Here is a 56244-nt window from a genome sequence, read left to right as displayed (position 1 = left end):
GATGCCGGCGAAAAAGAAATAGAGAGCGATGAAAAGTGCGACGATGTCGACGGATAGGAATAGGCGGTACGCTGTCATGGCGGCGGACTTTATCTTCTCCGCCGCCGAAAGCAATTGCTGCTGGAAATCCTATTCGGTCGACCGGTCAGCCTCGACATAGAGCGCACTGCCCATCTGGCGGAACTTCTCGCTCATGTCGGCCATGCCGATTTCCTTGTCGTTGAGCGTCGCCGCGTAGTCGCGCACGTCCTGCGTGATCTTCATCGAGCAGAACTTCGGCCCGCACATCGAGCAGAAATGCGCGACCTTGTGGGCGTCCTTCGGCAGCGTCTCGTCGTGGAATGCCGTCGCCGTGTCGGGATCGAGCGACAGGTTGAACTGATCCTGCCAGCGGAAATCGAACCGCGCGCGAGAGAGCGCGTCGTCGCGGAGCTGCGCCGCCGGATGCCCCTTTGCGAGATCGGCCGCATGCGCCGCGATCTTGTACGTGATGACGCCCGTCTTGACGTCGTCGCGGTTCGGCAGTCCGAGGTGCTCCTTCGGCGTCACGTAGCAGAGCATCGCCGTGCCGTACCAGCCGATCATCGCCGCGCCGATGCCGGACGTGATGTGATCGTATCCCGGTGCGATGTCGGTCGTCAGTGGTCCGAGCGTATAGAACGGAGCTTCCCCGCAGGCTTTGAGCTGCTTCTCCATGTTGACCTTGATCTTGTGCATCGGCACGTGGCCGGGGCCTTCGATCATCACCTGGCAGCCTTTGGCCCAGGCGATCTTGGTCAGCTCTCCGAGCGTTTCGAGTTCCGCGAATTGCGCGCGGTCGTTGGCGTCCGCGATCGAGCCAGGACGCAGCCCATCACCGAGCGAGAACGACACGTCGTACTTGCGCATCAGATCACAAATCTCGTCGAAGCGTTCGTAGAGGAAGCTTTCCTTGTGATGCGCGAGGCACCACTTCGCCATGATCGAGCCGCCGCGCGAAACGATGCCCGTCACGCGATTGGCCGTCAGCGGCACGAACGGCAGCCGCACGCCGGCATGGATCGTGAAGTAGTCGACGCCTTGCTCGCACTGCTCGATCAGCGTGTCGCGATAAAGCTCCCACGTCAGCTTGACCGGATCGCCGTCGCATTTTTCGAGCGCCTGATAGATCGGCACGGTCCCGATCGGCACGGGTGAATTGCGAATGATCCATTCGCGCGTCGTGTGAATGTTCCGGCCGGTCGAGAGGTCCATGACGGTATCGGCGCCCCAGCGGATCGCCCACACCATCTTCTCGACTTCCTCCTCGACCGACGACGTGACGGCCGAGTTGCCGATGTTGGCGTTGATCTTCACCAGGAAGTTGCGGCCGATGATCATCGGCTCGAGCTCGCCGTGATTGATGTTCGCCGGAATGATGGCGCGGCCGCGCGCGATCTCATCGCGAACGAACTCAGGCGTGATATGCGCCGGGATATCCGCGCCGAAACTTTCCCCGTCGCCGATCGCATCCTTCGCCCGCGCCAGAGCTTCGGCGCGCCCCAGGTTCTCGCGATACGCGACGTAAATCATCTCCTTCGTGACGATCCCCGCCCGCGCATACTCGAATTGCGTGAGAGGCCGGTGATCACCGCTTGCAAACTCCGCTCCGCCTTGCGGGGTGTGGGCCATCGCCCGCAGCGGCCGGAACACCGTCGGAAACACGCGTGCGGCGTGCGAGCCCGAAACATTGCCGTTGTCCTCGGGCTTCACCGCGCGCCCGTCATACGCTTCGACGCAACCGCGCTCTTGCACCCACGCATCGCGCACGCGCGGCAAGCCTTTCTCGACATCGATCGTCGCCGCCGCATCCGAATAAGGCCCCGAGGAATCGTACACGCGAAACGGCGCTTCGCCGCTTGCCTCGCTGAGCACGATCTCGCGGAACGGAACGCGCAGATCCGGCGCAGCGTCGGGCGATGCATAGACTTTGCGCGAGCCCTGAACCGGCCCCGTCGTCACCTTCGGCGTTACGATCTCGGAAGCACGGGTGACTTTGTTCATGACAATTGCTCCTCTCGACGCTTCCGCGGGAAAGCGGGCGAACGATGACGTCACGCGGCGGCGCGCGCGATATGCGTCATCCGGAAAGGTGCGGAAGGGTGGCGTCGCGCCACCTGGTTTGCCCGTCCCTTCGCCGGCATGACCCGGATCAGGTTCTAAGGGTGCTCGCGCTCCTTACACGATCTCAGCCGGACAACCGGCGCCCCTCGGAAACAGTTCGATTGTGGCTCGATTGAATTGCGATGGCAAGTCAGGCGAACGGCTTAGTCATCGCGAGCCAAAGAAAGTCGGGATCGGCCAAAATCCGTCGTCATGGCCGCGAAGGCGGCCATCCACGCCGGTTTCCGCTCGCACAACGCCAGCGAGCCGCTCTCCGTCAAGCCGCCATCGCGTGCTTCGCGGCGCCGACCCAGCTTTTGATTTTCTCGATGTCCGGCGGACGGCCCTCGCGCAGCACGCGCCGCCCCGCCGACGTCGCGGCGAATTTCAGCACATGCGCCGAAAGCACGACCGGATCGGCCTCCGCGACCGCTTCTGCCGTGCGATACCCCGCGCCGACGAGGAGCTGCGCATGCGTGCCCCTGAGCCCCGGAATATCGATCACCATGCGCGCCTGATCCTGCCAGTCGGTCAACGTCTCGCTGTCGAAGCGCGAGTCGTCGAGGTCATCCGCAAGCTGCATCACATCGCGTTCAAGAAAATCGCCAACGGTATGCACGCCGACCGCAGCAAAACGCTCCGCCATTTTCGGTCCGATAGATGGTGCAGCCTCGAGATCATCGCTTTCGAACAGGTAGGCGCGGCCGACCTCGGTTCGCTCTTCCGGCAGACGAACAGGGATCGGACGCGGATGCGGCGTGCGCGCAGCGGCTGCGGGACTATCGGACTGTGCCGGCAAGGCGGGTGGACGCTCGGTCACCTCGGACGCGATGTGCGAGGACTTCGCGACCGCGAGTTCGAGCGCGGTCGTATCGTGCGCGGGCACCGCTTCCTCCTGCGGCGCGATCGTGGGCGGCATCTGCATCAGGGGGACGGCTGCGCCCGAAACGCGCGCGGCGCGCACTTCGTTTCGTTGCGCAAGCTGCGGCTCCAGAACTTCCTTGCGATGCAGATCGCGGATCGTCCGGTCATCTTCCGACAGAGAATTCTCGACGCGGCCCGTTGTTTTCAATTCGTCGTAGATCGCCGCGACGAGCTTGCGGTCTTCCTCGTTCGACAGCCGCTTTTCGATGAACTTGCGTGGGATCTGCGTCATCGCCAGGAACGTCTCGGCGGTGAGCGTGACCGCCGGCGCGGCGACGCCCGCTTCCGAGATCGCCGCATCCAGCACGCGGCCATAGCCCTTCGCCGCGTACATCAACAGTTCGGCGACGATTGTGCGCGCGACGTCATCAAGCCCGTCCTCGGGCCGTACCGTGCCCTTGTGAATGTCGTAATGCGCGATCAGCTTCTCATAGTAGCGATGCGAATATTCAGCGCCGTCGCACACAAACTCTTTCAGCCAGTTGGCTCCTGTGGGCACGGGCGCGTCGACATCCGCAAACCGCTTTTCACCGATCGCTCGCAGCGCATTGTAGGAACGATTGATGCTCCACTCGGCGGCGCGATGGATGGCGTTCTCGGCTTCCGTCTGTCCGGTGTGAAACGGCATGACGGGATCGGTGTAATAGTGGCTGAGCACGCCCGCCGCGTAAGCCGCATCCGGCCAATTGCCGGCTTGCAGTTCGCTGACCGTCCGCCGGTACCACTCGGCGGCCTTCTCCGGCGCGCCGCCCCAATAATTTTCGGAGACGTGCAAGACGTGATTCTTGAAATCCTTGAACGTGACGTCCGGAGCTTTCGAGCCTTCGAGAAAGCGCTCGACATGCTTCAGCATGACCCGTGACCACGCCTCTTTGTCCTTGCGCGGCATCGCGTCGAGACCGTCGAGCGCCAGTTTATGATGCGTGCCGTTGGCATGCGTGGCATAGACAATTCGAAAAAGCGCGGACATCTCTCGCCTCGGGGCTGGTCACGGTATCAGCCCGATGTCTACGCGAGTCGCGCGCCGTCCTCGATTGCAGCAGCGACACCAGAGCGGGTCATCAACGATTTTCGCTGCGCTGCCGCGCCTGTTTCTCGGCCGCAAGATCGATGATATCGGCGCTAAGCCCGCGATCCCGAGCAATCCGTCGCGCCAGATCCGCGTTCCGCCCGATCCGTGTGACGTTCGACGCGCGCGCCAGAGAGGCGTCCGAAAGCATGCGCGCCAGAACTTCCGGTGTCAGCCCGCAGGCACGACCGAGCGCTAACGCTTCATCCCGCGCCACCGCATGCGCGGCTTCGACATAACCCATCAGCGCCGCGACCGCGTGCGCGCTGCCGAGCGGCCCAGTGCGCTCAACGTGACCGAGAAGCGAAAGCACCTTGTCCGCGATTTCGACCGAGTCGGGATATCCGCCGAGCATGATCTTCGCCCGGCCTTCCGCCGCCGCATCCGAACCGCCGATCAGGGCGGCATCGACGAGGGCCACGCCGCGTGTCCCGAGCAGCCCGAGAAGCGCTTGCAGTTCGCGAGGCGTGCGCGCGCCGATATCGACGATGACCGATCCCGGCTCCATCTCGGCGCCCATTCCCATCCGGTCCGGAGTGCCGACGAGAAGATTGCGCATCGCTTCGGTATCATCGACCGCAACGAGCACGAGAGAACATTCGAATGCAACGTCCGTCGGCGTCGAAGCAGGTTCAAGCCGCTGGCCGCGCGTCACGGCAGGAGAGCCCGGCAATCCGCCATAGAGCACGCGATAACCGCACGCCGCGAGACGCGCCGCAATCGCCGGGCCGTAGTCGTCGTTGCCGATGACTCCGACCGGAGTGTCGCCATAAGGTTGAGAGCTGGCCATCGTTCCTCCGGCTTTGGCGCGAGCTAGCGTCCTTCGCGCCACCATGCGAGCGCGATCAAGGCCAGCAACGCCGCGAGCGCTGCAAACCCGTTGAACATCGGCGTCAGCTTGACGCCGCGCGTCAGGTACGCCTGCCGGTCCTTGAGCCCGAGCCAGCCCGAGCCCGCCATGACCTTTGCCGACGACATCATCGAAATGCGCGGCACATCGATATCCGTTGCCGAACCGTTTGCCGTACGCGTCCAGAAAACGCCGCCGCCCGTCGCATCTGCGATCGGCTTCATCTTGCTGTCCGTCGCCGTCACTTCGCTCATCTCGCGTGGATCTTCGACGCCCGCGTTGGCGACGGCCGTCAGCTCACCCGTCGAAGCCGGTGTCTCGGCTTTGTAAAGGCCGGGCAGTTTGACATCGATCGTCGAGCGCCAGACGCCGGGCTCCGCCGTCGCGCGCGTGAGCGTGACGTCCGTCGTGTCGCCGCCAGGTCCGAGAATTTTCACGGGCGAGATTTCGTCATCCATCGATCGCCGTTCGACCGTCAGCTTGAGGCCGCGTGCGGATGCGATCAGCCGCTCTTCCTCAAGGTCGGGCTCCTTCATGAGCCAATGCGAAAGACGGCGTAGAAGATCGGTATGCGGCCCACCGCCATCGTACCCGCGCGCCCAAAGCCATGCCTGATCGGATGTCAGCAGCGCCACCCGGCCTTTGCCTTTGCGATCGAGAACGAGGAGGGGCTTGTCCTCCGCGCCGGTCATCACGATGCGGCCGCGCTCGCCCGTGACTTCGGCTTGGCGGAACCAGTGTCCCCAGGTTGGCTGCGGCGACGCATCCGCGACTTTCGCCGCGTTCCAGCCCGGCAGGCCTTGCGTCACAGGATGCTTCTGGCCTTCGGGCGTGATCTTGGCGCGGAACGGCATCTCCAGTACGCGCCCCGTCGGAGCCGCAGGCAGAACCGACGACAGCGGCGTGTGATAGATGCTGTAGGCGCTTGCGTAATCGTCACCTGCCGCGACCAGCAGCGCGCCGCCATGCTCGTCCACGTAACGCGCGATGTTGTCGTAGTAGAGCAATTGCAAAATGCCGCGATGCTCGTACCTGTCGAAGATGATCAGGTCGAACTCGTTGATCTTTTCCGAGAACAGCTCGCGCGTCGGGAACGCGATCAGCGACAGCTGATTAATCGGCGTTCCGTCCTGCTTTTCCGGCGGCCGCAGAATCGTGAAGTGCACGAGATCGACCGCCGCGTCGGACTTGAGAAGGTTCCGCCACGTCCGTTCGCCCGGATGCGGCTCACCCGATACGAGAAGCACGCGCAGGTTTTCGCGCACGCCCTCGGCCGCGACGACGGCGCGGTTATTGGCGGTTGTCAGCTCGCCCGGCGTCGGTGCCAGCTCGATCTCGACGATGTTCGTTCCCGTGTGCGGGATCGGCATGTCGACCGTGACCTTGCGGCCGATTTCTGTGCGAACCGTTTCGTCGGGCTGGCCCTCGCGGCGAACTTTGAGCGTCACCGCTCCGGAGCCCGACGTCGGGGCTTTGCCGGTCTCGCGCACGGCGAGTTCGATCGGACGTGACTGCCCGACGAGACCGTAGCGCGGCGCCTCGATGATCTCGATCCGCCGGTCGAATTCGTCCGGTTTGCCGGTCAACAACGTGTGCACGGGCGCGTCGAAGCCAAGCGCCGCGGCCGATTTCGGCACGTCATGCACTTGCCCGTCCGAGACGAAAACGACGCCTGCGATGCGGTCCGGCGCGGTATCGCTCAGCGCCGCGTTGAGATCGGTGAAGAGGTTCGTCCCCGGCGCCGTCTGCTCGCCCGGAACGCCACCGTTGACCCACTTGATCTTGAGGTTCGGAATCTTTGCGAATTTCGCTTCGATGTCGCTGCGGATCGCCTCAAGCTGCTTCGTCCGGTCGGAAAGTTTCTGGCTCGGGCTTTCGTCGAGGACGACGATCGCGACGTTGTCGAGGCTCTCGCGCTGCTCTTCCTTCAGGATCGGATTGAGCAGCGCGCCGATCAGTGCCGCCAGCGCCGCAAGCCGCAGCAGCGCACCCCGCGACCGCCGGACGAGAAGCGCAATGACCAGTCCGATCGCGACCGCCGCCAGTGCGATCAGCACCAGGTTGGGAACGAGCGGAGCGAATGTAATCGACCAGTTCAAACTCGTGTCCTTATTGGCCCAGCCGTTCGAGCAGCGCCGGCACGTGCACCTGATCGGCTTTGTAGTTGCCGGTCAGCGCGTGCATGACGATGTTGATGCCGCCGCGGAACGCCATCTCGCGCTGCATCTCGCCGCCTGGGACGGTCGGGTAGATCGGACGCCCGCGATCGTCGAGCGCCCACGCCGCGGCCAGATCGTTCGACGTGATCATGATCGATGTGACGCCATCGGAAACGCGTGCCTTATGCGTATCGCCGTCGTTGTTAGGGATCGCCTCCACCCAAAGCTGCCCGCCATCCCAGCGGCCAGGAAACGAACGGAGCAGATAGAACGACTTCGTCACGACGTGATTTTCCGGAACAGGCTCGAGCGGCGGCACGTCGAGCTTGCTCAACAGCCGCTGCAATGCCGATCCGCCTTTGCCCGCGAGCGGCAACGTGCTGCTGCCGCCTTGCCCATAGTCGCGCGTGTCGAAAATAATGAGCCCGCCTTCCTTCATGTACGCGTCGATCTTGGCGATGACCGGATCGGGCAGCGCTTCGGCGGTGTCGAGCACCGGCCAATACAGAATGGGATAGAACGCAATCTCGTCTTTCTTGATGTCGACCGGCTTCGGCTCGCCCGGTTCGACGGCCGTGCGCGTTTGCAGAACGCGTCCCAATCCTTCCAGACCCGCGCGGCTCGTTTCGTCCGTCGTCCGGTCGCCGCTCACGACATAGCCGAGCGTGACTTTGCCCGTGGCCTCGATGACGGCTTTATCGGCGGCCGAAAGGTTGCCTGGCCGCACGACCTGAGTGGTGTCCGTCGATGGTCGCGGCGCGAACGAGTCGAGCTGCTGAATATCCGGCTGCCGGAAATCTTGCGGCGAAAAATCTTGCGCTCGGACATGGTCCGGCCAAGCCGCGAAGGCGAGGGCTCCTAAGGCGATCATCGCCGCCGTACCGGCGCGCGGATGCGAGCGGCGCGAAAACAGTCCGCCGATGCCGCCGGCCTGCAAAACGAGAACCGCGAGAATGTCGGCGAACAGCAGTCCGAGAGCGAGGCCGAGCAGGGTCGGCTTGAGCGCCGTGCTCGCGCCGTTGTCATAGGAGAGTCGCGTTACCGAGGCCGGAAGGCTCGGGAACGGCACAAGCGTGCTTTTCGGCGTCAGCACATTGAGCGCGCGCGGGCTCGCAGGCTGTCCGTAATAGCCCGGCGGATGCTCGATGCTCGGCACCGTTTTTTCGAGCTCGGAGGCTTTGAGCGGTTCTGCCGTCGGAGGCGGCGTGCGAAGCGCTCCGAGCCCGTCGAGCGTCCGGATCGGTGCGAGCACGTTGCTGTCGTTGGTCTCGGTTGCGCCCGCGTTTGCATTCGTCTCGGTCGCTGTACCGCTCTGCGCCGCGCCGATCGTTCCCATGGTCGAGAGCCGTCGCAGCATGTCGACAAACAGTCCCGACATCGGCAGGTTCGACCAATCGGAATTCGCCGTGACGTGGAACAGCACGAGACGTCCGTTGCCGCGCTTGGCGGCCGTGACGAGCGGCGTGCCGTCCTTGAGCCGCGCCCAGATTTCGATTTCGGGCGTCAGTTCGGCGGGATCTGCCAAAACCTGACGGTTGATCGTCACGTCCTTGGGAATGGTGAGCCCCGCGAAAGGACTGTTCTCGTCAAATCCCGCGAGCGGTTGTGGCGTCGACCACGACAGTGCGCCGCCGAGCGACCGCCCGCCGCTGCGAAGCGCAACTGGCAACAAGTCATCGCCCGCTTTTTCGAGACGCGGCCCGGCGAAGCGCACGAGCAGACCGCCGCGCTTGACGAAGTCGTCGACTTTCTTCGCCGCTTCGCCCGTCAGCGTGCCGATATCTGCGAGCATCAGCACTGAAATGTTCTGCTTGAAAACGCTATCGAGGCCGTCGGACAGGTTCGCATTCTTGGCGATCGCGATATCCGCGTACGGCTTGAGCGCCTTCTCGATGTAATAGAGCGGCGCCAGCAGCGGCTGCGCCTCCTCGCGGCTTTCACCCGACAAAAGCCCGACGCGATGCCACTGCGTCGCGGCATCGATCAGGCTGACCGATCCCGCCGATCGCTCGCTCGCGATCTCCAGCCGCGCCACCTGATTGCGCAATTCGAGCGGCAGCTCGAAGACGACGGTCGTCGAACGCTCGCCCGCCGCGAACTTGAACGGGGTTTCCCCAAGGCGCTCGCTGCGCGCGGAATAGGCATACACGCTGCCCGTTCGCGCAGGACCGCCCGGCGACAGAACGGTCGCTTCGAGCTTTCCCTTCTCGCCGAGATGCGCTGCAAGGCCGAGTGCCTCGCGTCCCTGCGCCTCGTCGAGAACGGCGATCGTTCCATTGCCCGCGAGTTCGGTAAGCGTCTTTACAACCCCGGCGACGTCCGACTTGTGATCGATGCCGTCTTGCAGCCAGACGATGCTTGGATTTTTGACGCTTGCTTCAGCAAGCGCCTTCCTCAGAGCCTCGGCAGCCGCACCGCGATCCGGCGCGAAGGGTTCAGGCACAAGCGCTGCAGCCGTGCTCCGCGCTTCCGCCGGAGATTGAATCTTGAGCACGGGCAATCGCGTCGCCGCCGCCGTTCCCGCGACGATCACCGGACGGCCCTTGCTTTCCGCTTCGCCGATGATCCGGTCAATCATCTGAACGCGTTCCGGCCACCGCGACGCCGCTGACCAGCCGTTGTCGACGAAGACGACGACAGGACCTTCACCCGAGAGCGCCGCGTCGCGCGACGGATTGAGAATGGGCTCCGCCAGCGCCAGGATGACGAGCGTCGCCGCGATCAACCGGATCAGCGTCAGCCACCACGGCGTTTTTTCTGCAGTCTTCTCATCGTTCTCGAGCCCGACCAGAATGCGCGTCGGCGGAAATTGAACTTGCGTCGGGCGCGGCGGCACCGCGCGCAGCAGCCAATAGATGATCGGCAGCGTGACGAGCGCCGCCAGCAGCCAGGGATTGAGAAATGCGAGCGGGCCGAAGCTCATGGCGCGCGCTCCATCGCATCCGAGCTTCCCGCCATCCACTTATAGCCGCTCGTCGAACCCTGAAGCCGCATCAGCAGCGACAAGAGCGGCTCCGACGCAGGCCGATCGGTGTGATGCGTGAGGAACGACCAGCCGAACCGCTTCGCCATCTCGGCAAGCTCGGCGCGATGCGCTTCGAAACGCGCGCGATATTTCGGACGCAGCGCTTCGACGCGATCCGCTACCCATCGCTCGCCGCCGGATGGGCTCAGGAATTCGGTGCGTCCATGATACGGCAGCGTCTCTTCGGCGGGATCGAGCACCTGCACCATATGCCCGGCGACGCCGTTGCCCGCGAAACCTTCGAGCCGTTCGCGGATGACGTCCGGCGGCGATAGGAAATCGCTGAACAGGATCAACCCCGAAAAGCGGCTGAGCGAAGCCTTCGGCGGTAGACCCGATTGCATCGCTTCGGAGCGGCTGTGGCTGGCAATCGTCTCGGCGATGCGCGTCGCAGCGTTGCGGCTTGCGGTCGGCGACATCTGCGCGAGCAGCGCCACGCGCTCACCGCCGCGCACCAGAAGTTCGGCTGCTGCGAGCGTCAGCACCAGCACGCGGTCGCGCTTCGAAACCGGCGCGATGTGGCTCTGGAAATTCGTCGACGCCGAAATGTCCGGCCAGAGATGCAGCGTATGCGCCGCCTCCCACTCGCGCTCGCGGATATACAAGTGATCCGAACTCGCTGACCGCCGCCAATCGACGAGCGTCGCGTTTTCGCCCGCTTGATATTGCCGGAATTGCCAGAACGTCTCACCGGGCCCCGCGCGTCGCCGGCCGTGAATGCCCTGCGCGACGGTCGATGCGATGCGGTCCGCCTCCATCAGCAGTTCCGGCATGCGATCGACGAGATCGACCGCCTCGCGCTCGAGCGCCAGAACCTGCCGGCTCCCGTTGCTGATGCCGGAACCATGCCCGCGGGCGTCCGCCATTCGTGATTACTCCACCGACGCTGCGAGGCGCGCGATGATGTGGTTGAGATCTTCGCCCTCGGCGCGCGCAGCAAACGTCAGCGCCATGCGGTGTTTCAGGATCGGTTCCGCGAGCGCGATGACGTCGTCCACGGACGGCGCGAGGCGTCCGTCGATCAAAGCCTTCGCGCGAACCGCGAGCATCAAAGCCTGGCTGGCGCGCGGGCCAGGACCCCAGGCGACGAAACGATCGGTCTCCGCGTTCTCGCCGGTGCCGGGACGCGCCGAGCGCACGAGCTTCAGGATTGCTTCGACGACCTTGTCCGGAACCGGAATCTGGCGGACCAGCCGCTGCGTCGCCATCAGATCCTGCGCCGAGATCACGGCTTCGACCTTCGCAGAGTCGGTGCCGGTGGTCGCGTACAGCATCCGCCGCTCGGCATTGAGATCGGGATAGCCGACGTCGATTTGCAGAAGGAAACGGTCGAGCTGCGCTTCAGGCAGGGGATACGTGCCTTCCTGCTCCAGCGGGTTCTGCGTCGCGAGAACATGGAACGGCGCGGGCGTGTCGTGACGCTGCCCGGCGACGGTAACGTGATGCTCCTGCATCGCCTGCAGCAGCGCCGACTGCGTCTTCGGCGAAGCGCGGTTGATTTCGTCAGCCATCAGCAGCTGAGTGAAGATCGGTCCTTTGATGAAGCGGAACGAGCGCCCGCGTCCCGCTTCGTCTTCGAGCACTTCCGAACCGATGATATCCGACGGCATCAAGTCGGGTGTGAACTGAATGCGCTTCGCGTCGAGCCCGAGCACTTTGCCAAGCGTTTCGACGAGCAGCGTCTTGGCGAGACCGGGCACGCCGATCAGCAGTGCATGCCCGCCCGATAAGATCGTGATCAGCGTCCGTTCGATGACCTGGTCTTGACCGAAGATCACCGCCGCTGCGGCCTTGTGCGCACGCTGCACGCGTTCAGCCGCCGCTTCGAGCCGTGGCACGATATCGGTGTGAGTCTCGACGACATTGCTCATGGAATGAATGGCCTCGCTGGGCAGATCTCGTGCGGATTTCGCATACGGAAACAACGGGCCGAGCTTCGGCGTTCCCGGCAGCATCTTGAGCCTAGACGATCCCGCCCGGTCCTCCTAGGGTCAAGTGAATGTTACGTTAGGATAAGGTAGCAATTCGGCAGCCTTGCGCCGCGCGGCAGATATCGGATGAAACTCATGAGTTTGCCGCCATGACGGAGACGTTCGCTTCGCCGTCTCAAGGACTGGATGCATTGCTTCGCGCGGCGAAAGAAAGCGGCGAGGCGGGCGCGCGACCCGTCGACAAATGGAACCCGCCCTACTGCGGCAGTATCGGAATGAGCATTCGCCGTGACGGCGTTTGGCTTTACCAAGGCAGCCCGATCGGCCGCATCGCGCTGGTCAAGCTCTTCGCGAGTATTCTGAGAAAAGACGACGACGGCAAAACCTATCTCGTAACGCCGGCCGAGAAAATCGATGTCGATGTCGAGGACGCGCCGTTTCTTGCCGTCGAGTTGGCGGCTTCAGGTGAAGGCCGCGATCAGGCTTTGACCTTCCGCACCAATGTCGACGATGTCGTCACGGTCGATGCCGCTCATCCGCTTCGCTTCCAAGAGAGCGAACCCGATAGCGGACTGAAACCTTATGTGCTTGTGCGCGGCCGGCTCGAAGCGCTCTGCACGCGCGCCGTCTACATGGAACTTGTCGCGCTTGCCGAGGCGAACGATGAGGACGTGGAAGCCGTTGGCGTATGGAGCGGCGGTGTCTGGTGGCCGCTCAGCGCCGGAGCCTCAAGCGCCGTCACGCGCAAATAAACAAAACCCGCGACTGCCGGAGCAGGCGCGGATCTCGTAATCTCGTAATCTCGCGTCGATCTAGCGATCAGACGGGACGAAGATTGTCGGCGGATGATTTGCCGCTACGGCGATCAGCCACGATTTCGAAGGAGATCTTCTGTCCTTCATTGAGACCGTTCAGCCCGGCGCGTTCGACTGCGCTGATGTGAACGAACACATCATTGCCGCCGCCATCCGGCTGGATGAAGCCGAAGCCCTTTTGGCTGTTGAACCATTTCACGGTTCCTGTCTGCATAAATAAAAATCCTTGTTCAACAAACATGCGCTCTGGCCCGGCGGATGCTGGGCAAGACGGTCGAGATTTTTTGGAAGTCCAGTTCAGGCGCGCACTTCGCAGCGAGGGCCAAGTCATCCAGCGAAGCTCGATCGCGCGCAGTATGGAAAAAAACACCTCCGGTTGCAAGCGAAGATACGGGGTACCGCGCAAACGGTCATAATTCCGGCACGCCGAAACGCCCGCCTGCCGGAAAAACCGCCATGTCACCCTAGACGACGCCCGAAATCGGGTGCCTCAATCGCTGGCAGCGATTGACAATTGTTTCGCGAGCGCCGCTCCCGGCGTGAATTCCGGGCTGGTGCGCTTCAGCCAGTCCGCAAGCTCCGCCAGGCGGGTATTCGAGACATTTTCGCCGGCTTTGGCAACGCGCGTAACGAAAAACCCGTCGCCATTGCGCACCCCAATCCATTTGGCATCGTCTTCCGCCACATATTTCAGAAACGGCGATGGTCGTGCCGAATCGCCATTTCCGACGGCAAAGGCCGCATCGGCTGTATTCCACTTCGCCTTCTGACAATTGCCGTCCCAGCCGAGGAATTCGAACGAACCTTGTGCCGCGCCCGTTGCCTTGCCGAACAGGGCAACCTTGAAATCGTCGCCGAGCCAACGAACCGTCACGTGATTGCCATCGCAGGTCTTGAGGTGGACCTTGTTGTCTTCGAACGCTTGCGGATTTGCCATCGCCGGCGACACGCTGAGCGCCGCCAGAACCATCGGTGCCGCCCACGAAATAACGCGCATATGATTTCTCCATCGCAGTGTTGCTGCCATGTTTGGCTGGCCGCGCGCGATGATCAAGACGATACAAGATAAAATGCTGAAATCTAACGCGAATGTGATTACGCGTGCGCGTATCGACGGCATCGAACGCAGTCGGATTTTCGGGAAAGTTTTGCAATGCCTGTCGTGAACCGCGCGGGCTTCATACGCGTTGTTGCCATATGCGCGGATGGATCGGCGGTCTTCAATCCGTCACCCTCACAGCCCGACAAATACCGGTGGCAATTCGCTACCTAATCACCGTGTGCACCGTTCTCGCGGTGATGTGGGCGTGGACGCACACCAGTCACGACACGCAACGCTATCCTTACCTGATCTTCCTCCCGGTAATTTTTGCATGCGGCGCGATTTTCGATCGCGGCAACGGCTTTCTCGCCACCATTCTGAGCGCGACGGTCGTCGATTATTTTATGCAGCCGCCGATCGGCTCGTTGGTCGTGGCTGACGGCGACGATCTGATTGCGCTCGCGCTTTTCATCGCTCTCGGGTTCGCCATGGCTTTCGTCGTGGAAGCCCTGCATGTCGGCCTGGTCGACCTGGCGATAGAGCATCAGCGCGTGCAGGCGGCAGTCCGCGATCGCGAGGTGTTGCTTGAGGAACTTTCGCATCGGACGCGTAATGATCTCGCAAACGTCGTAACGCTTCTGAATATGCAAGCGCGTTCGGTGGACGGTGTCGCGCGCGATGCGATGATCTCGGCAGCCGACCGCGTCCAGGCGATTGCCCGCGTCCACCGCCGTTTTCAGATCCATAATCATCGCGTCGTCGTCGATACCAAATCCTATATTGGCGAACTGTGTGATGACCTTCGGCTATCCCGCCTGGCGTCGCGCCCCATCGCCCTGCAAAGCGAAGCGGAAAGCCATTTGATCAGCATCGAGAAGGCGGTGCCTTTAGGGTTGATCGTCAACGAATGCGTGACGAACGCGACCAAGCATGCCTTTCCCGACGACCGTCCCGGCGCGATTTCCGTGCGCTTTATCCGCGCCGGCGATACGTACACGTTGACGATCACCGACAACGGCATCGGAACCACGGCCGATGCCGCCCACGCCGGGACAGGGAGCCGGCTGATCCAGATGCTGGCGGCGCAGCTCGGAAGCAAGATTGAGATCGAGCCACGCTCTCCCGGCACCGCTGTCGTCGTCACGATTCCGGTTAAGCCGTCCAAATGAGAAACGCGGTCCCGGAACAGCCTTACCGGCCAGCGACGACGTGCACCGTCCCTGTCATGTCCGGATGGAAACGGCAGAAATATTTCGTTGTCCCGGCATGATCGAAGCGCAACCGCGCCGATCGGCTTTCGCCAACCACGACATCCCACGAGCCGTCGTCGGCGGTTGCGGTGTGGTCGATGAAGTCGCCGTTCACCCACTCGATCGTATCGCCCTCCCTGATCGTGATCTCGGCAGGCGAGAAGGCGAGGCCGGTGATTTTGACTTGGACGACCTCGCCCGCGTTCCCGACGCGAGCGCTCACGATCTGCAGCGCCAGGAGCAGGGCGGCGCACTGAAATGCGGTTCGCATCGGAGACGTCCTACTTGAGAGTGCTGGCAAGATGCTCGGCATGCGCGAGATGGCCCTGGAAAATCTTGAGGCCCGTTTGCAGAAGTCCCTTCAACTCGCTGTTTGACGATGACGGGATCAGCGTCGTTTCGAGCGCGCCGTCGACGGTCTTGTGAAAGGCAACTTCATTCTCGACGTAGGCTTTGTCGAACGCGGCGCCGGACAGCTTGCTCAACTCGTCGTGCTTTTGCGCGGCCTGATCGGAAAGAGCTTTGCTCGTACCGTTGTCTTCCGGCGTGACGTTGAGCTTCTTGACCAAAGCCAGCGCCTTGTCATTGACCGCCTTGTGATCGCGAACCATGTCGCTCGCGAAGGCGCGAACGGCTTTGTTCTGCGATTTTTCAAGCGCGAGCTGACCGGCCTTCACATCGATGTCGCCCGCCGTATAGGCGATGTGCGCGATCTGCGGATCACTCGGCTGATCGGCAGCGAATGCCGGTAACGCCAGCGCCGAGAGCGTGACTGCTACGGCGAAACTCGTCGGGAAATGACGCATTGAATTGCCTCCGTGTTGCGAGCCCTCGGGGCTCTCTGTCTCACGAAGGATTGGATGGCCGTGCGCGCGAAACGTTCCCGATGATCAGCGTTGGCTCAAGCGCGACACGACGGCATTCGTCAAACGCTCGCATCGTTTACCGTCGAACGGAAAGACATCGCTGAAGAACGAGCCGATATGTTCTTCGAGCGACGACTTGAGAAGATTGCGTGCCCTGTGCAGGCGCGTTTTCACCGTCTCGGGCTTGATGCCGTAAAGCTCCGCCGTCTCGTCGATGCTCAGCCCTTCGATGGCACGCGCAATGAGAACGGTTCGGAATTCTTCCGGGAGTTCATCGATCGCCCTCTCCAGAAGACGGCAGATTTCATGCTGCGAAGTGGCGCGCTCAGGGTCCACGATCGTTTGTCCAGAGAGAGGAAAGGGAATGATGTCAGCGATCCGTTCCGGCGGCAGATCGAAGTGCGACGCAGGCTGATCAACGCGCCGTCGCGCACGTTGCAAGGCTTCGTTCAGAACGATGCGCGTCAGCCACGTTGTCAGGCTCGATTCTCCGCGAAAATCGGAAATCGCCGAAAAGGCACGGAAGTAGGCCTCCTGCAGCACGTCTTCGGCTTCGCTGTCATCGCGGACGATGCTGCGTGCGACGCGATAAAGACGTCGGTTATGCTCCTGGATAATCGCGCGGATCGCCGCCTCATCTCGCTGCGACGCGCGCCGAACGAGATCGGCTTCCGCCGATCGCTGTGTGCTGTTCAGCACCGACTGACCCATGCCCGCATTCCTTTCCGAAGCGCCGAGCCTATTGGATGCGCGCTTCCGTAAAAGGTTCCTGGGACGCGCGCACGCCGATCCTTAACGGATTGCCGTGAGCGTTGCGCGCCGGAAATCTGCGATCTCAGTGAACACGCAATTCGGCGCCGATCAGCCGGACTTCCGCGGGACGGATGAGCTCGGAGTGTGCGACGGTCACCTTGAAAAGTTTACCATCGAGCGTCGCGGTCCAGAAATCGAGAAACGATTTGAGCTTCGGGAAGCGCGGGGCAAGATCGTATTCTTGCCAGATATAGCTCTGTAGGAGCGATGGATGATCCGGAAGACGATAGAGTATTTCGGCAGTCGTCAGGCTGAACCCAGCAAGCTGAGCCTTGAGGCCGCCGACATTGGAAACGTCCTTGTTGGTCACTGGCAATCTCCCTTCGATAAGAGTGATTGGCGCCCTCCCCGGAATAACGATGATCAGTTGAGATTCGTTCAATGTCCAGACGAATGACAAAGCGCTAAGCTTATTAGCAAAGCACACAGACGAGTGCTCAATCCGCCCGCGATTTGAATGTTTGCAAGATGCTCGAGACCGCTCTGAAAAGTTTGACGACGTTCTTCGCCACGATCGGACCGGTCGAGGCTGCGGTCCTGTTCGCGACGCTGACACCGAAGATGCCACGTGCGGAACGTCAGGCGATCGCCATTCGCGCGACACTGATCGCGTCCGCGATCCTCGCGTTCTTCACCGTGCTCGGAGGTCCGATCCTCGCGCAGCTCGGCGTTTCCGTGGCAGCCTTGCAGACGGCGGGCGGCATCATCCTGCTGATGATCGCCATCGACATGATCTTCGCGCGGCCAGGCGGTGCGATCAAACTGACACCGCCCGAAGGCGCCGAAGCGCAGACGCGCGAGGATGTCGCCGTGTTTCCGCTCGCGACGCCGTTGCTCGCAGGGCCGGGTGCGATGAGCGCCGGAATTCTGCTGACTGCGAACGCGAGTGACGAACCGTTCGGCTTGGCGATCGTCGTTGCATCGCTCGCGTGCGTGATGATCGCGACGCTTGCGCTGTTGCTTCTCGCGCAAGAGCTGAACCGCGTGATGGGGATCACCGCGCAACGCGTTCTCATACGCGTGTTCGGAATTCTGCTTGCCGCCCTCGCCGTGCAGGCGCTGTTCAACGGCATCAAGGATTCCGGCCTCATTCCCGGACAGGGAATTCCGTAGGCAGCACCCTGAAAAACCGCTGCGATCGGCGGCTTTTGAATGCCCGTTAGCGCCTCTTTAACGCATCAATGTTTCAATCCGGGACAATGAATTCGGTTTAGTTGCGTTCTTGTAGCGTTGAAAGCGTGAAAATGTATGCGTTTGCTGCGGGCCGGTCGCCGGCTGGAGTCGCTCGTGCGGCGATCGTGCCGCTGCTTATTGCAGCGGCAGCTTTAGGCGAGGCCGGATGCGCCACGGACAATAACGCGTACTATTCGGGCGCGCCGGCCAACGTCTCATACGTCCGCCAAGCATCGGCGGCGACCGAAATGGAAGACGACGGCTTGCCCTCGCAGGCGCCGCCGTCGGCCAATATCCGTCAGTTGCCTGACGATCCATCCGAGCCCTATAGCCGCAACTACGGCGGGCCGAACCCGGCGGCGATCGAGAGAAAGCCGGTCGACAAATCGGCAGCCGCACCGTTGCCCGCGCAGGCTGCGATCCCGGCCGACCTGCCTCCCGCGTTCCGCCGTCAGCTTGCGATGGCCGGCTACGCCACCGAGTAAGGCGAGCGGAAGGCATCGCGAACCGATCTTCGCCGTGATATGCGGGCGCTTATGTCCACGCGCATTGCCATCGTCCGCTATCTTGATGTCTCGAGAACGTCTGAACTCGACGCTGCGATCGACACGATCTTTTTCGAAGCGAGCAATACGAAATCGTTCGAAAGCGAAGCCGCGCGGACGGCTTTCCGCGAGCGCTGGCTCGGGCGCTACCTTCGGGACGATCCGCAGTTCGCCTATCTGGCGATAACGGCGGCGGGCGATGTTGCGGGGTATCTCGTCGGCGCCATAGAAGACCCCGCATCCAGCAAAGTTCAGGACGCCGCTATCACGGCGTTCCGCGATGCGACGCAGCGCTATCCCGCGCATCTTCACGTGAACGTCGCGCCCGCCCATCGCGGCTCCGGCATTGGCGGACGGTTGATCGACGCGTTCATCGCTGATGCACAGCGTGCAGGCGCGTCCGGCGTCCACGTCATCACGAGCGCGGCTTCAGCGAATGTTCGCTTCTACAATCGTAATGGGTTTTGCGAAGTTGCGCGCGGCGGAGCTGCAGATGCGCTCGTCTGTCTGGGGCGCGCGTTGGGCTGAAAGCGTCCGGCCGTCGAATTCCAAAAAAGACGGCCGGAGAGTTGCACGACGCTAGGGATTGAAATCTGTGCGCTTAGTTGGTCAGTTCCGGAAGCCGGGGCGGCAGCGAGAAGCCGATCGGCTCGGACTTTTTCAGAAGCGTCCGCGGATCTTCATTGGTCCGCCGTGACTTGCCCTCGAACATTGCGCCTTGTTCGATCGACAGCGATTGATGGAAGATATCGCCTTCGACCTCACTCGTCGTTTGCAGCATCACGCGCTTGCTGTGAACAGAGCCGACGACGTGTCCGCGAACGACCACTTCCTCCGCCGAAATGCTGCCCGTCACGGTCGCGCCTTCGCCGACGACGACATGGCTGCCTTCGATATCGCCTTCGACGATACCATCGACCTGCACTTCACCTTTGCAGATGAGGTTGCCGGCGATCGTCAGATCGCGGCCGATGACCGAAACGGATTTGGCGGGTTCGGCCTGCGGCACCGTCAGAAACGGGCGCGGCTGAAATGAGGGGGCGGGAGGAACTTCAGACGTCGCCGCCACCGTTTGCAGCTTCGGCGTGTCCGTCTCTGAGCGGCGAAAGTTCGGCAACATCGGAAATCATCCCCTCACACAACTTAAGCAACAAGCGGTGCCCGGCGCGCGAGCACATGTGATTCGGTTAGCACCTTCATCGCTCCGGTTCAGCCGGTAGCCACAACTAATGCACCGACAATCCCCAGGATTATAAGCAGCCCCTACAATCCTGGGCGCACACTGTGGCAGAAGATCAACGAACGGCCCGAACTGCGCACTTTCTGCTCATTTGGCTAACGCCTTGACCGCAGCCAGCACATCCTCGGCATGGCCCGGGATTTTCACCTTGCGCCAACTTCGGACGATCTTGCCTTTGGAATCGATCAAAAATGTCGAGCGTTCGACGCCCATGTATTTGCGGCCATACATGCTTTTTTCGACCCACACGCCGTAAGCGTTGGCGGCATCCTTGTTTTCGTCCGCGAGGAGCCGCAGCGGCAGGTCGTATTTGGTTTTGAATTTCTTGTGGCTCGCCGAGCTGTCGGGAGAAATGCCGACGACGTCAGCGCCCGCCTTGGCGAATTGATCCGCGAGGCACGAGAAATCCTTGGCCTCCTGCGTGCAGCCCGAGGTGTCGTCCTTGGGATAGAAATAAACGACCACCGGACGCCCCTTGAGCTTCGACAGACGCACGACCGAACCGGCGTCGTCAGGCAGCGAAAAGTCGGGAGCGTTCTCACCGTCTTGAAGCATCTTGAAAGTGCCTTTCTTTTGTCGCTTTTACATCTGTACGTGCCATCGCGTACGAATGGAAACCAGCATTTTGTAGCTTGTCGGGTACCTAGGTCTGTCCGTTCGCCGGAAGGCGCGGATCAGTCAGTCGTTGGTGTTGCCGTCCGCGGGGGTGTGAGGAGCGGCGTTGGCGAAATCCGTAAGTGGCGGGCGTCCCGTTGAGGGACGCGGCGCCGATCAGACTGCGCACTACACGAGCCGGCCCGGTGCGACGACCTCGCCGGAGCGTAGCGTCGCGATATCGCATGATGAGAATGATCCTGACGAGGCCGTAATGATGCGCGGTCTGCGGAGGTTTTTCCGCTGCTGCCGCATGATGTTCTATGTCGTGATGCCGCTGGTTCTACTGGTGGCAATCGGCGTCGGCGTTCTGTACGTGAGGCTCAGGCATGGTCCGATCGGCTTCGATTTCGTCGTCGCCCCGATCGAGCGCGGCATCAACGCGGAACTGGCGGCAAGCTCGGTCAGGATCGACGGCGCGGAGTTGCGCCTGGGCGCCTCCGGTGAGCTGGAATTTCGCCTGCGCGACGTGAGCGTCCTCGAAAAAGGCGGCGACGTCGTCCTTTCCTCGCCGCTCGCCGCCGTCAACATCTCGCTCGCGGCGCTGACGCGCGGTCGCATCGTCCCGCGACGCATCGAATTGATCGATCCGATCATCGCGCTCGCCTATTCCGATGAGTCCGGCTTCGTCTTTGAACGCGCCGTGCCGCGTCCCGTGCCTGCCCGCGTGCCTAACCAAGGCGCCCCGTCCACGCCTCTCAAGCAAGACGACGCCGTCGCGCCGAACACGACCGTCGCTGTGCGAACGGTGCGCACGGGCCACCAGCTCAATCTCGCGAAGATGTTGAGCGATTCGTCCTATCGCGCGCGTCAGCGCCTCGACGCGACCTCGTATCTGACCGAGTTCGGCCTCTCGAACGCAACCGTCGTCGTCGACTATGAAGGTCAGCGCAGCTCGTGGCGCATCGATGAGGCCAGCGTCGACTTCAACCACCAGAGACAGCGCAGCCTCATATCGGGCCGCGCGCTCGTCGCATCGAAACAGGGGCCGTGGGCTATCTCGTTCCTGACGGACGAGCGGGAGGCGGCCGATAAACTGCAGGTGAAAGCAACCGTCCGCGATCTCGTACCGTCGACGCTGGCCGCTGCGGCCCCGCCGCTCGCGCTCCTCGGCATGTTCGAATTTCCCGTGGCCGCCGATGCAACCATTGTGCTGACGCGCTCGGGCGAAATCGAGAACGGCGACCTTGCGCTCGAATTCGGCAAGGGCCGCGCGCGATTGCCCTATCTCGTGCAGCCGATGGATGTGACGGCCGGGCTTTTCAAGCTCGACTACGACGGCAAGAAGCGGCGCTGGGACTTGAAGCCGAGCCCGGTCAAGTGGGCCGACGGAACGATCATGTTCTCCGGCGCGATGATGGACGTTGCAAAGGCGAACGAGCCGCCGCAGTGGCGCTTCGGGCTCGACGGCAAGAATGGCGTATTCGAAGCCCCCGAATTCAACGTGCCGCCTGTGACGATCGACAGCTGGACGGCGCAGGGCTCCATCATTCCGCGCCGCGGCCAGGTCGATATCGACGAGTTCCGCCTCGCAGGCGGCGGTGGCGTCGCGACAGTCAAGGCCACGACGCAGGCGGGTCCCGACGGGCAAAGTATGACTGCGGAGTTCTCGGCGTCGCCGATGCCGCTGCAAACGCTGAAAGCATTGTGGCCCCGCGCGTTGGCGACCGGCACCCGGGAGTGGGTCGGCAAGAACATGTCCGCCGTCGACTTCCAGGGCGGAACGTTGCGATTCACCAACGGCAACGTCGGCGGCGTCGACGCCGGCACCGTCACCGTGTCGACCGATCTTGAGCGTGTGACGGCGAATTTCGGTGCAAAGAACCTGGTCTTGCGGCCGCTGCCCGAGATGCCCGAGGTTACCATCCCGGAAGCGTCGGTGAAACTCGTGGACAACGTCCTCGATATCGCGATGCCCGCCGCCGAAACGACGCTCGCGGACGGCCAGCGGCTCGCGATCAAGGACGTCAGCGTGCAGACCGACAACGTCATGGCGGAGCGGCCGAATGGCCAGATCAGCCTTACGGCGTCGGGCGATCTCGCGCCCTTCCTCGAAACCGTTCAGTCGCTACCGATCCGCAACCTGCGCGACGCTCCGAAGCTTCCGAAAGCCGGCGAAGGCAAGGTCGATGCACACTTCGACATCAAGGTGCCCTTCATACCGAACGTCTCGGGCGACGACATTTCCGTCAGCGGCAAGGCGCGAATTACCGACGGTCGCTTTGGCAAGGTCGCGGGCAGGTTCGATGTCCAGGGCTTCACGCTCAATCTCGATCTCACCGACACGACGCTCGATGCGAAAGGCGACCTGCTCGTCAATGGCGTTCCGGCGAAGATCGCGGGCCAGCGTCTGCTCGGTCCGAAGGCGGGGCAGCAGCCGCCGATCAAGATCATGGCCAAGCTTGATGACGCCGATCGCACGCAGCTTGGTCTCGATATCAACGACATCGTGCAAGGCGTCGTCCCGATCGAAGTCCTGCTCGAGCCCGCCGCCAATGGCCCGCTGGCCGTCAAGCTTCATGCCGACCTGACCAACGCAGACATGACGCTCGATCATCTGCAATGGCACAAGGCGGCCGGGCGCACCGCCTCGGTCGATGCTGAAATCGTCAGCAACCCGAACCACGACACCGAGCTGCAGCGCTTCAAAATTTCAAGTGACGACATCGCCGCCGAAGGAAAAATCGTCGTCGGCTCCGACAACAAGATCAAGCAGTTCGAGTTTCCGAACCTGATGCTCAATGTCGTGTCGCGACTTGACGTCAAGGGATCGCGCGGCAAGGACGACATGTGGTCCATCGATGCGTCGGGCAAGACCTTTGACGGCCGCAACTTCTTCCGCTCGCTGTTTAACGTCGGTAACGGTCCCGATCGCAAAGGCAATGCGCCCGTAGCCGCCAAAGGCGCGCGCGTCAACGTCCAGATCGAAAACGTCATCGGGGGCTACGACGTCTCGCTCCGTAACCTGAAAATGCAGATCGAAACGCGTGCCGGAAATCTCGCGGCGCTCGACGCCAAAGGCACACTCGACGGTGGCGCGCCGCTTTCGGCCGAAGTCGATAAGAGTACCGGAACGCGCCGCCTGTTAGTCAATTCCTCCGACGCCGGGCAGGTGCTGAAGCTCGTCAATTTCTATCCCAACATGCAGGGCGGCCGCCTGCGCCTTGACGTCAATCTCGACGGATCAGGACCGGCGGAAAAAACCGGAATTCTCGCGGTCGAGGATTTCAAGATTCTCGGCGACCCGATCGTCAGCGAGGTTGTCAGCAGCGCCGACCAGGGGCGGCCGGCGATTCAAGGACGCCGCAACGTGACGCGCGAAGTCTTCGAGTTCGATCGGATGCGCGCGCCATTCTCTGTTGGTTACGGTCAGTTCGTCCTTGAGGAAGCGTACCTCAAAGGTCCGCTGCTGGGCGCCAACCTGCGCGGCAAGGTCGATTTCAAAACCAGGCACGTCAATTTCGGCGGCACCTATATTCCGCTGCAAGGATTGAACGGCGCTCTCGGCGGCATTCCGCTGCTTGGCCAGATCATCTCCGGCACACAAGGCGAAGGCATTTTCGGCATTACGTTCGCGGTCCAGGGCCCGACCGCCAATCCGCAGGTGATCGTCAATCCACTGTCGCTGGTCGCGCCTGGAATCTTCCGCGAAGTGTTCCAGATGACGGCGTCCGATCCGAAGGTGCAGATCCGCGGCGACGACCGCGTGCCTCAGGACTCGACGGCCGCGCGCATACGTCAGACATCGCCTGATGAATCTTCGACCGGCCAGAAAACCAAACGGGCCAGCGCGAACAAAGTCAAATCGAAGCCGAAAAAGCCCGCCGAAGCTCAGGCGGGCTCGATCGACGGCTGGTCTTCGACGACGCAGCCGTCGCAATAGTCGCTAACGCGTCGCGCTGAGATCAGACCGGCTTCAGAAGCACGTGCTTCTTCTTGCCGAGCGACAGCTTGATAACGCCGTTCGACACCGCATCGGTCGCCTTGATTACGGCCTTGTCCGACGTCACGGCCTCATCGTTGATCTTGAGCCCGCCGCCTTGAATTTGCCGCCGCGCCTCGCTGTTCGACGCAACGAGCCCGGCCTTGACGAACGCCGTCAACACGCCGAGGCCCGCGTCGAACTCTGCCGAAGATATCTCGATCGTCGGAAGGTCGGTCGCAAGCGCACCCTGCTCGAACGTTTTGCGCGCCGTCTCGGCCGCCGCCTCAGCCTTCTCGCGGCCGTGCACGAGCGCCGTCGCTTCCGTCGCGAGCGTCTTCTTCGCTTCGTTGATCTCCGCGCCGCCGAGGCTCGAAAGCCTCGCGATCTCGTCGAGCGGCAGCATCGTGAACAGCTTCAGGAAGCGCGCCACATCAGCGTCTTCCGTGTTGCGCCAGAACTGCCAGTAATCGTAGGCCGAAAGCTGCGCTTCGTTGAGCCACACCGCGCCCGAAGCGGTCTTGCCCATCTTGGCGCCCGACGACGTCGTCAGCAGCGGGCACGTCAATCCGAAAAGCTGCTCTTTGACGCCCATTCTGCGGCCGAGATCGATGCCGGTGACGATGTTGCCCCACTGGTCCGAGCCGCCCATCTGCAGATTGCAGCCATAGCGGCGATTGAGTTCGACGAAGTCGTAGGACTGCAGCAGCATGTAGTTGAATTCGATGAACGACAGCTCCTGCTCGCGATCGAGGCGCAGCTTCGCGCTATCCATCGTCAGCATGCGGTTGACGGAGAAATGCCGTCCGACGTCGCGCAGGAATTCGATGTAGTTGAGCGGCGCGAGCCACTCGGCGTTGTCGACCATCAGCGCATCGGATTTGGCGGATCCGAAAGTCAGGAAGTTCGAGAAGACGCGCTTGATGCTCTCCTTGTTGGCGTCGATCTCCTCGACCGTGCGGATCTGGCGCGTCTCGTCCTTGCCGGACGGATCGCCGACTCGCGTCGTGCCGCCACCCATCAGCGCGATCGGCTTGCCGCCCGTCTTTTGCAGCCACGACAGCATCATGATCGAGATCAGGTGTCCGACGTGCAGCGATGGCGCCGTACAGTCATAGCCCGCATAGGCGACGATGCGCCCCTCGGAGCCGGCTTTGTCGAGGCCATCGAGATCTGAGCACTGGTGGATGAAACCGCGCTCGGTCATAATCTGCAGGAATTCGGACTTCAGTGTCGGCATTGCAACTCGGAGCTTTCGTTCGGATTGCGCCCGTCTCAGGGGCAAGGCGGCGGCAACATGCACGGGAAGGTGGTTATGGGCAAGGTGATGCGCGCCATCGGCCTGATGAGCGGAACGTCGCTGGACGGCATCGACGTCGCCTATCTCGAAACGGACGGCGAAACCATCGCGAAACGCGGCCCGGCGCAGACTTTTCCCTATGACGAGCGGATGCGAGGCACTCTCGCCGCGGCGATCGCCGCAGCTGGTAACCTGACCTCGCGACGTGAGCGCCCAGCTGCGCTGTCGGAGGCCGAGCACGCGCTCACCACGCGGCACGCCGACGCCGTCGCCGAATTCTTGAGAGCATCCGGCATCGAGGCGGCGTCCATCGACGTAATCGGCTTTCACGGCCAGACGGTGCTGCACCGCCCCGACGACGGACTGACGATCCAGCTTGGACTCGGCGAGCTGCTGGCGGGCGCGACGCGCTGCCCCGTAATCTATGATCTTCGTGCGGCCGATGTCGCGGCGGGTGGGCAGGGCGCGCCGCTTGTCCCGGTCTATCATCGTGCGTTGACGGCCAAGCTTCCGCAGCGGCCGCTCGCCATCGTCAATATCGGCGGCGTCGCGAACGTCACCTGGATCGGCCGGGATGGCGCGCTGATCGCGTTCGATACAGGCCCCGGAAACGCGCTGCTCGACGACTGGATGCTACGGCGGACAAAACTCTCACTCGACGAGGACGGCGCAGCGGCGGCTCGCGGGAAAACCGACGACGAAATCGTTCGCGATCTGCTGAGCCACACGTTTTTCGCCAGGCCGTCGCCGAAGTCCCTCGACCGAAACACCTTCGCCACGCGCGCCATAGAGATGCTGTCGACCGACGACGGCGCCGCGACGCTCGCAGCGTTCACCGCGCAGAGCATTGCGAAATCGCGCGAGCATATGCCGGAAGAGCCGGAGCTTTGGATCGTCGCGGGCGGCGGACGGCGAAATCGCACGATCATGCGGCTCCTGGCCGAACGCGTGCAGCACGCCGTCGTCCCAGCCGAAGCTGTTGGCATCGATGGTGATAGCCTGGAGGCGGAGGCCTGGGGCTATCTCGCGGTTCGATCAGCCAAAGGGCTGCCGATTACATTTCCGGGCACGACCGGAGTGCGCGCACCAATGACAGGCGGCCTGCGTGCCGATCCATCGCCGGCACGCAAGACCTGATTACGAATTATGCTTGAATGCAGCGCTTTATTCGTCGTCGCTGTCGTCCTCGGTGCCGCCTGAGCTAGCAACCGGCGCGCTCTGCGCTTCCATCCGCTCGAGCTCGCGCTGACGCTGACGTTCGCGCTCACGTTCGCGTTCGCGTTCTTTGTTGCGTTCGCGATCCTGCTCGAATTGGATCATGCGCTCGTCGAGATATTTGCCGACAACGTCGCCCAGTTCTTCAGTCTTGTTCTCGAAGAAATGGTTGGCGCCGGGGATGACCTCGTGCGCGATCTTGATGCCGCGCTGGACTTTCGTCTTCACCGACATTTCCGCAACCGACGACGTCGGGACAACCCGATCGTGTTCGCCGTTGACGAGCAGGCCCGACGACGGACACGGGGCGAGGAAGTTGAAATCATAAAGGTTCGCGAGCGGCGCGACGCAGATGAAGCCGTCGATCTCCGGCCGCCGCATCAGAAGCTGCATCGCGATCCACGTTCCGAACGAAACGCCCGCGATCCAGCAGGTTTTGGCGTCGGGCTTGACGAGCTGCAGCCAATCGAGCGCGGACGCCGCGTCCGCAAGCTCGCCGGGACCGCTGTCCCACACGCCCTGACTCCGGCCGACGCCGCGGAAATTGAAACGCAGCACCGAGAAGCCGCGCGCCGCGAACGTGTGGTAAAGCGTATAAACAACCTGGTTGTTCATCGTCCCGCCGAGCTGCGGGTGCGGATGAAGGATGAGCGCGATCGGGCTGTCGCTGCTGGCTTCGTGATGATAACGGGCCTCCAGGCGACCGCCGGGACCATTGATAATCAGTTCGGGCATCGGAAAACTTCTCGGTTTGTGGTGATCGGGATCAGGCCGACTGGGCGCTCGGACACGAGGTGGCGTTCAAATCCTCGTGGCTCTGATTCTTGAACCTTGACTTCTGCACTCAGGATTTCCATAAGTTTAGAACGGTTCGAAACACTTCCTAGCTTTGTTAACGTTCAAGCCGCAAGTCAAGGCGGCTGTCTTAGCACAGTCGGGGGTATCGGACGCAAGGCAAGGATTTCGCCGCCACTTGAGGCGGCTCTAGTCCGGAGACGAATGTGGAACTGACGACCAAAGGCCGGTACGCGGTCATGGCGATGGCAGATCTCGCTGCCCACGCCGATCGAACTGCTGTTCCGCTTTCGTCAGTGGCGGAACGCCAGCATCTCCCGCTTTCCTATCTCGAACAGCTTTTCGTCCCGCTTCGCCGATCCGGTCTGGTTGAAAGCGCGCGCGGACGCGCCGGCGGCTATCGCCTCTCGAAGAAGCCCGAAGAAATTTCCATTGCGGCCGTGATGGCCGCCGTCGAGGAAGTCACGCACTTCACGCGCTGCACCGACAACGATCCGCGCTGCTCGGTTGGGACGCCCTGCCTGACGCACGGTTTGTGGAGCGCGCTGAGCAGGGCAACGTCGGAGTTTCTGGAATCCGTCAGTCTCGCCGACGTTTTGCCGGGCGGAGAATTCGCCGTGAAAGCGGCGGCGACCGCCACGGAGTCGCCTGCGCCCCCGATGCGCGCGTATCTCGACTACAACGCGACCGCGCCGCTGTGCTCGGAAGCGAAGGTGGCGATGATCGAAGCACTCGACGTCGTTGGAAATCCGTCCTCTGTTCACATGGAAGGCCGTCGCGCGAGAGGCGTCGTGGAATCGGCGCGCGAGAGCGTTGCCCGTCTCGTCGGCGCGAAGCCGTCCGAAGTCGTTTTCACCAGCGGCGCATCGGAGGCGAACGCCTGGGTCATGGCGCAGCCGTGGCAAACGATCCTGACGAACGGCATCGAGCACGACTCGGTTCTTGCTCCGGCGCGCGCGGCAAAGTGCAACGTCCTTGAACTTGCGACCGGCCGCAACGGCATTGTGTGCGTCGAACAGATCGCTGAGTACGTATTGAAGCATGGCGTGCCTCGTCCGGCCGTCATCGCGCTGCAAATGGCGAACAACGAAACCGGCGTCATTCAGCCGGTCGGTGAAGTCGCCGAATTCGCGCGCGCGCATGGCATTCTCATGCATTCCGATGCGGTGCAGGCGGCAGGCCGCGTGCCGGTGGACTTTGCCTCCCTCGGGCTCGATACGATGGCGATCTCGGCGCACAAGCTTGGCGGCCCGAAAGGCATTGGCGCTTTGATCATTCGTGACCATCTTGATCTCGTGCCGATGCTGCGCGGTGGAGGCCAGGAACGCCGCCGTCGCGCTGGGACGGAGAACGTCGCGGCGATCGCTGGCTTTGGCGCCGCGGCCGAAGCCGCGCATGCTGAACTTCGCAGCATGGCGGCGATTGAATCATTGCGCGACGATCTCGAAGCGCACATTCGTGCGATCAGCCCGCGCGCCGAGATTATCGGAGAAGCGTCGCCGCGCATCGGCAACACCATCGCGGTCGCGCTGCCGGGAAAGCTGGCGGAGACCTTGGTGATCCGCCTCGATCTGGCAGGCGTCGCAGTCAGCGCGGGCTCGGCCTGTTCGTCTGGCAAAGTCGGCGCCAGCCATGTGCTCGAAGCGATGGGACTCGGCCCCGAAATCGCGTCCGGAACGATCCGCATCAGTCTTGGGCGCGAAACGACGAAAGACGACATCGCGGCGTTTGTCGCGGCCTGGCAAGCGATTGCCGGCTCGCAGGCAATCGCCGCTTGAGGAACAATTTGGTTGAAGGGCCGCGCTTGCGGCATTGTTGAAAGAGAGACGAGAAATGGCTGCTGTTCAGGAGACGATTGATCAAGTCAAGAAGATCGACGTCGACCAGTACAAGTACGGTTTTGAAACCAAGATCGAGAGCATCAAAGCTCCGAAGGGTCTTGATGAAACGACCGTGCGCTACATCTCGGCCAAGAAGGGCGAGCCCGAGTGGCTTTTGAACTGGCGTCTCGAGGCGTTCCAGCGCTGGAAAGCGATGACCGAGCCGACGTGGGCGCGGGTGCATTACCCCAAGATCGATTTCCAGGACCTCTATTACTATTCCGCACCGAAATCGACCGAAGGCCCGAAGAGCCTCGAAGAAGTCGATCCCGAGTTGCTCGAGACTTACAAAAAACTCGGCATTCCGCTGAAGGAGCAGGAAATCCTCGCGGGCGTGTCGTCGTCGCGCGTCGCGGTCGATGCCGTGTTCGACAGCGTGTCGATCGTCACGACGTTCAAGGAAGAGCTGGCGAAAGCCGGCGTCATCTTCTGCCCGATTTCGGAAGCGGTGCGCGAGCATCCCGAGCTTGTGAAGAAGTACCTGGGCTCGGTCGTGCCGCAGTCGGACAACTTCTATGCGGCACTGAACTCGGCGGTGTTCTCGGACGGCTCGTTCGTCTACGTGCCCGAAGGCGTGCGCTGCCCGATGGAGCTGTCCACCTACTTCCGCATCAACGAAAAGCAGACGGGCCAGTTCGAGCGCACGCTGATCATCGCGGATAAGGGTTCGTACGTCTCCTACCTCGAAGGCTGCACCGCGCCGACGCGCGATGAAAATCAGCTGCACGCAGCCGTCGTCGAGCTCGTCGCTTTGGACGATGCCGAGATCAAATATTCGACCGTGCAGAACTGGTATCCGGGAGACGCCCAGGGCAAGGGCGGCATCTATAACTTCGTGACCAAGCGCGGCGACTGCCGCGGCCATCATTCGAAGATCTCCTGGACGCAGGTCGAAACCGGCTCCGCGATCACCTGGAAGTATCCGAGCTGCATTCTGCGCGGCGACCATTCGCGCGGCGAGTTCTACTCGATCGCCGTTTCGAACGGCTATCAGCAGGTCGACAGCGGCACCAAGATGATCCACCTCGGCAAGAACTCGTCGAGCCGCATCATCTCGAAGGGCATCGCGGCCGGATATTCGCAGAACACGTATCGCGGTCTCGTCTCGGCGCATCGCAAGGCGACCGGCGTTCGCAACTTCACGAACTGCGACTCGCTTCTGATCGGCGACAAGTGCGGCGCGCACACCGTGCCTTACATCGAAGCCAAGAACTCGAGCGCGCATTTCGAACACGAGGCGACGACGTCGAAGATTTCCGACGACATGCTGTTCTATTGCCAGCAGCGCGGCCTCTCGCAGGAAGAAGCGGTTGCGCTCGTCGTCAACGGTTTCGTTCGCGACGTCCTGCAGCACTTGCCGATGGAGTTCATGGCAGAGACGCAAAAGCTGATCGGCATCTCGCTCGAAGGGAGCGTTGGTTAAGCCATGTCTGAATACTGGTTCAGGCCGAAAACATATGGATATGGCGCCACCCCAATCAACTGGAAGGGATGGGCGTCGACGCTCGCATTTGCAGCTGTGATCGCCGCAATTGCAGGAGGTTTTTTACTGTCGGCAAGTGGTCGGGAGTCGCTCGATCGTATCATCCTCGGCGCTGTGCTTCTGGCCGCGCTCGTCGCCGGATTTACTTGGTTTGCACATTCGAAAACGGAAGGCGAATGGCGATGGCGTTGGGGCAAGGATTAGTCCGCAAAACGGCCGTCGCACATAACATTTGAATACGAGTTGAGAGAGAAGTCGGATGCTTGAAATTAAAAACCTGCACGTAAAGCTCGAAGACGAAGATCGCGTGATCCTGAAGGGACTTTCGCTGACGGTTCCGAAGGGCGAAGTCCATGCGATCATGGGCCCGAACGGCTCCGGAAAATCGACGCTCGCATATGTGCTCGCAGGCCGTGCGGGATACGAAGTCACCGACGGCGACATTCTCTGGAATGGTGAGTCCATTTTGGAAATGCAACCCGACGAGCGCGCCGCGAAAGGCGTCTTCCTGGCATTTCAGTATCCGATGGAAATCCCCGGCGTCGCCGGCCTGACGTTCCTCCGCACGGCGATGAACGCGGTGAGAAAGAAGCGCGGCGAAGCCGAGCTGACGACGCCCGCCTTCATGAAGATCGTCAAGGAAAAGGGCGAAAAGCTCAACATCGACGTCAACATGCTGAAGCGCCCCGTCAACGTCGGCTTCTCGGGCGGCGAGAAGAAGCGTTCCGAGATTTTGCAGATGGCGTTGCTTGAGCCGACGCTCTGCGTGCTGGATGAAACCGATTCCGGCCTCGACATCGACGCACTGCGTGTCGTCGCCGAAGGCGTCAACGCGCTTCGCGACAAGGATCGTGCGTTCCTCGTCATCACGCACTATCAGCGCCTCTTGAACTACATCGTCCCCGACAAGGTTCACGTCTTGGCCGACGGCCGCATTCAGAAAACAGGCGGCAAGGAACTCGCGCTCGAACTCGAGAAATCGGGATACGCGGACTTCACCGGCAAGGCAGCGTGACATGAACGTGGCATTGATGAAAACAAAGGCCGAGCAGGCGCTGACGGAGGCTTTCGAAGCGTCCGCCGCCAAGTTGCCGGGAAGCGCTGCGGTCAAGGCGCGGCGTGCTGAAGCCATCGGTGCATTCGGGTCTCTCGGCCTGCCGCACCGGCGCATTGAGGAATGGAAGTACACGGATCTGCGCGGCAATCTGAAGGACGTGCTGCCGCCGGCCATCCACGATGAAACCCCGCTGACGATCGCCGAATTGATCGTCGCGCTCGGGCCGCTTGCCCACGTCGATGCGCATCGTATCGCCTTCGTCAACGGCCATCACCGTGCGGAACTCGATGACTTGAGGGATGCCTCGGGCCTCGAAGTGACGACGCTCGGAAAAACGCTTTCGTCCGCGCCGACCAATGTTGCCGACGCGCTGACGAAGTCGGACGCCAACGGCGCGATCGCAGCGCTCAATGCGGCCTTCATGACCGACGGCGCCATCGTGCGCGTCGCGGACAAGGCGACCTTGGCGAAGCCGCTGCTCGTCGTGTTCGTGCGGGCCGGAAGTGCCAAACAGACCGTGACCGTTCGCAACTTCGTCTCGATCGGTGACGCTGCCACAGCAACGATCATCGAAGCGCACGTCGTGCTTCCAGGTTCCGCAATTGAATCCCAAAGCAACGCGCTCACCGAAGTCAGCGTCGGAAAAGGCGCGACCCTGCATCATGCCAAGGTCGCGGTCGATGACGGCAAATGCCTTCATCTCGCCGATTGGGACGTGGTGCTTGGCGCCGATGCAACGTATCGCGGCTTCCAGTTTTCGTCCGGCCTCGGGCTGGCGCGCAACGAGATCAACGTCCGCTACGCCGGTGAACGCGGCAAGCTCGATTTGTCCGGCGCCTACATGGCCCGCGCGCACGAGCACGTCGACACCACGCTCGTCGTCGATCATGCCGTGCCCAACTGCGAGAGCCGCGAGCTGTTCAAGGGCGTGCTCGACGATCATGGTCGCGGCGTGTTCCAGGGCAAGATCATCGTTCGGCCGGATGCCCAGAAGACCGACGGCAAGCAAATGGCTCAGGCGCTGATGCTGTCGGAGGATGCCGAATTCGACTCGAAGCCGGAGCTTGAAATCTTCGCCGACGACGTCGTCTGCGGTCACGGCACGACATCCGCCGAGCTTGATCCCGACCTGCTCTTTTATTGCCGGTCGCGCGGTATTCCGGAAGCTGAGGCGCGCGCGTTGATGATCGAGTCCTTCATCGGCGAAGCGATCGACAAGGTCGAAAATCCGGAGCTTCACACGGCGTTGATGGCGTTTGCGGTCAATTGGCTTTCAAACGCGGCACGCGGATAGGATTTTGGATGGGAAGTGAAACGAAAGTTGCCGCTGTGCGCAGCGCCGCGTCGCAATCGGGCCTCACCGCCGCGCCTTACGACGTGGAGCTTATTCGCGCCGACTTCCCGATCCTGTTTCGCGAGGTCCACGACCGCCCGCTCGTCTATCTCGACAACGGCGCATCGGCTCAGAAGCCGCGCTCCGTCATAGAAGCGATGGACTATGCCTATCGCTTCGAATACGCGAACGTGCATCGCGGCCTGCACCATCTCTCGAACGTCGCGACCGATCATTACGAGACGGCACGCGAGACGGCGCGCCGCTTTCTCAATGCCGAACATTCGGACGAGATCATTTTCACTCGCAACGCGACCGGCGCGATCAATCTCGTCGCGCGCTCTTTCGGCGAGCCGCGCATCGCCGAGGGCGACGAGATCGTCATCACGATCATGGAGCATCACGCCAATATCGTGCCGTGGCATTTTCTGCGCGAGCGCAACGGCGCGGTGCTGAAATGGGCGCCGATGACCGATCGCGGCGAGCTGCTCGTCGACAAGCTGGATCAGCTGATCACCAAGCGCACGAAGCTCGTCGCCGTCACGCATATGTCGAACGTTCTCGGCACGATCAACCCGGTGAAGGAGATCGTGCGCATCGCTCACGCCAAGGGCGTGCCGGTTCTGATCGACGGCAGCCAGTCGGCTGTGCACATGACCGTCGACGTGCGCGACCTCGATTGCGATTTCTACGTCTTCACGGGCCACAAGACCTACGGGCCGTCGGGCATCGGCGTGCTCTACGCCAAGCGCGAGCATCTGGAATCGATGCCGCCCTACGAAGGCGGCGGCGATATGATCGAGCACGTCTCCGTCGATCGCATCACCTACGCGAAGCCGCCGCATCGCTTTGAAGCCGGAACGCCCGCGATCGTCGAAGCCGTAGGTTTGAACGCGGCGCTGAACTACATGATGCAGATCGGTCGCGACCGCATCGCGCGTTACGAAGCTGAACTCGGCGCCTACGCCGCCGAACGGTTAGGCGAGCTTCCGTGGTTGAAGCTTTACGGCACGGCGCCCGGCAAAGGCGCGATCTTCTCGTTTACGATCGACGGCCTGCATCCGCACGACGTTTCGACGATCATCGATCGTTCGGGCGTCGCGATCCGCGCGGGGCACCATTGCGCGCAGCCGCTGATGGAACGTTTGGGCGTGACGGCAACCTGCCGTGCCTCGTTCGCATTGTACAACACCAAAGCCGAGGCTGACGCGCTCGTGACAGCGCTCACCAAGGCTCATGATCTCTTTACTTAAGGAGCTTCCAAAATGGACGGGAAGCAAATGACAGATGAGCGCGAAGCTTTGAAGACCGCCGTTGACGTGTTGGACACGCCAGTCGTCGCGCCGTCAGTCGACGGCAACGCGACAGCAAGCGCGGAAGCGCCTGCGCCAAGCACATCGTCGGCCTTGTCGGCGGAAGAAATCGATCGTCTGACAAACGATATCGTCGCCGCGCTGAAGACCGTTTACGATCCTGAAATTCCGGCCGACATCTACGAGCTGGGGCTGATCTACAAGGTTGAGATCGACGATGATCGCAACGTCGTCATCGATATGACGCTCACCGCGCCCGGCTGTCCGGTCGCGGGCGAAATGCCGGTCTGGGTCGAAAACGCCGTCAGCGCCGTCCCGGGCGTCGCCCACACGAAGGTCAACATCGTGTTCACCCCGCCCTGGGATCAGAGCCGCATGTCGGACGAAGCCCGTCTTGCGATCGGCATGTTCTGATGTACCTCGTATTTGGCTCGCGAATACCCATATACTTGGCCGGTTCGAACCACGGAGGCGCGCGTGCCCTCGCTTAGAATGATGCCAAAAGTCATGACGTTGACGGACGCCGCTGCGGCGCGCGTCGCGACGTTGATTGCCCAGAAGCCCGGCGTCAAGGCGCTGAAGATCGGCATCAAGAAGGGCGGCTGCGCGGGCATGGAATATACGATGACGTGGGCCGATCAGATCGGGAAGTTCGACGAGGTGATCGAGGACAAGGGCGCGATCGTGCTCATCGATCCCGCCGCGATCATGTATCTGCTCGGCACCGAGATGGACTTCAAGACGGACAAGCTCTCATCGCAGTTCGTGTTCAACAACCCGAACCAGAAAAGCGCCTGTGGATGCGGCGAGAGCGTCAATCTCGAACCGGCCCCAGCGGTGCCGGAGGGCTTCGCGCCAGCTGATCGTTAACAAACCGCTGGATCTGATGTTTTCCGAGGCGCCGCTGTTCCAGCGGCGCCTTATGTTTTTGCAATTTTTCTAGGCGTCGTTGGCGCCGCTCAAATCATGGCATCCGCTCGCGGGTGTGACCGCGCCATTCTTCGTGCACAGGGACATATGCCCGCCCATTGTGGATGATGTAGGCGTGGGAAGGGCCAACGGGCAACGTTGTGGCAGCCGGCGGCGGGGCGCCGTTGTGCTGCTCCTCGTAGAAACCCCAATTCTCGGGATCGCCGTTTGCGTAGCCCAGATAGTTAGCGCTGGCGGGCAAGCTGAAAACGCAAGCGGATAGTGCCGTCGCAGCGGCCGCGACGAGGACCTTTGTCGAGAGGATCATGGCGCCAAATTCCTTTGGCTGCAGGTCTAACCGTGCCTCTCCGCCGTCCGAAACTGGCATGTGGTGTAGGCAGACGCGCCGACTATAGGCCGGGTGGATTATCATCCCTTCGGTCGGCGGACTAGGCCGGCAACGGCGGCGCCATTGAAGACGCAGCCGATGCCGCCACGATTGGATTGAGGCGTCGCTTTGGAGTTCGAGCGCGACTAGCCTCGGCCTGGCACCTTCGCTGGGCGTGACGGCTTGCGCATGAACGCCGGAATATTCTCCGCGAATCCGACGCGTTCGTCATGCCGGGGAGCAGGTTGCGGCTTGCGAACCGGCTCGGCAGCAGGTGAACGCTCCGGCGCAGGAGCACGACGCTGCGGCGCCTTCGGCTCGTCAGTCCAGCTGTCAGCCGCGCGCGGACGCTGAGCAGTCCGCTGAGGTTTATCGCGCGGCGGCTGCTGTTCGTTCGCACGCGGACGTTCGCGTTTTGCCTGCTGGGGCGCGGGCGACGCCGCCTGCGGACGTTCAGCCTTGGCCTCTTGCTCACCGCCATGCTGCTCGCGCTGTTGCGGCGCGCCGTTGACTTTTCTCGGCTCCGGTTTGCGCGCGTCACGGCTGCCGTGCGGCCGGCCGGATTTCGCCTGCGGAGCTCCGCGTCCGCCGCGGCCCCGGCGTCGTTTGCCAGCACCCGCGATGTCTTCCTCGCTTGGAGGATCGCCAAGCCAGATCGCAGTTTCGCCGGTCACCTTCTCGATGTCCGCGACGAATTTCAGGTCGTCCGGACTGACGAGCGATGCAGAATGGCCCTCGCGTCCCGCGCGGCCGGTTCGCCCAATGCGGTGAACGTAATCGTCGGCAGCCCAAGGAAGATCGAAATTGAAGACGTGCGAAACATCCGGGATATCAAGACCGCGCGCGGCAACGTCGGACGCCGCAAGCAGCATGATTTCGCCGTTGCGGAACTTGTCGAGCGTCTCCGTACGACTCGTCTGATCCATGTCGCCGTGGAGTTCGCCGGCATTGAAGCCGTGCTTAGACAGCGATTTGTAGAGTACCGCGACATCGCGCTTGCGATTGCAGAAGATGATGGCGTTCTTGACGTTGCCGTCGCGAATGAGCTCGCGAAGCATCTCGCGTTTCGCCCAGTCTTCGCCGTTCTGGCAGTAGACGAAGCGCTGCGTGATCGTCTTCGCCGTCGTCGCCGGCTTGGCGACTTCGATGCGCGTCGGATCTTTCAGGAACTGATCGACGAGTCGCGTGATCTCGGGCGGCATAGTCGCCGAGAAGAATAGCGTCTGCCGGCGCGGCGGCAGCAGCTTGCAGATTTTCTCGATGTCCGGAATGAAGCCCATGTCGAGCATGCGGTCGGCTTCGTCGATGACGAGAATCTCGACGCCCATCAGCATCACGCGTCCGCGCCCGAAATGATCGAGCAAGCGTCCAGGCGTCGCGATCAGAACGTCGACGCCGCGATCGAGCTTTTTCACCTGATCGTCCATCGACACGCCGCCGATCAGCAGTGCGACGGAGAGCTTATGATTGGTGCCGTACTTCTCGAAGCTCTGCGCGACCTGCGCGGCAAGCTCGCGCGTCGGAGCCAGGATCAGCGAGCGAGGCATTCGCGCGCGCGCACGTCCCGTCTCGAGCCGCGTAATCATCGGAAGAACGAAAGAGGCGGTTTTGCCTGTGCCCGTTTGGGCGATGCCGAGAACGTCACGTCCGGTCAGGGCGACCGGAATGGCTGCGGCTTGAATAGGGGTGGGATTTACATATCCCGCGGCCATTACGGCCGCTTGAACCTTGGGCGAAAGCCCGAGGTCAGCGAACGTCTTGCTGTCCAACAGTCAAGGTCTCCATCTGCACAACCCAAAAACTCCGGTGCGCGAGCACCAGACGGTCGATTGAGAGCGCAGGGGGATAGGTGCCGAAAAGGTCCAAAGCCGAAATGGGAGTGCGGATCAAAATGCGTTAAAAAATGCGCAAACTCGATCCCCTGCGCTCCGGCACGCCTGCGTGCTCGCATACATCCGACTGAAGTGCAAGGAAAACTCGGTGGTTTTGCGCCGTCGGGCCGCGCGTTTCTGTCACGGCAGGAGCAGCGAGAGCCCGGTCGGACCGGACAAAGAGTGGAGCGGAGACCTCGATCCCCGCCCCGTTGGATAAGACGTGTCGCGATCAGTCTTCGAGCAGCCACCGGCCGACGACACCACCGATGACGCCGCCAAGGATCGGCGCAGCCCAGAACACCCAAACCTGCGACAGCGCTTCGCCGCCAGCGTAAATCGCCGAGCCAAGACTACGGGCCGGGTTCACGGAAGCGTTCGAGATCGGAATCGCCATCAGGTGGATCGCAGTAAGCGTCAAACCGATCGCCACCGGAGCCAGCAGAGCAGGGCCGTTCGCGCGCGTTACGCCCATGATGACGATAAGGAAGAATGCCGTCAGCACGGTCTCGAGAATGAAGACTTCGCCGAGGCTCGCCTTGAGCATCGACAGTTCACCATAACCGTTCGCAGCGAACGTCGCACCGGTGTGGCCGACGAGGGAGAACACACCGCACGCCGCCAGCGCACCGACGACCTGCGCGATGATGTAAGGCACGGCCTTGCTTGCTTCGAAACGGCCGCCCGCGACCAGCCCGAGCGTTACGGCCGGATTGAAATGACCGCCTGAGATTTGGCCTACCGCATATGCCATCACCATCACCGTGGTGCCGATCGACAATGCAACGCCGAGAATACCGGCTGCGCCGGCGGGCGCTCCGAATGAGTAAAAGGCAGCGCCGAGAACGGACGCCATCAGCATAAAGGTGCCGAACACTTCGGCTGCGATCGCTCTGCTATTCATGTAATATTTCCCTCTGGGGCAATGTCTGCGCGCACCACGACTCTCTTGATTCGAATCATTGACGCGCTGAATAAGTTTAACTGAGTTCGGAATATAGAGCGAGCAGGCCGACACGAGGACGGGTTTAATCAAACTGAGAAAAAGCGTTGGAATCCCGTCACAAACCGAGAATTGCTTATTTGTCATGTCAGCTGAATTGATTTTCTGATTGGTGCTCCGAGGCGTAACGTGCATTCAGCAACGGCGCGAAGCGCCTTGTGACGACCGCGTCTGTAAAGGCTCTTCTGACTGGCCGAGGGTTTTCGACAGATGACTGCAAACGCCTTTGCGAAGACCGAGCTGATAGCTGAAACCGCAGTTGCGCCCGGCGCGGCACGTCCGAAAGGGCAGCGGCGAGGCGAAGCCATTCGCGAATTGAAAAAGCGCGATAACTCCACGAATTTCTATCATATTGGCGTCGTCTATTTGGTGATCGCTGCCGCCATTGGTGGTGCGGTCTGGAGCTATCACGCCGTCGCCGCAGCAGGACTGGAGTGGTGGTGGAATATTCCCGCGACGCTCGTCGCGATCGTGGTGATCGGCGCCTCCCAGCATCAGTTCGGCGGCGTCATCCACGAAGGCACGCATTTTATTCTTTTCGAGAATAAAATCTTGAACGAGCTGACTTCGGATTGGTTGGCGGCGTTTCCGATCTATACGTCGACCTTTCATTTCCGCTTGCATCATCTCGCGCATCACCAGTTCATCAACGATCCGGTCCGCGATCCCGATTGCGCGCAGCTGCACGATAGCGGCCACGATCTCGATTTCCCGATTACGCATTTCGAGATGCTGGCGGCGCTCGGCAAGCAGCTGTGGCTGCCGAATTTGTTCCGCTACACGATCGCGCGCGCCCGCTATAGCGCGCTCGGGACCGTCAACAACCCATACGTCGATCGCGAAAAGCGCGGCGAAAAGCTGCCGACGCTGGCGGGAATACTTTACGCCGTCGCAGCACCAGCCTTGGTCATTCCTCTGGTTCGATCAGGTCACGGCGCGTTGGCGTTTGCCGCGCTTGGCGCGCTGACCGCGCTCGTCGTGACGTACTTCGCGCGCCTCGACGAGAACAAACTTCCGCACGCGCATGTCGAAACGGTCGTTTCGCATCGGACGACGAACATCAGTCGCGTCGCATACATGGCGATGCTGTACGCGGCGCTGACTGCCATCGAAGTCGGCGGCTACGGACAGGCGTGGCGCTACTTCGCGCTGCTGTGGGTCGTGCCGTTGTTCACGACGTTCCCGCTGTTCATGATCATGCGCCAATGGGTGCAGCACGGAAACGCCGATCGTGGGCGCTATACGAACTCGCGCGTGTTTCTCGTCAATCCGTTCATTCGCTATGCCGTGTTTCCGTTCGGTATGGACTATCACCTGCCGCATCACATCTATGCGTCCGTCCCGCACTACAAGCTGCAAGGTTTGCACGAGCTGTTGCTGCAGGAACCCGAATACCGCGAGAAAGGCGTCGTGGTGGAAGGCTACTTCAACTCGCCGCATGGCGAGACCGAGGGGCGCAATCCGACGGTCGTAGAGGTGCTCGGAGAGAAGTACGCGCCGAAGGTCCAGGAAGACGTCTACGTCGACACCTCGACGCTCGAATATGCGAAAGTTCGCAATCCCGACGCCATCGCGCGCGAGAACGAAGCCTCAGCCAAGGGCAAGTGAGGCCCTCAGCCATTCCTTCTTACATCGGAAGAAGGTGGCCGAAGACCGGACGAGGGGGCGACGAAAGAAACTTCGCTTAGGAACGCGGACTAGATGTCTAGATCCTTCGCGAACGCCGCGCGCTCCTGAATGAACCGGAACCGCGCCTCGGGCTTCGATCCCATCAGCGAATTCACGACCTCGGACAACATATCGCGTTCGCCTTCGCCGATCGCAACGCGCAGCAGCGTGCGCCGCCGCTTGTCCATCGTCGTTTCCTTGAGATCCTTGAAGTCCATCTCGCCGAGACCTTTGAAGCGTGTGACTTTCGGCTTCTTGTTCTTGAATTGCGTCTCGATGAGCTGATCGCGATGCGCCTCGTTGCGCGCATACGCAACGTCGGACTTGTCTGAGATTTTGTAGAGCGGCGGCACGGCAAGGAAGAGATGGCCGTTCTCGATCAGCTCCGGCATCTCTTGATAGAAGAACGTAATCAGCAGCGACGCGATGTGCGCGCCATCGACGTCGGCGTCCGTCATGATGATCACGCGCTCATAGCGCAGATCTTCATCGCGGTATTTTGCGGCCGTACCCGCGCCGAGCGCCTGGATGAGATCGGCGAGAAGCTGGTTCTGGGAAAGCTTCGCGGACGAAGCATTCGCGACGTTCAAAATCTTGCCGCGTAACGGCAGAATAGCCTGCGTCTCGCGATCGCGTGCGCTCTTGGCGCTGCCACCGGCCGAGTCGCCCTCGACGATGAAGATTTCGGTGCCCGCAGCTTGCTGGATCGAGCAATCGGCAAGCTTGCCCGGCAGACGCAGCTTGCGCGTCGCCGACTGCCGCCCGACTTCTTTTTCGCGCCGCCGCTTCAGACGTTCTTCCGACTGGTCGACGGTCCACTCGAGCAGCTTCGTCGCCTGCTGCGGCGAATCCGCGAGCCAGTGATCGAAGGCGTCGCGCACCGCCGCCTCGACGATCTTCGTCGCTTCGACCGTCGCGAGCTTGTCTTTCGTCTGCCCCTGGAACTCAGGTTCGCGGATGAAGACGGACAGCGTCGACGCCGCCGTGCTCATCACGTCTTCGGACGTGATCTGCTGCGCCTTCTTGTTTCCCGTCAGCTCGCCATAGGCGCGAAGCCCTTTATAGAGAGCCTGCCGCAGCCCGTTCTCGTGCGTGCCGCCTTCGGCCGTCGGAACCGTGTTGCAATAGGAGAGCGAGAAACCGTCCTCGTCGGAAATCCAGGCGACCGCCCATTCGACCGAGCCGTGACCGCCATCTTTTTCGATGCGACCCGAAAAAATATCCTTCGTGACGCGCGTGCGGCCGTCGATTGACTCAGTCAGATAGTCGGCGAGGCCGCCGGGGAAGTGGAAAACGGCTTCAGACGGCGTATCGTCCTTGATCAGTTCCGGCGCGCACTTCCAGCGGATCTCGACGCCCGCGAAAAGATAAGCCTTGGCGCGCGACATTTTCAAAAGCCGCGACGGCTTGAATGCCGCGCCTTTGCCGAAAATCTTCTCGTCCGGACGGAAACGAACCTTGGTGCCGCGCCGGTTCATGATCGAACCGAGCTTTTCGAGCTTCGTCTGCGGAATACCGCGCGAAAAGACCATCCGATAAAGCTGCTGGTCGCGCGCCACCTGCACTTCGAGCGTTTCCGAAAGTGCGTTGACGACGGACACGCCGACGCCGTGCAGGCCGCCCGACGTATTGTAGGCCTTCGAGTCGAACTTGCCGCCCGCGTGCAATACGGTCAGCACGACTTCGAGCGTGCTGAGGCTCTTGTTTTTCGGATACGGGCCGACCGGAATGCCGCGGCCGTTGTCGGTGACGGCGAGGAACCCGTCAGCGGAAAGCTCGACCTCGATCCACGTCGCATGACCGGCGACCGCTTCGTCCATCGAGTTATCGATCACCTCGGCGAAGAGGTGATGCATCGCCTTCTCGTCCGTGCCGCCGATGTACATGCCGGGGCGGCGGCGAACAGGCTCCAGGCCTTCGAGCACTTCGATGTCATGCTCGCTGTAACCCGCGCTTTCGGCGGGCTTACGGGCGCGCGACGATTTTTCAGTCATTTCGCTGTCGAATTCCGAAAAGAGATCAATCTGCGATCGGCCCATGAGCAATCCTCAATCATGTCACGCCGACAGGCACACGCCGGAACCCGAAAGCCCCTGAAACGGCCTGACGCACGACAGCAGAACCGCTGAGGCGAATCTTGGAGACGTCCTTATAGACCGAGCCGCGCCCGGTGCCACCACACCCAATATGCTTTGTGGCCGAACCGCCACTTAAGGTTGGCTTCCGGCTGCGACATTGTCGATAAGCCGCGTCTTTCCGAGCCACGCGGCGGCCAGAATACGCAGCGGTTTTCCCGGAACCGTGGCGGCGCTGAGCGTCGCGGCGTCGCGCACGTCGATATAGTCGACTTTCGTGAATCCCGCCTCCACGAGGCGCGCCGTCGCGTCCGTCGTCACGACGCTGAACGGCGTCCCGGCGGCGATTCTTTCGGCCGCCTCGGTGATCGTCGCATAGAGAGCCGGGGCGATCGCGCGCTCCTTCTCCGAGAGGTAGGCATTGCGCGACGACAGCGCCAGACCGTCCGCTTCGCGCACCGTCGGCGCGGCGATGAGCGTCAATGGCATATTGAGGTCGTCGACCATCTGTCTGAGCACCGCGAGCTGCTGGAAGTCCTTTTCGCCGAAGATCGCGACGTCGGGCGTGACCTGGTTGAAAAGCTTCGCGCACACTGTCGCGACGCCGTCGAAATGGTGCGGCCGGAACGCGCCTTCGAGATCGGCCGATGCGCTGCCCGCTTTGACGCCGGTCGAGAACCCTGCTGGATACATCTCATCCACGCCCGGAGCCCAGACGAGATCGGCGTCGGCCTCCGCGAGCTTGGCGACGTCACCGGCTTCATCGCGTGGATAGCGCGCCAGATCCTCATGCGGAGCAAACTGCGTCGGGTTGACGAAGATCGACACGACGACCTTGTCGGCGCGGTCCTTGGCCTGCCTCACCAGCGAGACATGCCCCGGATGCAGCGCGCCCATCGTCGGCACCAGCGCGATCGTTTTGCCGGAGCGGCGCCAGTCGGCCGTCGCCTGTCTCAGGTCCCGGACGGTGGAAACGATCTTGACGGAATGGCTCACGACGCGCGCCTTATTTTTGCTGAGACTCGAGGCAGTTCCTGCCGCCAGACGAGGCAGCCCGTCAAGAGATTTGGGGAGGGAAGGCGTCGCGAGCAGGGCAGCGGACATTTTCGCGATCTGCTATGCTCAGGTCAGCAGGCGAATCGTCGGACAGCGTCTGGATACAGCGGGTTACAAAGAATGGTCGCGGCATTGCGGCATGAAGATTTACAGCGGGCGCTCCCTCCACGGGATGAACTTTCCGCGCAATACCTGGCGGATGAACCGCGTCTCGTCGGCGCCCTGATCGAGCGCGCTTTCTTCGCCGAGGACGAGCGCCGCCGCATCGCCGACGTCGCGCGCCGGTTGGTTCACACCGCCCGCGCAAACAAGGCCGATCACTCCGGCGTCGACGCCTTCATGCACGAATACGGCTTGGCGACGGACGAGGGCGTCATTCTGATGTGCCTCGCCGAGGCGCTACTCAGAATTCCCGACACCGAAACCGCGAACGCGTTCATCGCCGACAAGATTTCCGGCGGCGCCTGGGACAAGCATCTCGGCCAGTCGGACAGTCTGCTCGTCAACGCCTCGACCTGGGGCTTGATGCTGACGGGTCGCATCGTAAAGCTCAAAGAGGCGAAGGGCGCCAATCCGCTGCAGGCGCTGAAACGCCTCGTCGCGCGCTCGGGCGAGCCGACGATCCGCCTCGCCGTGCGCCAGGCTGTCCGCTTGCTCGGCGAGCAATTCGTGCTCGGCTCGACGATTGAATCCGCGTTGTCGCGCGCCCGCGGCTTTGAGGAAAAAGGCTACCGCTTCTCCTATGACATGCTGGGCGAAGCCGCGCGCTCCGAGCGTGATGCTGAGCGCTATTTCCAGCGCTACATGGCGGCCATCGACGCTGTTGGAAATGCGGCGCCGCCATTCACGGCAACCAACGTCGATGCGATCTTCGAGCGGCCGTCGATCTCGGTGAAGCTGTCGGCGCTGCATCCGCGTTTCGAGCCCGGCAAGGAACATCGCCTCCACGCCGAACTCGCGCCGCGTCTTCTGACGCTCGCGCGCGCTGCACGGGCCAAGGGCCTTGGGCTGACCATCGACGCCGAGGAACAGGATCGTCTCGACATCACCGCCGGAATGTTCGGCGAGATGCTCGTCAACCCGCAACTCGACAACTGGAACGGGCTTGGTCTTGCCGTGCAAGCCTACGGCAAGCGCGCCATTCCGCTCATTCGCTGGCTTCGCAGGCTTTCCGAGCAGACCGGCAAGCGCATTCCGGTACGGCTCGTCAAAGGCGCGTATTGGGACAGCGAAATCAAATGGGCGCAGGAGCGCGGCCTCGAAGATTATCCGGTGTTCTCGCGCAAACTGCACACGGACGTGTCTTATCTCGCCGCGATGCGTTTGCTGATTTCGGAGCCGGTCGCCTTCTATCCGCAGTTCGCGACCCACAACGCCCACAGCATCGCATCGGCGTCCGTCGCGGGCGGCGCGATCGAATTTGAATACCAACGCCTGCACGGCATGGGCGAAGCCCTCTACGAGCAGATCGTCGGCGTCGGACAGTTCGGGCGTCCCTGCCGGATTTACGCGCCCGTCGGCGGACACGAGGATCTGCTCGGCTATCTGGTTCGCCGGCTGCTCGAAAACGGCGCCAACACATCGTTCGTCAATCGTTTGGGCGACGATGAAACGTCCGTATCCGACATCATCGCTGACCCCGTCGAGATCGCCGACCGCGAATATACCTCCGGCGACCGGCCCGTGTTGCTGACCCGCCCGCGCGACATATATCTTCCCGAACGCAAGAACAGCGCTGGCCTGCCACTCGTCGAGGCGAGCGTTCGCCAGTCGCTTCTCGCCGATATCGGCAAGGTGCTGAAAACGCCCTTCGCAGCGGGACCGATCGTCAATGGCACGGCGACGACGGCTGGCGATGCAGCAGCGTTTGCAGTCTCGCCGCATGATCATCGCGAGCGCATCGGATCGGTGCGGCTCGCAACGCCGCAAAATCTCGAAGATGCGATCACGAGCGCCCGCAACGCGTTCGTGCGCTGGGAACGAACGGACGCGGCCGAGCGCGCTCGCATCCTCGAAACGGCTGCCGATCTTTTCGAACGTGATCGCGCGACGCTTTTGGCGGCACTGATCCGCGAAGCCGGAAAAACGCTCGACGCCGCGCAGGCCGAGATTCGCGAGGCGGTCGATTATCTCCGCTATTACGCAGTCGAAGCGCGGCGATTGTTCTCAAACGCAATCCGCCTTCGCGGCCCGACCGGCGAAGACAATACGTTGACGCTCAGGGGGCGTGGACCGTTCGCCTGCATCTCGCCGTGGAATTTCCCGATCGCGATCTTTACAGGACAGATCGCAGCGGCGCTCGCAGCCGGAAATTCCGTCATCGCGAAGCCTGCGGAGCAGACGCCGATTGCCGGCTACCTCGTCGTCAAACTTCTGCACGAAGCCGGAATTCCGCGCGATGTGCTCCATCTCGTCACCGGCGGCGGCAAACTTGGCGAAGCGCTCGTCAAGGATCAGCGCATTGAAGGCGTCGTGTTTACCGGCTCCGGCGAAACGGCTTGGGCCATCCAAAAATCACTGGTCGACCGGCGCGGCGAGATCATTCCGTTTATTGCAGAGACCGGCGGCATCAACGCGATGATCGCAGACTCATCCGCGCTGCCTGAGCAGGTGGTGCGCGATGCCGTTCGCTCCGCGTTCGACAGCGCCGGACAACGCTGCTCGGCCGCGCGCATCTTGTTCGTTCAGGATGAAAGCGCGTCGCGAATCCGTTCGATGCTCGCTGGCGCGATCGAGGCGCTCGACGTCGGCGATCCGCTCGACTACGCGACCGACATCGGTCCCGTCATCGACGAGACGGCGCAGGATGCGCTTGAAAGCCACAAAGTTCGCATGCAGCGCGAAGCGCGCGAGATCGTCGACCTCGCGATGCCCGAAGCTTGCCGCGCCGGAACATACGTCACGCCCGCGCTGTTCGAGATCGATCGTCTCGCCAAACTGGACCACGAGGTCTTCGGACCGATCCTGCACATGATCCGCTATCAGCGCGATCATCTCGACAAGGTCGTCGCGGCGCTGAACGCCACCGGCTATGGCCTGACGCTTGGGCTCCACAGTCGCATCGAAAGCGTCGCGCAATACGTGTCCGAGAACGCGCGCGTCGGAAATCTTTACATCAATCGCAACCAGATCGGCGCCGTCGTTGGCGTCCAGCCGTTCGGCGGCGAGGGCCTTTCCGGTACCGGTCCGAAAGCGGGCGGCCCGAACTATCTTCTGCGCTTCGCAACGGAACGCACGCGCTCGACCGATATCACCGCGACCGGCGGCAACTATACGCTGCTGAGCGGCAAAAGCCCGACGGGCTCATAGGCACGCCGGTCATCCACTGCCGCACCGAAATGCCTATCATCGTTTCGAAGGAACAATATCGGGCACAGCAATGTTGGCGTGTGTGATCGGCAACTGCTCAGGGCGTTTGCCGGTTTCGTCATCCACTTATCACAGCCAATGTTAGGACTGCCGATGTCCGTCGTCGCGGATGCGAGAGGAACGACCGAACCGGGCGCAACGGTCAAACGCGATCAGTGGCCTTTGGCGTCGGTCAATTTCTTCATGGCCGATTTCCTCGCTGGTATAGGCCCTTTTCTTGGCGTCTTCCTTCTCGCGCACGGTTGGCAGAGTGGTTTGATCGGCACCGTCATGACGATCGGCGGCGTCGCAGGAATGCTGATGACGATCCCCGCCGGCGCGTTCATTGACGCGACACGCCATAAGCGCGCGGCTGTTATCATTCCGGCCATTTTTACGATCTCGGCGTCCGCCATCATTTTGCTGTCGCAAGAATTCTGGGTCGTTGCGACGTCGCAAGTCGCGACCGCCATTGCCGGAGCCGTCATTGGGCCGTCCGTCAACGCCATGACGTTGGGCATCGTCAAGCAGGCCGGTTTCACTCGCCAGAACGGCATCAATCAGGCATTCAACCATGCCGGCAACGTCGTCGGCGCCGGTCTGTCCGGATTGCTCGGATGGAAATTCGGTTATCCCGCCGTCTTCATTCTCGCAGCTGTTTTCGGACTGCTGACGATCATCTCGGTTCTCATGATCCCGGCGAGCGACATCGATCATGGCGCGGCCCGAGGAGCAATCAACGACGACAAGAACGGTAAGGTCAGCGGCTTCCAGGTTCTGCTTGAATGTAAGCCGCTGTTGGTCCTCGCCGCAGCGCTCGCAGCATTCCATCTCGGCAATGCGGCGATGTTGCCGCTCTATGGCATGGCGGTCGTATCCGACGGGACGATCAACGGTCCGGGTTTTGTCGCCATCACGATCGTTGTCGCGCAAGCGACGATGATCGTTGCCTCGATCGTCGCCATGCGCATGGCGGAAGCCCAGGGTTATTGGCTGGTCCTGTTGATCTCATTCCTTGCGCTTCCCCTGCGAGGACTGATCGCGGGAAATCTCATCGTGCCGTGGGGCGTATATCCGGTTCAGATCCTCGACGGCGTCGGCGCAGGACTGCAGAGCGTCGCAGTCCCAGGGCTCGTCGCACGAATTTTGAACGGCACTGGGCGCATCAACGTTGGCCAGGGCGCAGTGATGACGGCCCAGGGCATCGGCGCAGCATTGAGCCCCGCGATCGGAGGCTGGATCGCTCAAGTCTTCGGCTACGAAGCGATGTTCTACGTTCTCGGCGGCTTCGCGCTTCTGTCGGTCGGCCTTTGGCTCGCTTTCGCGTCATTCTTGAAACCGGCATGCGTGGGAAACGCCGGATCGGAAACGTGTGCCGACACGTCCTCAGCAAATCCCGGGGCCGAGAGTGCCAGCGGATGATTTACGTCATCGCCGTTGTCGCTACTTCGCGTTGCCCGTCGCCGACGACAGGTTCACCCGTCGTGAAAGTTCCTCAGCACTTTCTTTGCGCTCGCTGTAACGGTCCACGAGGTAAGCGGCGCGGTCGCGCGTGAGCAGGGTGAACTTCACCAGCTCTTCCATCACATCCACGACGCGATCGTAATACGAGGACGGCTTCATGCGGCCATCCTCGTCGAATTCGTTGAAAGCCTTCGCTACCGAAGACTGGTTGGGGATCGTGATCATCCGCATCCAACGGCCGAGCACACGCATTTGATTCACCGCATTGAAGGACTGCGAGCCGCCGCTGACCTGCATCACCGCCAATGTCTTGCCCTGGGTCGGCCGGACGGCGCCGGTGGACAACGGTATCCAATCGATCTGGGACTTCATTACGCCGCTCATGGCGCCGTGGCGTTCCGGCGAGCACCACACCTGGCCCTCTGACCAGCCAGCGAGATTGCGCAGCTCCTGCACCTTGGGATGCGTCTCCGCCGCGTCGTCCGGCAGAGGCAGACCGTGCGGGTCGTAGATCTTCGTCTCAGCTCCGAAATGCTCAAGGAGCCGCGCCGCTTCGATGGTGAGGAGGCGGCTGTACGACTGCGCGCGTAGCGAGCCGTAAAGTAGCAGGATGCGCGGTTTGTGGGTCGTGTTTGCCGCCAGCTTGTCACCAGCGGGAATGCGCAGGTGCTCATGCGCGACGTTGCGAAGGTCGGCCGTTCCGTTCTTGCTCATGGCGCTCGCTTTCTGGCGGGCACCACTTCGCCGTCTTCCTTGGTGAACATGCCGACTTCAGGGTTCGGCAGAATATCGAGTACCGCCTCCGATGGCCGGCATAGCTTCACGCCGAGCGGTGTAACGACGATGGGACGATTGATGAGGATGGGATGCTCCACCATGACATCAATTAGTTGGTCGTCGGCCCATTTTGGGTTTCCGAGATCCAGCTCCGCATAGGGCGTGCCCTTCTGGCGGAGCAGTTCGCGCGGGCCGATCCCCATGCGCGTCATCAGATCAACCAATGTGTCGTGAGCGAGTGGCGTCTTCAGGTATTCGATGATCTCGGGTTCCTCGCCGCTTTGGCGGATCATCGCCAGCGTGTTCCGCGAGGTGCCGCAGGCAGGATTGTGGTAGATGGTGATGGTCATATCTTACTCTCCGACCGGCGCGGCCAGGCCTCGTTTGCGGACCGCCTGACCAGACTCGTACCAGCCGCGCGACGCGCTGACGATTTTCACCACCGACAGCATCACGGGGACTTCGATCAGCACGCCGACAACGGTCGCCAGCGCAGCGCCTGAGTGAAACCCGAACAGGCTGATCGCCGCCGCGACCGCAAGCTCGAAAAAATTGCTGGCGCCGATGAGTGCTGACGGCCCCGCAACGCAATGCGCTTCGCCAGCCGCCCGGTTGAGCAGGTAGGCCAGACCCGAATTGAAGTAGACCTGAATCAGGATGGGCACCGCCAGCATCGCGATGATGAGCGGCTGCGCGAGAATCTGCTGGCCCTGGAAGCCGAAGAGCAAGGTCAGCGTCGCGAGCAATGCCAGCAGCGAAAGCGGCTGCAGATGCCAGAGCAGTCCGTCGAGTGCCTGTTGCCCGCCCACTGACAACACGCGACGACGGACGACTTGCGCCAGGATGACCGGCACCACGATGTAGAGCGCGACAGACAGAACCAGAGTCCCCCACGGCACGGTGATCGCCGACAGGCCAAGCAAAAGGCCGACAAGTGGCGCAAAGGCGAACACCATGATGATGTCGTTGAGCGCCACTTGGCTCAGCGTGAAGTGCGGCTCACCCCGCGAAAGATTACTCCAGACGAACACCATGGCGGTGCAAGGCGCAGCCGCGAGAAGGATGAGCCCCGCGATGTAGCTGTTGATCTGGTCGGCGGGCAGGTAAGGCCTGAACAACCCGCCAATGAAGATCCAGCCGAGCAGCGCCATCGAGAACGGCTTCACGGCCCAGTTGATGAATAAGGTGACGCCGATGCCGCGCCAATGCTCCTTGACCTTTGACAGCGCCGAGAAGTCGATCTTCACCAGCATCGGGACGATCATCAGCCAGATCAGCACCGCCACCGGCAAGTTGACCTTGGCGATTTCCGCCGCGCCGATGGACTGGAACACCGCTGGAAAGAAGTGACCAAGCGCAATTCCAGCGACGATGCAGAAACCGACCCACGCCGTCAGGTAGCGTTCAAAGGTCGACATCTTCAGGCTTTCTCCGGCACTGGAGCCTTGGACTTGCCGATCTCGTCCAGATGCTTCTTCAGGGACAGTTCATCCAGAGACTGGAGCGGCAAGCTGGTGAAGATGCTGATGCGGTTGTTGAGCATCCGGTAGGTGTCCGCGAAGGCGAGTGCGCGTTGGATTTCGTCGCCTTCGGCTTCTGCCGGGTCCGGAACGCCCCAATGTGCAGTCATCGGCTGACCGGGCCAGATGGGGCACACCTCGTTGGCGGCGTTGTCGCAAACGGTGAACACGAAATCGAGTTCCGGCGCGCTGGGTGCGGTGAACTCCTCCCATGATTTCGAACGGAGCGCGGAGGTGTCGTAGTTGAGCCTGTTGAGCAGGTTGATGGTCAGAGGATGGACGTTGCCCTTAGGCATGCTGCCGGCACTATAGCCTCTGAATTTGCCGCCGCCGACGCGGTTGATGATGGCCTCGCCCATGATGGAGCGGGCGGAGTTACCGGTGCAGAGAAAGAGGACGCTGTACGGACGCTCGCGGTTCATTTCGTTTCTCCCTTACACATCTTGCGCGCTTTTTTGATTGCTGAACCGCAGAGCTCCGGCTGGCCCTGGCAGCAATCCTCGGTGAGGAAAGTCAACAGCTGACGCATCTTGTCGAAATGCACCGCGTAGCGGATGTAACGGCCAACCCGCGTGGCGTGGATGAGGCCCGCGCGGTCCAACTCCTTCAAATGAAAGGACGCACCCGTGGGCGTTGCGCCGACGGCATCGGCGATCTCGCCGGCGGGCAGCCCGGAAGGCCCTTCCTTCACCAGAAGACGGTAAATCGCGAGGCGCTGCTCGTGCGCGAGCGCGGCAAGCCGGATGACGGCGTCTTTGCTGTTCATATTTCCAATACTACAAGGATTATTGAAATATGCAATAGGCAGTAGTGCGCTTACGAATATGCGACTGCGGAAAGATGCAGCGTTGGATCGTTGAATTTCACGATTGGGCTTTAGCGGAGGCGCGGGCACAATCTCAATGCCGTCTGGAGCGTTCGAAATCCAAAACTCCACCCGCCGAAAACCAGTTTGGCAATTGAAAATGTAAGGCTGAAATATCGCGCAACGCTACGTTATGGGCGTATGTTGCCGTTAACGCATTGATATTGCAATTTTTCGCATTGGAATGTGGTGCCCAGAAGAGGACTCGAACCTCCACGCCTTGTGAGCGCTGCTACCTGAAAGCAGTGCGTCTACCAATTCCGCCATCTGGGCCTGCGGTGTCACGTAGATTGTGTGCGCGCGGAAGTCAATTGCGCCGGGCGGTCGCTCCGTAGCGCGACGCAAATTCTCAGCCGGAAGTTGATCCGTCGGCTTCACAGCGCCGCTTCGGCCCGGTAGACCGTCCAGAGACGCGCTCTGCGGCGAAATCGAGGTGAGACATGGCGGAAACTGGCAAACTTGCGACGGTCTTCGGGGGATCCGGGTTCGTCGGACGTCAGATCGTCTGGAGTCTGGCGCGCCGGGACTATCGCGTCCGTGCTGCCGTCCGCAGGCCCGATCTCGCGGGTTATCTGCAACCCATGGGCGTCGTGGGACAGGTCTTCGGAGTGCAGGCCAATCTTAGGTTTGCCGATTCTGTCATGCGCGCCGTCGAAGGCGCCGAAACCGTCGTCAACTCCGTCGGCATCCTGGCGCCGACAGGAGCCCAGACGTTCCAGGACGTCCACGTCGAAGGCGCCCGCCGCATCGCCAAGGCGGCGCGGGAAGCGGGCGCTCAGCGGCTTGTCCATATCTCGGCGATCGGTGCGAACAAGAACTCGAATTCGAAGTACGCGGTGAGCAAGGCCGAGGGCGAAGCGGCCGTGCTCGCGGAATTTCCGTCCGCGATCATTCTCCGGCCGTCGATCGTCTTCGGACCCGAGGATCAGTTCTTCAACCGGTTCGCAGCGCTTGCGCGCGTAAGTCCCGTCCTGCCGCTGGTCGGCGGTGGGCGGACGAAGTTCCAGCCGGTCTTTTCAGGCGATGTCGGCGAGGCTGTCGCAAATGCCGTGACCGGCAGCGGCAAGGCGGGCGAAGTTTATGAGCTCGGCGGCCCGCAGGTCGTGACGTTCCGCGAGATTCTCGAATCGACGGTGCAGTATGCTGGACGCCGGCGCGTGCTGTTGCCGGTGCCCTTCTGGATGATGAAGCTGCAGGCCTTGCTGACCTGGCCTCTGCCCAATGCGGTCCGTCCGGTAACTGTCGACCAGTTGCGGCTGTTGAAGCTCGACAATGTCGTCTCGGATGCGGCCAAACGCGAGGATCGTACCATCGCGGCGCTCGGCGTTCCGCAACCGGCTTCGATCGAGGCGATCGTTCCGCAATATCTCGAGCGGTTTAATCCGAAGGGGCAGTACGCGAGCTATCGCGTCTAAGCTCGTAAGCTCGCCGGAAAAACGTCGAGCCGCCCGATGACGAGCGGCTCGTATTGCAAGGCTCTGATGCCGATTGCGCGGTTAGTTCAGCGGCGCGATGGCGAGTTCATCCTCGTGCGCATGACCGATGGCGGCCTGTAGCGTATCCGTCAGCGCGATCGGCGTGCCGTCGGCGGCGTGCAGCGAGAACAGTGGAATGCCCTTCGGCAAACCTTCGATCTGCGGAAACATGTTCAGCGCCTCGTCCGAGGTCAGCGTCTTGATGTACGCAACCTCACCGCCGCCGAGACGTGCGAGTTCCAGCTCGGTCATGACGGGTGGCACAACATGGTCAACTGTGGCTCTTGCGGTGGTCTTGTTATTCATGACGCTCTTCCTCCTGGTGTCGAGGCCGGGCTCCAATCGCATATCCGGGAATTGCTGCCATTTGCTCAGGCTGGCCGGATAGCTCGTGTTCCCTGATCCTCCGACGATTCGGTCGCGAGGGCTGTGACGAGAAAGACTCTCTAGGTCCGGGTTTTGATCCGCCCAGGCGGTCCGATCTCTATTCGTCTAACGAGCCGCTCAGGCTCCAACCGTTGCAAATCGATCGCCAAAAGGCCGTTTGCCAGATCCGCGCTTTTGACTTCGATGCCGTCGGCAAGGACGAAAGTCCGCGAAAACTGTCGCGCCGCGATTCCCCGGTAAAGGTATTCGCGCGTTTTGTCGTCCTGCTGCTTGCCGCGAATTGTCAGCTGTTTGTCATCGAGCGTGATCTCGAGATCGTCTCGAGTGAAGCCTGCAACAGCCAGCGTAATCCGCAGCAGCCCGGCATCTTCGCCGTCCGCGGCAACGCGTTCGATGTTGTAAGGCGGGTAACCGTCGCTTCCACCCTTGGCGGCGCGATCGATCAGTCTTTCGATTTCCTCAAAACCCAGCAAAAGCGGGTTCGAAAGCGTAGCCATGCGTGTCATTCGAAGGCCCTTTTCTAAGCGACCGTCTTCAGGGCGCCGAACCGGCCGCCCCTTCGGGCCCTAGCATCGCTGCCTAGGGCCGTTTGATGAAGATATGGGAGGCAATGGGCGGTCTTCAAGCGGCAGACACAACTCTCTGAGAGCATTGCCACAATGGCGGCCGCAGAGGGCGGCATTTCGCCTTAGTCCCGCCCGCCTGCGGGGGCATCAAGCAGGCCTGATTTGGACCGTCAGCGAGGGTTTTTCGATGGCCGCGACGAAGAAGCGTACGGCGCTACGCACAGGACTTCTAGTGCTCGGAATGGCGATGGCCGTGGCAGCCAACTCGGCGATTGCAGCAGAACCAGATAAGTCGATCGATGCCGACGTCAATCTCACGCCGCAGGAAACGGCGGAGAAAGAAGCGCGCAAGGCGTGCAAGGTCGACATCTGCAAGGCGCTGCATGCGAAGGACGCATCCGGCGACATCGCCTGCCATGTGATCAAAAGCTGGCGCAAGGAACAGCTCGTCAAGCTTGTCGGCAAGCTGAAGGTCACCTGGCCTTACGACGGCGCGCAATGCTCGATGCAGCTCAGCGTCAAGCGCGATGACCTCGTCCGCGCCATGACGGAGCCGAAGGTCGAAATCGAATTTCAGAAGCACACCGTCACGTGCACGATCGCGAGCGAGAAAAAAGGTGCGACGGATTTCAAATTCGATCTGACGCCGAAGGTGACGTTCGAGAACGGCAAGGCGACGAAGGCGCGTGCCAACTGGGGCAAGATCGAAGCGCCGACGTTGATCAAGAGCGCCATGTGGACGGCGACCGCCGCCGACAACACCGTCAATCTGCTCTCAAGCACGATCGTCACGGAAGTTAACGACTTCGTGTCCAGACGTTGTGATGAAGTGAAGGATCAGTGGGCAGCGCAGCATTAGCGCGAAATCACCGGCGGAGAATGAACCGTTATATTGTTATTAGCCCCGCTTATCGCGCGGTAACGCAAATACGATTGGCGTTTATTTCACAAGCCAATTACATAAGACGCCGTAGTGAAGCTTTGCACTGACACTCTTGGAGGAACCCATGAAGACGTGGTCGAAGCCTGAAGTACGCGAGCAGGAAGTTGGTCTCGAAGTGACCAGCTATCTTCCGGCTGAAATCGACGTCATCTGAATTCGGATGGTGTTGACCTAACGGTCGAATATCGGGCGGTGACCGATCCTTCGGTCACCGCTTTTTTATGTCCGGCTACGGCTGCGATTATCCGGCGTTCTCGATTGCGGCGCGCTTTTCTTCGAGTTCAAGCCACTGCGTCTCGGCGGTTTCGAGCTGCTGCTGCACATCCGCGAGGCGCGCATTCGTCTTTTCGAATCCGGAACGGTCACGCGCATAAAGCCCTGCGTCCGCGAGTTTTGTCGACAGCGTTTTGATTTCAGCTTCGAGCTTGGCGATTTCATCCGGCAATATCGAAAGCGCGTGCTTCTCCTTATAGGAGAGCTTGGCTTTGGCGGCGCCCGGCGACCCCGCCGAAGCCTCGTCCGACGTTTTGCGCGCCGCCGCAGCGGCTTCTTGTTTGGGCGCCTTTTTCAGATCGTCGCCCTTGCGCTGGGCAAGCATGTCGGAATATCCGCCCGCGTATTCCGTCCATCGGCCGTCGCCGGTCGGCGCAAGCACGCTCGTGACGATGCGATCGAGAAAATCGCGGTCGTGACTAACGAGAAGCAGCGTCCCCGGATAATCGGCCAGGAGCTCTTGCAGCAGGTCGAGCGTTTCGAGATCGAGATCGTTCGTCGGCTCGTCGAGCACGAGCACGTTGGAAGGTTTTGCAAGCGCGCGCGCCAGCATGAGCCGAGCCCGCTCGCCACCTGACAGAACGCGGATCGGCGACAGACGCTGCTCCGGCAAGAACAGGAAGTCTTTCATGTAGCTCGCGACGTGGCGCGCCTTGCCGTTGATGACGACCTGATCGCCGCGCCCGCCCGTCAGCGCATCCGATACGGTCCAGTTCGGATCGAGTTCATCGCGCCTCTGATCGAGTGCGACGATTTCGAGATTGGCGCCGTGGCGGATCGTGCCGCTGTCCGGCTCGAGCTGCCCGATCAGCAGTTTGATCAGCGTTGTCTTGCCGGCGCCGTTCGGGCCGACGATGCCGAGACAGTCGCCGCGCATGACG

General features: G+C 61.8%; 52 protein-coding genes, 1 tRNA gene and 1 riboswitch (2 of these 54 cut by a window edge). Of the genes, 21 read left to right on the top strand and 32 right to left on the bottom strand.

Annotation, left to right across the window (positions count from 1 at the left end; genetic code table 11):
• The 8 genes from HDEN_RS11770 to HDEN_RS11735 all read right to left on the bottom strand — a co-directional run.
• A protein-coding gene (locus HDEN_RS11770; RefSeq protein WP_013216340.1) for a hypothetical protein crosses the window boundary here: on the bottom strand, positions 1 to 78 show its beginning. Its footprint begins 207 nt before the window's first position; only the first 78 of its 285 coding nucleotides appear in the window; it begins with the start codon at positions 76 to 78; its stop codon lies beyond the left edge, outside the window.
• Between the two features lie 51 nt (positions 79 to 129).
• Positions 130 to 2022 carry a phosphomethylpyrimidine synthase ThiC gene (gene thiC / locus HDEN_RS11765; RefSeq protein ID WP_013216339.1) on the bottom strand — a complete coding sequence of 631 codons (1893 nt, stop codon included), beginning with the start codon at positions 2020 to 2022 and terminating at the stop codon, positions 130 to 132.
• Between the two features lie 108 nt (positions 2023 to 2130).
• A riboswitch (TPP riboswitch) is annotated at positions 2131 to 2239 on the bottom strand.
• 159 nt (positions 2240 to 2398) lie between these two features.
• A complete protein-coding gene (locus tag HDEN_RS11760) occupies positions 2399 to 4015 on the bottom strand; it encodes a DUF4332 domain-containing protein (RefSeq protein WP_013216338.1) in 1617 nt (538 codons plus the stop codon).
• A 91-nt stretch (positions 4016 to 4106) separates the two neighbouring features.
• Positions 4107 to 4904, bottom strand: coding sequence for an NAD(P)-binding domain-containing protein (locus tag HDEN_RS11755; RefSeq protein ID WP_013216337.1), 798 nt, complete (start codon positions 4902 to 4904; stop codon positions 4107 to 4109).
• 23 nt (positions 4905 to 4927) lie between these two features.
• Positions 4928 to 7063, bottom strand: coding sequence for a membrane protein (locus HDEN_RS11750; RefSeq protein ID WP_013216336.1), 2136 nt, complete (start codon positions 7061 to 7063; stop codon positions 4928 to 4930).
• Positions 7064 to 7073: 10 nt separating this feature from the next.
• Entirely contained in the window at positions 7074 to 10046 is a 2973-nt protein-coding gene (locus tag HDEN_RS11745) for a DUF4159 domain-containing protein (RefSeq protein ID WP_013216335.1), read from the bottom strand.
• Complete coding sequence (locus HDEN_RS11740; protein WP_013216334.1) at positions 10043 to 11014, bottom strand: DUF58 domain-containing protein; 972 nt, start codon at positions 11012 to 11014, stop codon at positions 10043 to 10045. Before HDEN_RS11740 ends, HDEN_RS11745 begins: the two co-directional genes overlap by 4 nt.
• 6 nt (positions 11015 to 11020) lie before the next feature.
• The gene (locus HDEN_RS11735) at positions 11021 to 12019 is read right to left on the bottom strand and encodes an AAA family ATPase (RefSeq protein WP_041922021.1); all 999 of its coding nucleotides are present in this window, start codon (positions 12017 to 12019) and stop codon (positions 11021 to 11023) included.
• A 209-nt stretch (positions 12020 to 12228) separates the two neighbouring features.
• On the opposite strand from HDEN_RS11735, the gene HDEN_RS11730 reads away from it, so the two are divergent.
• The gene (locus tag HDEN_RS11730) at positions 12229 to 12831 is read left to right on the top strand and encodes a DUF1285 domain-containing protein (protein WP_013216332.1); all 603 of its coding nucleotides are present in this window, start codon (positions 12229 to 12231) and stop codon (positions 12829 to 12831) included.
• A gap of 67 nt (positions 12832 to 12898) precedes the next feature.
• Here HDEN_RS11730 and HDEN_RS11725 read toward each other — a convergent pair whose 3' ends face one another.
• Both HDEN_RS11725 and HDEN_RS11720 read right to left on the bottom strand, forming a co-directional pair.
• Positions 12899 to 13108, bottom strand: coding sequence for a cold-shock protein (locus HDEN_RS11725; RefSeq protein WP_013216331.1), 210 nt, complete (start codon positions 13106 to 13108; stop codon positions 12899 to 12901).
• A gap of 276 nt (positions 13109 to 13384) precedes the next feature.
• Positions 13385 to 14014 carry a hypothetical protein gene (locus tag HDEN_RS11720; protein ID WP_150103254.1) on the bottom strand — a complete coding sequence of 210 codons (630 nt, stop codon included), beginning with the start codon at positions 14012 to 14014 and terminating at the stop codon, positions 13385 to 13387.
• Between the two features lie 134 nt (positions 14015 to 14148).
• Between HDEN_RS11720 and HDEN_RS11715 the strand changes: the two genes are divergently transcribed.
• Positions 14149 to 15105 (top strand): DUF4118 domain-containing protein, encoded by a 957-nt coding sequence (locus HDEN_RS11715; RefSeq protein WP_245256627.1) that lies wholly within the window; start codon positions 14149 to 14151, stop codon positions 15103 to 15105.
• Positions 15106 to 15127: 22 nt separating this feature from the next.
• On the opposite strand, the gene HDEN_RS11710 is transcribed toward HDEN_RS11715, so the two are convergent.
• From HDEN_RS11710 to HDEN_RS11695, 4 genes are all read right to left on the bottom strand, one after another.
• Positions 15128 to 15457, bottom strand: coding sequence for a cupredoxin domain-containing protein (locus HDEN_RS11710; RefSeq protein WP_013216328.1), 330 nt, complete (start codon positions 15455 to 15457; stop codon positions 15128 to 15130).
• A gap of 10 nt (positions 15458 to 15467) precedes the next feature.
• On the bottom strand, positions 15468 to 15992 hold the full coding sequence (locus tag HDEN_RS11705) for a DUF4142 domain-containing protein (RefSeq protein WP_013216327.1): 525 nt from the start codon (positions 15990 to 15992) through the stop codon (positions 15468 to 15470).
• A gap of 84 nt (positions 15993 to 16076) precedes the next feature.
• Positions 16077 to 16763: an RNA polymerase sigma factor gene (locus HDEN_RS11700; RefSeq protein ID WP_013216326.1), complete on the bottom strand. Its 687-nt coding sequence runs from the start codon at positions 16761 to 16763 to the stop codon at positions 16077 to 16079.
• 124 nt (positions 16764 to 16887) lie between these two features.
• Entirely contained in the window at positions 16888 to 17175 is a 288-nt protein-coding gene (locus tag HDEN_RS11695; protein ID WP_013216325.1) for an usg protein, read from the bottom strand.
• Between the two features lie 158 nt (positions 17176 to 17333).
• Here HDEN_RS11695 and HDEN_RS11690 point away from each other — a divergent pair, with 158 nt between their 5' ends.
• From HDEN_RS11690 to HDEN_RS11680, 3 genes are all read left to right on the top strand, one after another.
• Positions 17334 to 17978, top strand: a complete 645-nt coding sequence (locus HDEN_RS11690; protein WP_013216324.1) for a MarC family protein — start codon at positions 17334 to 17336, stop codon at positions 17976 to 17978.
• Between the two features lie 131 nt (positions 17979 to 18109).
• Positions 18110 to 18523 (top strand): hypothetical protein, encoded by a 414-nt coding sequence (locus HDEN_RS11685; RefSeq protein WP_013216323.1) that lies wholly within the window; start codon positions 18110 to 18112, stop codon positions 18521 to 18523.
• Positions 18524 to 18574: 51 nt separating this feature from the next.
• Positions 18575 to 19111 carry a GNAT family N-acetyltransferase gene (locus HDEN_RS11680; RefSeq protein ID WP_013216322.1) on the top strand — a complete coding sequence of 179 codons (537 nt, stop codon included), beginning with the start codon at positions 18575 to 18577 and terminating at the stop codon, positions 19109 to 19111.
• Positions 19112 to 19184: 73 nt separating this feature from the next.
• Here HDEN_RS11680 and HDEN_RS11675 read toward each other — a convergent pair whose 3' ends face one another.
• Both HDEN_RS11675 and HDEN_RS11670 read right to left on the bottom strand, forming a co-directional pair.
• Complete coding sequence (locus tag HDEN_RS11675) at positions 19185 to 19703, bottom strand: bactofilin family protein (protein WP_013216321.1); 519 nt, start codon at positions 19701 to 19703, stop codon at positions 19185 to 19187.
• A 207-nt stretch (positions 19704 to 19910) separates the two neighbouring features.
• Positions 19911 to 20378, bottom strand: a complete 468-nt coding sequence (locus tag HDEN_RS11670) for a peroxiredoxin (RefSeq protein ID WP_013216320.1) — start codon at positions 20376 to 20378, stop codon at positions 19911 to 19913.
• Positions 20379 to 20544: 166 nt separating this feature from the next.
• Here HDEN_RS11670 and HDEN_RS11665 point away from each other — a divergent pair, with 166 nt between their 5' ends.
• On the top strand, positions 20545 to 24360 hold the full coding sequence (locus HDEN_RS11665; protein WP_041921650.1) for a YhdP family protein: 3816 nt from the start codon (positions 20545 to 20547) through the stop codon (positions 24358 to 24360).
• A gap of 22 nt (positions 24361 to 24382) precedes the next feature.
• Here HDEN_RS11665 and tyrS read toward each other — a convergent pair whose 3' ends face one another.
• Positions 24383 to 25639, bottom strand: a complete 1257-nt coding sequence (gene tyrS / locus HDEN_RS11660; RefSeq protein ID WP_013216318.1) for a tyrosine--tRNA ligase — start codon at positions 25637 to 25639, stop codon at positions 24383 to 24385.
• A gap of 57 nt (positions 25640 to 25696) precedes the next feature.
• Between tyrS and HDEN_RS11655 the strand changes: the two genes are divergently transcribed.
• Positions 25697 to 26836, top strand: coding sequence for an anhydro-N-acetylmuramic acid kinase (locus tag HDEN_RS11655; protein ID WP_013216317.1), 1140 nt, complete (start codon positions 25697 to 25699; stop codon positions 26834 to 26836).
• Between the two features lie 27 nt (positions 26837 to 26863).
• Here the strand turns inward: HDEN_RS11655 and HDEN_RS11650 are convergent, their stop codons facing one another.
• The gene (locus HDEN_RS11650) at positions 26864 to 27649 is read right to left on the bottom strand and encodes an alpha/beta hydrolase (protein WP_013216316.1); all 786 of its coding nucleotides are present in this window, start codon (positions 27647 to 27649) and stop codon (positions 26864 to 26866) included.
• 266 nt (positions 27650 to 27915) lie between these two features.
• On the opposite strand from HDEN_RS11650, the gene HDEN_RS11645 reads away from it, so the two are divergent.
• The 8 genes from HDEN_RS11645 (at position 27916) to HDEN_RS11610 (ending at position 35645) form a co-directional block, all read left to right on the top strand.
• Positions 27916 to 29487, top strand: coding sequence for an aminotransferase class V-fold PLP-dependent enzyme (locus tag HDEN_RS11645; RefSeq protein WP_013216315.1), 1572 nt, complete (start codon positions 27916 to 27918; stop codon positions 29485 to 29487).
• A gap of 55 nt (positions 29488 to 29542) precedes the next feature.
• Entirely contained in the window at positions 29543 to 31012 is a 1470-nt protein-coding gene (sufB, locus tag HDEN_RS11640; RefSeq protein WP_013216314.1) for a Fe-S cluster assembly protein SufB, read from the top strand.
• A gap of 3 nt (positions 31013 to 31015) precedes the next feature.
• Complete coding sequence (locus tag HDEN_RS11635; RefSeq protein WP_013216313.1) at positions 31016 to 31276, top strand: hypothetical protein; 261 nt, start codon at positions 31016 to 31018, stop codon at positions 31274 to 31276.
• 55 nt (positions 31277 to 31331) lie between these two features.
• A complete protein-coding gene (gene sufC, locus HDEN_RS11630; RefSeq protein ID WP_013216312.1) occupies positions 31332 to 32087 on the top strand; it encodes a Fe-S cluster assembly ATPase SufC in 756 nt (251 codons plus the stop codon).
• A gap of 1 nt (position 32088) precedes the next feature.
• Entirely contained in the window at positions 32089 to 33423 is a 1335-nt protein-coding gene (sufD, locus tag HDEN_RS11625) for a Fe-S cluster assembly protein SufD (RefSeq protein ID WP_013216311.1), read from the top strand.
• Between the two features lie 8 nt (positions 33424 to 33431).
• Positions 33432 to 34715 (top strand): cysteine desulfurase, encoded by a 1284-nt coding sequence (locus HDEN_RS11620; RefSeq protein WP_013216310.1) that lies wholly within the window; start codon positions 33432 to 33434, stop codon positions 34713 to 34715.
• Positions 34716 to 34727: 12 nt separating this feature from the next.
• Positions 34728 to 35189 carry an SUF system Fe-S cluster assembly protein gene (locus HDEN_RS11615; RefSeq protein ID WP_013216309.1) on the top strand — a complete coding sequence of 154 codons (462 nt, stop codon included), beginning with the start codon at positions 34728 to 34730 and terminating at the stop codon, positions 35187 to 35189.
• Positions 35190 to 35282: 93 nt separating this feature from the next.
• The gene (locus tag HDEN_RS11610) at positions 35283 to 35645 is read left to right on the top strand and encodes a HesB/IscA family protein (protein ID WP_041922017.1); all 363 of its coding nucleotides are present in this window, start codon (positions 35283 to 35285) and stop codon (positions 35643 to 35645) included.
• 94 nt (positions 35646 to 35739) lie between these two features.
• On the opposite strand, the gene HDEN_RS11605 is transcribed toward HDEN_RS11610, so the two are convergent.
• The 3 genes from HDEN_RS11605 to HDEN_RS11595 all read right to left on the bottom strand — a co-directional run bounded on the left by HDEN_RS11605 (position 35740) and on the right by HDEN_RS11595 (position 38847).
• Positions 35740 to 36012 carry a hypothetical protein gene (locus tag HDEN_RS11605; RefSeq protein WP_013216307.1) on the bottom strand — a complete coding sequence of 91 codons (273 nt, stop codon included), beginning with the start codon at positions 36010 to 36012 and terminating at the stop codon, positions 35740 to 35742.
• Between the two features lie 206 nt (positions 36013 to 36218).
• Complete coding sequence (locus tag HDEN_RS11600) at positions 36219 to 37841, bottom strand: DEAD/DEAH box helicase (RefSeq protein ID WP_013216306.1); 1623 nt, start codon at positions 37839 to 37841, stop codon at positions 36219 to 36221.
• Between the two features lie 334 nt (positions 37842 to 38175).
• The gene (locus HDEN_RS11595) at positions 38176 to 38847 is read right to left on the bottom strand and encodes an aquaporin (protein ID WP_013216305.1); all 672 of its coding nucleotides are present in this window, start codon (positions 38845 to 38847) and stop codon (positions 38176 to 38178) included.
• A 309-nt stretch (positions 38848 to 39156) separates the two neighbouring features.
• Between HDEN_RS11595 and HDEN_RS11590 the strand changes: the two genes are divergently transcribed.
• Positions 39157 to 40554: a fatty acid desaturase family protein gene (locus tag HDEN_RS11590; protein ID WP_013216304.1), complete on the top strand. Its 1398-nt coding sequence runs from the start codon at positions 39157 to 39159 to the stop codon at positions 40552 to 40554.
• An 89-nt stretch (positions 40555 to 40643) separates the two neighbouring features.
• On the opposite strand, the gene parE is transcribed toward HDEN_RS11590, so the two are convergent.
• Positions 40644 to 42653, bottom strand: a complete 2010-nt coding sequence (parE, locus tag HDEN_RS11585) for a DNA topoisomerase IV subunit B (protein WP_013216303.1) — start codon at positions 42651 to 42653, stop codon at positions 40644 to 40646.
• 171 nt (positions 42654 to 42824) lie between these two features.
• Entirely contained in the window at positions 42825 to 43685 is an 861-nt protein-coding gene (gene panC, locus HDEN_RS11580; RefSeq protein WP_013216302.1) for a pantoate--beta-alanine ligase, read from the bottom strand.
• Between the two features lie 180 nt (positions 43686 to 43865).
• Here panC and putA point away from each other — a divergent pair, with 180 nt between their 5' ends.
• Both putA and HDEN_RS11570 read left to right on the top strand, forming a co-directional pair.
• Positions 43866 to 47054, top strand: a complete 3189-nt coding sequence (gene putA / locus HDEN_RS11575) for a bifunctional proline dehydrogenase/L-glutamate gamma-semialdehyde dehydrogenase PutA (protein WP_013216301.1) — start codon at positions 43866 to 43868, stop codon at positions 47052 to 47054.
• Positions 47055 to 47207: 153 nt separating this feature from the next.
• Entirely contained in the window at positions 47208 to 48515 is a 1308-nt protein-coding gene (locus tag HDEN_RS11570) for an MFS transporter (protein ID WP_013216300.1), read from the top strand.
• Between the two features lie 21 nt (positions 48516 to 48536).
• Here the strand turns inward: HDEN_RS11570 and arsH are convergent, their stop codons facing one another.
• The 6 genes from arsH to HDEN_RS11540 all read right to left on the bottom strand — a co-directional run bounded on the left by arsH (position 48537) and on the right by HDEN_RS11540 (position 51992).
• Positions 48537 to 49271 carry an arsenical resistance protein ArsH gene (gene arsH, locus HDEN_RS11565; RefSeq protein WP_013216299.1) on the bottom strand — a complete coding sequence of 245 codons (735 nt, stop codon included), beginning with the start codon at positions 49269 to 49271 and terminating at the stop codon, positions 48537 to 48539.
• Positions 49268 to 49684 (bottom strand): arsenate reductase (glutaredoxin), encoded by a 417-nt coding sequence (gene arsC, locus HDEN_RS11560; protein WP_013216298.1) that lies wholly within the window; start codon positions 49682 to 49684, stop codon positions 49268 to 49270. The genes arsH and arsC overlap by 4 nt, the downstream gene beginning before the upstream one ends.
• Before the next feature lie 3 nt (positions 49685 to 49687).
• Complete coding sequence (gene arsB / locus HDEN_RS11555; protein ID WP_013216297.1) at positions 49688 to 50752, bottom strand: ACR3 family arsenite efflux transporter; 1065 nt, start codon at positions 50750 to 50752, stop codon at positions 49688 to 49690.
• A 2-nt stretch (positions 50753 to 50754) separates the two neighbouring features.
• Positions 50755 to 51276 (bottom strand): arsenate reductase ArsC, encoded by a 522-nt coding sequence (locus HDEN_RS11550; protein WP_013216296.1) that lies wholly within the window; start codon positions 51274 to 51276, stop codon positions 50755 to 50757.
• The gene (locus tag HDEN_RS11545) at positions 51273 to 51620 is read right to left on the bottom strand and encodes an ArsR/SmtB family transcription factor (protein ID WP_013216295.1); all 348 of its coding nucleotides are present in this window, start codon (positions 51618 to 51620) and stop codon (positions 51273 to 51275) included. The genes HDEN_RS11550 and HDEN_RS11545 overlap by 4 nt, the downstream gene beginning before the upstream one ends.
• 286 nt (positions 51621 to 51906) lie before the next feature.
• Positions 51907 to 51992 (bottom strand) — tRNA-Leu (locus HDEN_RS11540).
• A 167-nt stretch (positions 51993 to 52159) separates the two neighbouring features.
• Here HDEN_RS11540 and HDEN_RS11535 point away from each other — a divergent pair.
• Positions 52160 to 53134: a complex I NDUFA9 subunit family protein gene (locus tag HDEN_RS11535; protein WP_013216294.1), complete on the top strand. Its 975-nt coding sequence runs from the start codon at positions 52160 to 52162 to the stop codon at positions 53132 to 53134.
• Positions 53135 to 53215: 81 nt separating this feature from the next.
• Here HDEN_RS11535 and HDEN_RS11530 read toward each other — a convergent pair whose 3' ends face one another.
• Together HDEN_RS11530 and HDEN_RS11525 are read right to left on the bottom strand one after the other, a co-directional pair.
• Entirely contained in the window at positions 53216 to 53500 is a 285-nt protein-coding gene (locus tag HDEN_RS11530) for a BQ00720 family protein (protein WP_013216293.1), read from the bottom strand.
• Between the two features lie 140 nt (positions 53501 to 53640).
• Entirely contained in the window at positions 53641 to 54087 is a 447-nt protein-coding gene (locus HDEN_RS11525) for an Hsp20 family protein (RefSeq protein ID WP_013216292.1), read from the bottom strand.
• Positions 54088 to 54334: 247 nt separating this feature from the next.
• Between HDEN_RS11525 and HDEN_RS11520 the strand changes: the two genes are divergently transcribed.
• Positions 54335 to 55006, top strand: coding sequence for a hypothetical protein (locus tag HDEN_RS11520; RefSeq protein ID WP_013216291.1), 672 nt, complete (start codon positions 54335 to 54337; stop codon positions 55004 to 55006).
• A gap of 148 nt (positions 55007 to 55154) precedes the next feature.
• Positions 55155 to 55244 (top strand): pyrroloquinoline quinone precursor peptide PqqA, encoded by a 90-nt coding sequence (gene pqqA, locus HDEN_RS11515; RefSeq protein ID WP_015598624.1) that lies wholly within the window; start codon positions 55155 to 55157, stop codon positions 55242 to 55244.
• A gap of 87 nt (positions 55245 to 55331) precedes the next feature.
• Here the strand turns inward: pqqA and HDEN_RS11510 are convergent, their stop codons facing one another.
• A protein-coding gene (locus HDEN_RS11510) for an ABC-F family ATP-binding cassette domain-containing protein (protein ID WP_013216290.1) crosses the window boundary here: on the bottom strand, positions 55332 to 56244 show its 3' portion. 911 nt of this gene lie beyond the right edge of the window; the window shows 913 of its 1824 coding nt (coding positions 912-1824); its start codon lies off the right edge, out of view; it ends in the stop codon at positions 55332 to 55334.

The sequence above is a fragment of the Hyphomicrobium denitrificans ATCC 51888 genome, assembly GCF_000143145.1.
Lineage (GTDB): Bacteria > Pseudomonadota > Alphaproteobacteria > Rhizobiales > Hyphomicrobiaceae > Hyphomicrobium_B > Hyphomicrobium_B denitrificans.
This window is presented reverse-complemented; position numbering and strand designations above follow the sequence as displayed.

Excerpts from the sequence above, each read along its gene's own strand:
- thiC (WP_013216339.1), bottom strand. The coding sequence starts at position 2,022 with ATGAACAAAGTCACCCGTGCTTCCGAGATCGTAACGCCGAAGGTGACG.
- HDEN_RS11760 (WP_013216338.1), bottom strand. The coding sequence starts at position 4,015 with ATGTCCGCGCTTTTTCGAATTGTCTATGCCACGCATGCCAACGGCACG.
- HDEN_RS11755 (WP_013216337.1), bottom strand. The coding sequence starts at position 4,904 with ATGGCCAGCTCTCAACCTTATGGCGACACTCCGGTCGGAGTCATCGGC.
- HDEN_RS11745 (WP_013216335.1), bottom strand. The coding sequence starts at position 10,046 with ATGAGCTTCGGCCCGCTCGCATTTCTCAATCCCTGGCTGCTGGCGGCG.
- HDEN_RS11740 (WP_013216334.1), bottom strand. The coding sequence starts at position 11,014 with ATGGCGGACGCCCGCGGGCATGGTTCCGGCATCAGCAACGGGAGCCGG.
- HDEN_RS11735 (WP_041922021.1), bottom strand. The coding sequence starts at position 12,019 with ATGAGCAATGTCGTCGAGACTCACACCGATATCGTGCCACGGCTCGAA.
- HDEN_RS11730 (WP_013216332.1), top strand. The coding sequence starts at position 12,229 with ATGACGGAGACGTTCGCTTCGCCGTCTCAAGGACTGGATGCATTGCTT.
- HDEN_RS11725 (WP_013216331.1), bottom strand. The coding sequence starts at position 13,108 with ATGCAGACAGGAACCGTGAAATGGTTCAACAGCCAAAAGGGCTTCGGC.
- HDEN_RS11720 (WP_150103254.1), bottom strand. The coding sequence starts at position 14,014 with ATGCCGTCGATACGCGCACGCGTAATCACATTCGCGTTAGATTTCAGC.
- HDEN_RS11710 (WP_013216328.1), bottom strand. The coding sequence starts at position 15,457 with ATGCGAACCGCATTTCAGTGCGCCGCCCTGCTCCTGGCGCTGCAGATC.
- HDEN_RS11705 (WP_013216327.1), bottom strand. The coding sequence starts at position 15,992 with ATGCGTCATTTCCCGACGAGTTTCGCCGTAGCAGTCACGCTCTCGGCG.
- HDEN_RS11700 (WP_013216326.1), bottom strand. The coding sequence starts at position 16,763 with ATGGGTCAGTCGGTGCTGAACAGCACACAGCGATCGGCGGAAGCCGAT.
- HDEN_RS11690 (WP_013216324.1), top strand. The coding sequence starts at position 17,334 with ATGCTCGAGACCGCTCTGAAAAGTTTGACGACGTTCTTCGCCACGATC.
- HDEN_RS11685 (WP_013216323.1), top strand. The coding sequence starts at position 18,110 with ATGTATGCGTTTGCTGCGGGCCGGTCGCCGGCTGGAGTCGCTCGTGCG.
- HDEN_RS11680 (WP_013216322.1), top strand. The coding sequence starts at position 18,575 with ATGTCCACGCGCATTGCCATCGTCCGCTATCTTGATGTCTCGAGAACG.
- HDEN_RS11675 (WP_013216321.1), bottom strand. The coding sequence starts at position 19,703 with ATGTTGCCGAACTTTCGCCGCTCAGAGACGGACACGCCGAAGCTGCAA.
- HDEN_RS11670 (WP_013216320.1), bottom strand. The coding sequence starts at position 20,378 with ATGCTTCAAGACGGTGAGAACGCTCCCGACTTTTCGCTGCCTGACGAC.
- tyrS (WP_013216318.1), bottom strand. The coding sequence starts at position 25,639 with ATGCCGACACTGAAGTCCGAATTCCTGCAGATTATGACCGAGCGCGGT.
- HDEN_RS11655 (WP_013216317.1), top strand. The coding sequence starts at position 25,697 with ATGCACGGGAAGGTGGTTATGGGCAAGGTGATGCGCGCCATCGGCCTG.
- HDEN_RS11650 (WP_013216316.1), bottom strand. The coding sequence starts at position 27,649 with ATGCCCGAACTGATTATCAATGGTCCCGGCGGTCGCCTGGAGGCCCGT.
- sufB (WP_013216314.1), top strand. The coding sequence starts at position 29,543 with ATGGCTGCTGTTCAGGAGACGATTGATCAAGTCAAGAAGATCGACGTC.
- HDEN_RS11635 (WP_013216313.1), top strand. The coding sequence starts at position 31,016 with ATGTCTGAATACTGGTTCAGGCCGAAAACATATGGATATGGCGCCACC.
- sufC (WP_013216312.1), top strand. The coding sequence starts at position 31,332 with ATGCTTGAAATTAAAAACCTGCACGTAAAGCTCGAAGACGAAGATCGC.
- sufD (WP_013216311.1), top strand. The coding sequence starts at position 32,089 with ATGAACGTGGCATTGATGAAAACAAAGGCCGAGCAGGCGCTGACGGAG.
- HDEN_RS11620 (WP_013216310.1), top strand. The coding sequence starts at position 33,432 with ATGGGAAGTGAAACGAAAGTTGCCGCTGTGCGCAGCGCCGCGTCGCAA.
- HDEN_RS11615 (WP_013216309.1), top strand. The coding sequence starts at position 34,728 with ATGGACGGGAAGCAAATGACAGATGAGCGCGAAGCTTTGAAGACCGCC.
- HDEN_RS11610 (WP_041922017.1), top strand. The coding sequence starts at position 35,283 with ATGACGTTGACGGACGCCGCTGCGGCGCGCGTCGCGACGTTGATTGCC.
- HDEN_RS11605 (WP_013216307.1), bottom strand. The coding sequence starts at position 36,012 with ATGATCCTCTCGACAAAGGTCCTCGTCGCGGCCGCTGCGACGGCACTA.
- HDEN_RS11595 (WP_013216305.1), bottom strand. The coding sequence starts at position 38,847 with ATGAATAGCAGAGCGATCGCAGCCGAAGTGTTCGGCACCTTTATGCTG.
- HDEN_RS11590 (WP_013216304.1), top strand. The coding sequence starts at position 39,157 with ATGACTGCAAACGCCTTTGCGAAGACCGAGCTGATAGCTGAAACCGCA.
- parE (WP_013216303.1), bottom strand. The coding sequence starts at position 42,653 with ATGGGCCGATCGCAGATTGATCTCTTTTCGGAATTCGACAGCGAAATG.
- putA (WP_013216301.1), top strand. The coding sequence starts at position 43,866 with ATGGTCGCGGCATTGCGGCATGAAGATTTACAGCGGGCGCTCCCTCCA.
- HDEN_RS11570 (WP_013216300.1), top strand. The coding sequence starts at position 47,208 with ATGTCCGTCGTCGCGGATGCGAGAGGAACGACCGAACCGGGCGCAACG.
- arsH (WP_013216299.1), bottom strand. The coding sequence starts at position 49,271 with ATGAGCAAGAACGGAACGGCCGACCTTCGCAACGTCGCGCATGAGCAC.
- arsC (WP_013216298.1), bottom strand. The coding sequence starts at position 49,684 with ATGACCATCACCATCTACCACAATCCTGCCTGCGGCACCTCGCGGAAC.
- arsB (WP_013216297.1), bottom strand. The coding sequence starts at position 50,752 with ATGTCGACCTTTGAACGCTACCTGACGGCGTGGGTCGGTTTCTGCATC.
- HDEN_RS11550 (WP_013216296.1), bottom strand. The coding sequence starts at position 51,276 with ATGAACCGCGAGCGTCCGTACAGCGTCCTCTTTCTCTGCACCGGTAAC.
- HDEN_RS11545 (WP_013216295.1), bottom strand. The coding sequence starts at position 51,620 with ATGAACAGCAAAGACGCCGTCATCCGGCTTGCCGCGCTCGCGCACGAG.
- HDEN_RS11535 (WP_013216294.1), top strand. The coding sequence starts at position 52,160 with ATGGCGGAAACTGGCAAACTTGCGACGGTCTTCGGGGGATCCGGGTTC.
- HDEN_RS11530 (WP_013216293.1), bottom strand. The coding sequence starts at position 53,500 with ATGAATAACAAGACCACCGCAAGAGCCACAGTTGACCATGTTGTGCCA.
- HDEN_RS11525 (WP_013216292.1), bottom strand. The coding sequence starts at position 54,087 with ATGACACGCATGGCTACGCTTTCGAACCCGCTTTTGCTGGGTTTTGAG.
- HDEN_RS11520 (WP_013216291.1), top strand. The coding sequence starts at position 54,335 with ATGGCCGCGACGAAGAAGCGTACGGCGCTACGCACAGGACTTCTAGTG.
- pqqA (WP_015598624.1), top strand. The coding sequence starts at position 55,155 with ATGAAGACGTGGTCGAAGCCTGAAGTACGCGAGCAGGAAGTTGGTCTC.